At 62.9% G+C, this 55362-nt stretch carries 58 protein-coding genes, 1 tRNA gene and 1 pseudogene (2 of these 60 cut by a window edge); 39 read left to right on the top strand and 21 right to left on the bottom strand.

Going from position 1 to position 55362, the window contains the following annotated elements; genetic code table 11:
- A protein-coding gene (locus ACVILL_RS10785) for a hypothetical protein (RefSeq protein ID WP_456729033.1) crosses the window boundary here: on the top strand, window positions 1-665 show its 3' portion. The gene continues 19 nt to the left of window position 1, outside the view; only the last 665 of its 684 coding nucleotides appear in the window; the start codon falls outside the window, past its left edge; it ends in the stop codon at window positions 663-665.
- A 122-nt stretch (window positions 666-787) separates the two neighbouring features.
- Here the strand turns inward: ACVILL_RS10785 and ACVILL_RS10780 are convergent, their stop codons facing one another.
- Complete coding sequence (locus ACVILL_RS10780; RefSeq protein WP_456729032.1) at window positions 788-1783, bottom strand: hypothetical protein; 996 nt, start codon at window positions 1781-1783, stop codon at window positions 788-790.
- Window positions 1784-1879: 96 nt separating this feature from the next.
- Window positions 1880-2872, bottom strand: coding sequence for a metal ABC transporter substrate-binding protein (locus ACVILL_RS10775; RefSeq protein WP_456729031.1), 993 nt, complete (start codon window positions 2870-2872; stop codon window positions 1880-1882).
- 235 nt (window positions 2873-3107) lie between these two features.
- Here ACVILL_RS10775 and ACVILL_RS10770 point away from each other — a divergent pair, with 235 nt between their 5' ends.
- The 5 genes from ACVILL_RS10770 (at window position 3108) to ACVILL_RS10750 (ending at window position 6734) form a co-directional block, all read left to right on the top strand.
- Complete coding sequence (locus ACVILL_RS10770; protein ID WP_456729030.1) at window positions 3108-4079, top strand: CobW family GTP-binding protein; 972 nt, start codon at window positions 3108-3110, stop codon at window positions 4077-4079.
- A gap of 10 nt (window positions 4080-4089) precedes the next feature.
- Window positions 4090-4293, top strand: coding sequence for a hypothetical protein (locus ACVILL_RS10765; protein WP_456729029.1), 204 nt, complete (start codon window positions 4090-4092; stop codon window positions 4291-4293).
- A gap of 142 nt (window positions 4294-4435) precedes the next feature.
- Window positions 4436-4822 (top strand): hypothetical protein, encoded by a 387-nt coding sequence (locus tag ACVILL_RS10760; protein ID WP_456729028.1) that lies wholly within the window; start codon window positions 4436-4438, stop codon window positions 4820-4822.
- Window positions 4823-4977: 155 nt separating this feature from the next.
- Window positions 4978-5616: a DUF1007 family protein gene (locus ACVILL_RS10755; protein ID WP_456729027.1), complete on the top strand. Its 639-nt coding sequence runs from the start codon at window positions 4978-4980 to the stop codon at window positions 5614-5616.
- Complete coding sequence (locus ACVILL_RS10750; protein ID WP_456729026.1) at window positions 5613-6734, top strand: nickel/cobalt transporter; 1122 nt, start codon at window positions 5613-5615, stop codon at window positions 6732-6734. Before ACVILL_RS10755 ends, ACVILL_RS10750 begins: the two co-directional genes overlap by 4 nt.
- A 39-nt stretch (window positions 6735-6773) precedes the next feature.
- Here ACVILL_RS10750 and ACVILL_RS10745 read toward each other — a convergent pair whose 3' ends face one another.
- Window positions 6774-7181, bottom strand: coding sequence for a MerR family transcriptional regulator (locus tag ACVILL_RS10745; protein WP_456729025.1), 408 nt, complete (start codon window positions 7179-7181; stop codon window positions 6774-6776).
- A 73-nt stretch (window positions 7182-7254) separates the two neighbouring features.
- Between ACVILL_RS10745 and ACVILL_RS10740 the strand changes: the two genes are divergently transcribed.
- Genes ACVILL_RS10740 through ACVILL_RS10730 form a run of 3 tightly spaced genes read left to right on the top strand, consistent with a single transcriptional unit; the run spans window position 7255 to window position 8752 of the window.
- Window positions 7255-7908: a cation transporter gene (locus ACVILL_RS10740; protein WP_456729024.1), complete on the top strand. Its 654-nt coding sequence runs from the start codon at window positions 7255-7257 to the stop codon at window positions 7906-7908.
- 5 nt (window positions 7909-7913) lie between these two features.
- Window positions 7914-8276, top strand: coding sequence for a hypothetical protein (locus ACVILL_RS10735; RefSeq protein ID WP_456729023.1), 363 nt, complete (start codon window positions 7914-7916; stop codon window positions 8274-8276).
- Window positions 8231-8752 carry a hypothetical protein gene (locus tag ACVILL_RS10730; RefSeq protein WP_456729022.1) on the top strand — a complete coding sequence of 174 codons (522 nt, stop codon included), beginning with the start codon at window positions 8231-8233 and terminating at the stop codon, window positions 8750-8752. Before ACVILL_RS10735 ends, ACVILL_RS10730 begins: the two co-directional genes overlap by 46 nt.
- A gap of 200 nt (window positions 8753-8952) precedes the next feature.
- Here the strand turns inward: ACVILL_RS10730 and ACVILL_RS10725 are convergent.
- Window positions 8953-9043: transfer RNA gene (locus ACVILL_RS10725), tRNA-Arg, on the bottom strand.
- Window positions 9044-9465: 422 nt separating this feature from the next.
- Window positions 9466-9957: a DUF2721 domain-containing protein gene (locus ACVILL_RS10720; RefSeq protein ID WP_456729021.1), complete on the bottom strand. Its 492-nt coding sequence runs from the start codon at window positions 9955-9957 to the stop codon at window positions 9466-9468.
- A 204-nt stretch (window positions 9958-10161) separates the two neighbouring features.
- Here ACVILL_RS10720 and ACVILL_RS10715 point away from each other — a divergent pair, with 204 nt between their 5' ends.
- From ACVILL_RS10715 to ACVILL_RS10665, 11 genes are all read left to right on the top strand, one after another.
- A complete protein-coding gene (locus ACVILL_RS10715; protein WP_456729020.1) occupies window positions 10162-10824 on the top strand; it encodes a DUF992 domain-containing protein in 663 nt (220 codons plus the stop codon).
- A 131-nt stretch (window positions 10825-10955) separates the two neighbouring features.
- Complete coding sequence (locus ACVILL_RS10710; protein WP_456729019.1) at window positions 10956-11258, top strand: hypothetical protein; 303 nt, start codon at window positions 10956-10958, stop codon at window positions 11256-11258.
- A gap of 66 nt (window positions 11259-11324) precedes the next feature.
- Window positions 11325-12254, top strand: a complete 930-nt coding sequence (locus ACVILL_RS10705) for a hypothetical protein (protein WP_456729018.1) — start codon at window positions 11325-11327, stop codon at window positions 12252-12254.
- A gap of 300 nt (window positions 12255-12554) precedes the next feature.
- Window positions 12555-13274: an outer membrane protein gene (locus tag ACVILL_RS10700; protein ID WP_456729017.1), complete on the top strand. Its 720-nt coding sequence runs from the start codon at window positions 12555-12557 to the stop codon at window positions 13272-13274.
- A gap of 270 nt (window positions 13275-13544) precedes the next feature.
- The gene (locus tag ACVILL_RS10695) at window positions 13545-13898 is read left to right on the top strand and encodes an HdeA/HdeB family chaperone (RefSeq protein ID WP_456729016.1); all 354 of its coding nucleotides are present in this window, start codon (window positions 13545-13547) and stop codon (window positions 13896-13898) included.
- Window positions 13899-14120: 222 nt separating this feature from the next.
- The gene (locus ACVILL_RS10690; protein ID WP_456729015.1) at window positions 14121-14972 is read left to right on the top strand and encodes a helix-turn-helix domain-containing protein; all 852 of its coding nucleotides are present in this window, start codon (window positions 14121-14123) and stop codon (window positions 14970-14972) included.
- A gap of 128 nt (window positions 14973-15100) precedes the next feature.
- Window positions 15101-15847 (top strand): outer membrane protein, encoded by a 747-nt coding sequence (locus ACVILL_RS10685; protein WP_456729014.1) that lies wholly within the window; start codon window positions 15101-15103, stop codon window positions 15845-15847.
- A gap of 89 nt (window positions 15848-15936) precedes the next feature.
- Entirely contained in the window at window positions 15937-16599 is a 663-nt protein-coding gene (locus ACVILL_RS10680; RefSeq protein WP_456729013.1) for a hypothetical protein, read from the top strand.
- A gap of 296 nt (window positions 16600-16895) precedes the next feature.
- Complete coding sequence (locus ACVILL_RS10675) at window positions 16896-18335, top strand: DUF1254 domain-containing protein (protein ID WP_456734238.1); 1440 nt, start codon at window positions 16896-16898, stop codon at window positions 18333-18335.
- A 127-nt stretch (window positions 18336-18462) separates the two neighbouring features.
- Window positions 18463-19572: an HlyD family secretion protein gene (locus ACVILL_RS10670; RefSeq protein WP_456729012.1), complete on the top strand. Its 1110-nt coding sequence runs from the start codon at window positions 18463-18465 to the stop codon at window positions 19570-19572.
- Window positions 19573-19634: 62 nt separating this feature from the next.
- Window positions 19635-20069, top strand: a complete 435-nt coding sequence (locus tag ACVILL_RS10665) for a hypothetical protein (protein WP_456729011.1) — start codon at window positions 19635-19637, stop codon at window positions 20067-20069.
- A 256-nt stretch (window positions 20070-20325) separates the two neighbouring features.
- On the opposite strand, the gene ACVILL_RS10660 is transcribed toward ACVILL_RS10665, so the two are convergent.
- Window positions 20326-21342 (bottom strand): helix-turn-helix domain-containing protein, encoded by a 1017-nt coding sequence (locus ACVILL_RS10660; protein WP_456729010.1) that lies wholly within the window; start codon window positions 21340-21342, stop codon window positions 20326-20328.
- Between the two features lie 225 nt (window positions 21343-21567).
- Here ACVILL_RS10660 and ACVILL_RS10655 point away from each other — a divergent pair, with 225 nt between their 5' ends.
- The 3 genes from ACVILL_RS10655 to ACVILL_RS10645 all read left to right on the top strand — a co-directional run bounded on the left by ACVILL_RS10655 (window position 21568) and on the right by ACVILL_RS10645 (window position 23512).
- Window positions 21568-21939 carry a helix-turn-helix domain-containing protein gene (locus tag ACVILL_RS10655; protein ID WP_456734237.1) on the top strand — a complete coding sequence of 124 codons (372 nt, stop codon included), beginning with the start codon at window positions 21568-21570 and terminating at the stop codon, window positions 21937-21939.
- Between the two features lie 184 nt (window positions 21940-22123).
- The gene (locus tag ACVILL_RS10650) at window positions 22124-22810 is read left to right on the top strand and encodes a hypothetical protein (RefSeq protein ID WP_456729009.1); all 687 of its coding nucleotides are present in this window, start codon (window positions 22124-22126) and stop codon (window positions 22808-22810) included.
- Window positions 22811-23059: 249 nt separating this feature from the next.
- Window positions 23060-23512, top strand: a complete 453-nt coding sequence (locus tag ACVILL_RS10645) for a helix-turn-helix domain-containing protein (RefSeq protein ID WP_456729008.1) — start codon at window positions 23060-23062, stop codon at window positions 23510-23512.
- 550 nt (window positions 23513-24062) lie between these two features.
- On the opposite strand, the gene ACVILL_RS10640 is transcribed toward ACVILL_RS10645, so the two are convergent.
- The 3 genes from ACVILL_RS10640 to ACVILL_RS10630 are packed head-to-tail and all read right to left on the bottom strand — an operon-like array spanning window position 24063 to window position 26468.
- The gene (locus ACVILL_RS10640; RefSeq protein ID WP_456729007.1) at window positions 24063-24914 is read right to left on the bottom strand and encodes an alpha/beta fold hydrolase; all 852 of its coding nucleotides are present in this window, start codon (window positions 24912-24914) and stop codon (window positions 24063-24065) included.
- Window positions 24904-25302 carry a carboxymuconolactone decarboxylase family protein gene (locus tag ACVILL_RS10635; RefSeq protein ID WP_456729006.1) on the bottom strand — a complete coding sequence of 133 codons (399 nt, stop codon included), beginning with the start codon at window positions 25300-25302 and terminating at the stop codon, window positions 24904-24906. Before ACVILL_RS10635 ends, ACVILL_RS10640 begins: the two co-directional genes overlap by 11 nt.
- 23 nt (window positions 25303-25325) lie before the next feature.
- On the bottom strand, window positions 25326-26468 hold the full coding sequence (locus tag ACVILL_RS10630) for an FAD-dependent monooxygenase (protein WP_456729005.1): 1143 nt from the start codon (window positions 26466-26468) through the stop codon (window positions 25326-25328).
- A 262-nt stretch (window positions 26469-26730) separates the two neighbouring features.
- Between ACVILL_RS10630 and ACVILL_RS10625 the strand changes: the two genes are divergently transcribed.
- The 7 genes from ACVILL_RS10625 (at window position 26731) to ACVILL_RS10595 (ending at window position 32303) form a co-directional block, all read left to right on the top strand.
- Entirely contained in the window at window positions 26731-28047 is a 1317-nt protein-coding gene (locus ACVILL_RS10625) for a dicarboxylate/amino acid:cation symporter (RefSeq protein WP_456729004.1), read from the top strand.
- Window positions 28048-28071: 24 nt separating this feature from the next.
- Window positions 28072-29001, top strand: a complete 930-nt coding sequence (locus tag ACVILL_RS10620) for a LysR substrate-binding domain-containing protein (protein ID WP_456729003.1) — start codon at window positions 28072-28074, stop codon at window positions 28999-29001.
- 126 nt (window positions 29002-29127) lie between these two features.
- Complete coding sequence (locus tag ACVILL_RS10615) at window positions 29128-30024, top strand: tripartite tricarboxylate transporter substrate-binding protein (RefSeq protein WP_456734236.1); 897 nt, start codon at window positions 29128-29130, stop codon at window positions 30022-30024.
- Window positions 30025-30180: 156 nt separating this feature from the next.
- On the top strand, window positions 30181-30891 hold the full coding sequence (gene minC / locus ACVILL_RS10610) for a septum site-determining protein MinC (RefSeq protein WP_456729002.1): 711 nt from the start codon (window positions 30181-30183) through the stop codon (window positions 30889-30891).
- Window positions 30892-30916: 25 nt separating this feature from the next.
- Window positions 30917-31732, top strand: a complete 816-nt coding sequence (minD, locus tag ACVILL_RS10605; protein ID WP_456729001.1) for a septum site-determining protein MinD — start codon at window positions 30917-30919, stop codon at window positions 31730-31732.
- Window positions 31732-32010: a cell division topological specificity factor MinE gene (gene minE / locus ACVILL_RS10600; protein WP_456734235.1), complete on the top strand. Its 279-nt coding sequence runs from the start codon at window positions 31732-31734 to the stop codon at window positions 32008-32010. Before minD ends, minE begins: the two co-directional genes overlap by 1 nt.
- Window positions 32007-32303, top strand: coding sequence for a hypothetical protein (locus ACVILL_RS10595; RefSeq protein ID WP_456729000.1), 297 nt, complete (start codon window positions 32007-32009; stop codon window positions 32301-32303). The genes minE and ACVILL_RS10595 overlap by 4 nt, the downstream gene beginning before the upstream one ends.
- Before the next feature lie 155 nt (window positions 32304-32458).
- Here ACVILL_RS10595 and ACVILL_RS10590 read toward each other — a convergent pair whose 3' ends face one another.
- Entirely contained in the window at window positions 32459-33262 is an 804-nt protein-coding gene (locus ACVILL_RS10590) for an NAD-dependent protein deacetylase (RefSeq protein WP_456728999.1), read from the bottom strand.
- A gap of 112 nt (window positions 33263-33374) precedes the next feature.
- Between ACVILL_RS10590 and ACVILL_RS10585 the strand changes: the two genes are divergently transcribed.
- Window positions 33375-33755, top strand: a complete 381-nt coding sequence (locus ACVILL_RS10585) for a c-type cytochrome (RefSeq protein ID WP_456728998.1) — start codon at window positions 33375-33377, stop codon at window positions 33753-33755.
- Window positions 33756-33775: 20 nt separating this feature from the next.
- Here ACVILL_RS10585 and ACVILL_RS10580 read toward each other — a convergent pair whose 3' ends face one another.
- The gene (locus ACVILL_RS10580; RefSeq protein WP_456728997.1) at window positions 33776-34891 is read right to left on the bottom strand and encodes a LysM peptidoglycan-binding domain-containing protein; all 1116 of its coding nucleotides are present in this window, start codon (window positions 34889-34891) and stop codon (window positions 33776-33778) included.
- A gap of 154 nt (window positions 34892-35045) precedes the next feature.
- Entirely contained in the window at window positions 35046-35510 is a 465-nt protein-coding gene (locus ACVILL_RS10575) for an Lrp/AsnC family transcriptional regulator (protein WP_057021181.1), read from the bottom strand.
- Between the two features lie 160 nt (window positions 35511-35670).
- Here ACVILL_RS10575 and ACVILL_RS10570 point away from each other — a divergent pair, with 160 nt between their 5' ends.
- On the top strand, window positions 35671-36684 hold the full coding sequence (locus ACVILL_RS10570) for a 1-aminocyclopropane-1-carboxylate deaminase (protein ID WP_456734234.1): 1014 nt from the start codon (window positions 35671-35673) through the stop codon (window positions 36682-36684).
- Window positions 36685-37014: 330 nt separating this feature from the next.
- Window positions 37015-37236 carry a hypothetical protein gene (locus ACVILL_RS10565; RefSeq protein ID WP_456734233.1) on the top strand — a complete coding sequence of 74 codons (222 nt, stop codon included), beginning with the start codon at window positions 37015-37017 and terminating at the stop codon, window positions 37234-37236.
- A 309-nt stretch (window positions 37237-37545) separates the two neighbouring features.
- Here ACVILL_RS10565 and ACVILL_RS10560 read toward each other — a convergent pair whose 3' ends face one another.
- The 3 genes from ACVILL_RS10560 to ACVILL_RS10550 form a co-directional block, all read right to left on the bottom strand.
- Window positions 37546-38487 carry a metallophosphoesterase gene (locus ACVILL_RS10560; protein ID WP_456728996.1) on the bottom strand — a complete coding sequence of 314 codons (942 nt, stop codon included), beginning with the start codon at window positions 38485-38487 and terminating at the stop codon, window positions 37546-37548.
- Between the two features lie 82 nt (window positions 38488-38569).
- A complete protein-coding gene (locus tag ACVILL_RS10555) occupies window positions 38570-40318 on the bottom strand; it encodes a flavin-containing monooxygenase (protein WP_456728995.1) in 1749 nt (582 codons plus the stop codon).
- 169 nt (window positions 40319-40487) lie between these two features.
- Entirely contained in the window at window positions 40488-41741 is a 1254-nt protein-coding gene (locus tag ACVILL_RS10550; RefSeq protein WP_456728994.1) for an MFS transporter, read from the bottom strand.
- Window positions 41742-41839: 98 nt separating this feature from the next.
- On the opposite strand from ACVILL_RS10550, the gene ACVILL_RS10545 reads away from it, so the two are divergent.
- Together ACVILL_RS10545 and ACVILL_RS10540 are read left to right on the top strand one after the other, a co-directional pair.
- Window positions 41840-43588 (top strand): SWIM zinc finger family protein, encoded by a 1749-nt coding sequence (locus ACVILL_RS10545; protein WP_456728993.1) that lies wholly within the window; start codon window positions 41840-41842, stop codon window positions 43586-43588.
- A gap of 60 nt (window positions 43589-43648) precedes the next feature.
- Window positions 43649-43840, top strand: coding sequence for a hypothetical protein (locus ACVILL_RS10540; protein ID WP_456728992.1), 192 nt, complete (start codon window positions 43649-43651; stop codon window positions 43838-43840).
- A 213-nt stretch (window positions 43841-44053) separates the two neighbouring features.
- Here the strand turns inward: ACVILL_RS10540 and recQ are convergent, their stop codons facing one another.
- Window positions 44054-45922: a DNA helicase RecQ gene (gene recQ, locus ACVILL_RS10535; protein WP_456728991.1), complete on the bottom strand. Its 1869-nt coding sequence runs from the start codon at window positions 45920-45922 to the stop codon at window positions 44054-44056.
- Window positions 45923-46043: 121 nt separating this feature from the next.
- Between recQ and ACVILL_RS10530 the strand changes: the two genes are divergently transcribed.
- From ACVILL_RS10530 to ACVILL_RS10520, 3 genes and pseudogenes are all read left to right on the top strand, one after another.
- Window positions 46044-47387 carry a c-type cytochrome gene (locus ACVILL_RS10530; RefSeq protein ID WP_456728990.1) on the top strand — a complete coding sequence of 448 codons (1344 nt, stop codon included), beginning with the start codon at window positions 46044-46046 and terminating at the stop codon, window positions 47385-47387.
- On the top strand, window positions 47384-47875 hold the full coding sequence (locus ACVILL_RS10525; RefSeq protein WP_456728989.1) for a (2Fe-2S)-binding protein: 492 nt from the start codon (window positions 47384-47386) through the stop codon (window positions 47873-47875). The genes ACVILL_RS10530 and ACVILL_RS10525 overlap by 4 nt, the downstream gene beginning before the upstream one ends.
- A pseudogene (locus ACVILL_RS10520) lies at window positions 47872-50098 on the top strand (molybdopterin cofactor-binding domain-containing protein). The gene ACVILL_RS10525 and the pseudogene ACVILL_RS10520 overlap by 4 nt, the downstream one beginning before the upstream one ends.
- A gap of 3 nt (window positions 50099-50101) precedes the next feature.
- Here ACVILL_RS10520 and ACVILL_RS10515 read toward each other — a convergent pair.
- Window positions 50102-51322 carry a DUF2235 domain-containing protein gene (locus ACVILL_RS10515; RefSeq protein WP_456728988.1) on the bottom strand — a complete coding sequence of 407 codons (1221 nt, stop codon included), beginning with the start codon at window positions 51320-51322 and terminating at the stop codon, window positions 50102-50104.
- A 323-nt stretch (window positions 51323-51645) separates the two neighbouring features.
- Here ACVILL_RS10515 and ACVILL_RS10510 point away from each other — a divergent pair, with 323 nt between their 5' ends.
- Window positions 51646-52173 (top strand): hypothetical protein, encoded by a 528-nt coding sequence (locus ACVILL_RS10510; RefSeq protein ID WP_456728987.1) that lies wholly within the window; start codon window positions 51646-51648, stop codon window positions 52171-52173.
- 18 nt (window positions 52174-52191) lie between these two features.
- Here the strand turns inward: ACVILL_RS10510 and ACVILL_RS10505 are convergent, their stop codons facing one another.
- The 4 genes from ACVILL_RS10505 to ACVILL_RS10490 all read right to left on the bottom strand — a co-directional run.
- A complete protein-coding gene (locus ACVILL_RS10505) occupies window positions 52192-53568 on the bottom strand; it encodes a vWA domain-containing protein (protein WP_456728986.1) in 1377 nt (458 codons plus the stop codon).
- 6 nt (window positions 53569-53574) lie between these two features.
- Complete coding sequence (locus ACVILL_RS10500; RefSeq protein WP_456728985.1) at window positions 53575-54522, bottom strand: AAA family ATPase; 948 nt, start codon at window positions 54520-54522, stop codon at window positions 53575-53577.
- 163 nt (window positions 54523-54685) lie between these two features.
- Complete coding sequence (locus ACVILL_RS10495; protein WP_456728984.1) at window positions 54686-54997, bottom strand: hypothetical protein; 312 nt, start codon at window positions 54995-54997, stop codon at window positions 54686-54688.
- A gap of 164 nt (window positions 54998-55161) precedes the next feature.
- On the bottom strand, window positions 55162-55362 hold the 3' end of the coding sequence (locus ACVILL_RS10490) for an HAD-IA family hydrolase (protein WP_456728983.1). It continues 432 nt past the right edge of the window; only the last 201 of its 633 coding nucleotides appear in the window; its start codon lies off the right edge, out of view; it ends in the stop codon at window positions 55162-55164.

Below are 55362 nucleotides of genomic sequence, written 5' to 3'. Positions count from 1 at the left end.
ACAGCCGCGTCGCCCTCCGGTTTATTGTTTTGATCGGCATATTGAGCTTCTTTGCCGACTTCACCTACGAAGGTTCTCGAAGTATCGTCGGTCCTTACCTGGCGAGCCTTCAGGCAAGCGGAACGATCGTCGGCATCGTCAGTGGCCTAGGCGAACTGCTTGGCTATTGCCTCCGGCTATTTTCGGGGCGCATTTGCCACAGGCGGCGATGCCCCGGCCGAGCTTCAGAAGCCGCAGTCTCTGTAGTCTTTTCTGGCGAACCGGAAATGCGAGCCGACGGCGATAAAGTCAATATCCAGACATTGATTTCCTCGGCGATATTCGCCCAAACCGTCGCATCGAAGATATTCGAGATTTATCCGCCAGCGCTTCTCCTGCGGCGAGTAAGTTGCAAAATCATTCTGAGCGCTGGCAGGCCCCTTGCAGATGGCAGCGATGTATTGTCGGATTTCGGCGGGCAGATCGTCGATATGATGAGGATTCCAGGGATCATTCTTGGTGACGGCGCTGCCCTTGGCACCGGCCGTCGCTACACTGCAAAGCAGAAAGAAAAGAGCCAACAACGAGGTTCGCATGGTCATTCGGCACTCCTCAGTAAGTGGCTTCTGATCGTGCGGTTTATTTGCCCCCTGAGATCTCCTGTCCTCGGCAGGAGAGAGTCCTAATCCCGACGAAACTTTGGACCTCCCCGCAGGTGCTGAACCAGCGGGTCATCTTGAGGCCGTCGCTGCTATTCCGGAGATCAGCGAGATAGCCAGCACGAGAGACAGGCCACAAGCGCGGAAGTTCACTGTGCCTTGCAAATCGGCGTTGGCAGTTGCGCCGGTGCCGGATGCTCCTTCTTGTACTGAGCCAGGATCGGCTCAAGGGATTCTCTTGGCCAAAATTTCGGAACGCGGATTTCGTTCAAACAGGAAGCGTTCCAATATAGTCCCATGCCGGTTAGTGACCGGCCGGCCGCAACCGCTCGCGCGACGGCCTCGATGTCGGCAGAGTCAGGATAGATGTAAAGCGTCGTCGGATTATCTTTCACCATCGCTATGATTTGGCCGGCGTCCGATGGCGACCAACTGGTACAACCGTTGCTGCGGCCCCCAGCGTAATTCTCTAGCGCTCCAAAAGGAACGTAACCGTCGTGGTTTGCGTGCGGACTGCGTGGATCCTTTCGAAGACAGACGTTTCTCAACAACTCGGCCGGGTGCCCGCCGATCTCGCGCTGTCGGGCATTTGCGGTCTCGCCCTCACCATCAAACTGAACAAACGAGCGTATCAGAACCGCGTCTTGTTTCGCCGAGATACGGTAGTAACCTTTGAAAGACGTCTTCGTCTCGCCGGTGACATAGGCCCCGCCAGTCGTCAGAGTTGAATCCATCGCGTTGCCGAAGTTCTTCGCGCACCGTCTTCCGTTCGCGAAATCTGCGACCCCCTTCAAATCGCGACCGCCGCCGTGACCCGCCGAAATCGCGCGAAACGATCGCTCGGATTCGCAAATGACGTAGAACCGGCCCCCCAATCTGCCATCGCTTAGATCGTTGGGACGCGTCGCGTCCATGGCGAAGTAGCAGGGATTTTTAACCGCGCCTTGGCTCACCTTTTGCTGGTAAAGCGCGCGCGCCCTTTGCAAGACCACTTTTGCGATTTGACCTTCGCCTTCTCCGACATGGGCTCTCAGCCAAGCCGGAACATCCGACGATTGCTCCACGGCAAAAGACCTTGGCGACGCCAATGAAGCGATGGTGATAATGGACAGGCCGCAGATCAGAAGGATCGACCTTAACCGCACCGGATCAATTCTCCTATTTCGAACCGTTTTGCCCGCAAGTTCAAGGATCGCAGTGTACTCAACCGTTAGCGCCGGATCTCGCGGCGGGACAAGCGGCTACTCCATAAGGGCGCCCGCGATCGTTCTGATATTGTGCCTGATCATCTCGATGTAGGTCGGAGCCTCGCCATCCTTCGCTGTCAGGCTATCCGAATAAAGCGTTCCGCCGATTGCCGCTCCGGTCTCGGAGGCAATCTGGCGCATCAGTCTGGGGTCGCTGATGTTTTCCAGGAAGACCGCTGGAATCTTCTCTTTCTTGATCTGCGTGATGATGGTTGCGATATCCCGCGCGCTCGGTTCAGTTTCGGTCGAAACGCCCTGCGGCGCCACGAACGTGATGTCATAGGCGGCGGCGAAATAACCGAAGGCGGCGTGAGTTGAGATCACCTTGCGCCGCTCGGCAGGGATCGGCGCGAGCGCCTCGCGAACGTCGTGATCGAGCGCCCCCAGCTTGGCCAGATAGGTCGATGCGTTGGCTTTAAACGTTGCAGCGTCGGCGGGATCGGCGGCCACCATGGCGTCGCGGATATTGGCGACATAGATCTCGGCGTTCGCAACGGATTGCCAAGCGTGCGGATCCAGCGATCCTGCGTTGCGATCACCGCTCAGTATCTCGCCAGCAGAGACCTTCCGCGGTACGATGCCGTGGGTTGCGACGACGGTGGTCGCATGGCCGCCTGACGATTCGACAAGGCGCGGCAGCCAGCCCTCCAGGCCAAGGCCATTGACGATTACAAGTCCGGCATTCCTGATCGCCTCCGTATCGGCGGTCGTCGGCGTGTAGACGTGGACGTCTCCGTTGGGGCGGACCAGCGTCGTGACGTCGACCCGATCACCCCCAACGTTCCTGGCGAAATCACCGAGAATCGAAAACGTTGCCACCACCTTTAACTTCGTTGCCTCTTGCTGCGCAGACGCGGGCAGGATCGACGCGGCCGCAAAGCCAACCAGGATCAGCAGAAACCGTCGAAGGCAGATCTTCTGCCACACGGGGCTGTCGGATCGATGGGCCAAGTCGAAATGAAACCGCCGCCGCGGATTGGCATGCATTGAAGTGTCACGACACAACTGGAACAAGTGCGCCTCTCCGAATTACTTGATTTGACGGTCCAATACATGTAATGTTATAACATTACGGTGCGGGCCGCAACGAAGTCGGGGTGGCATTTCACATCAATCGTTGAGGCGTCTGCTCGATCCGGACGCGAAGCCCACCAGGCGTTGATCAGCGATCGCCATGATACGGCGAAAGCGCCGCCGACAAAGCGCGAGGGGAAACATCACCATGGCCGATGCGGCACTTCAAATTCCCGTCACGGTTCTGACCGGCTATCTCGGCTCCGGGAAAACCACGCTGCTGAACCGCATTCTCTCCGAGACGCACGGCAAGCGGTTTGCGGTGATCGTGAACGAATTCGGAGAGGTCGGAATCGACAACGATCTCATCGTCGACGCGGACGAGGAGATTTTCGAGATGAACAACGGCTGCATCTGCTGCACGGTCCGCGGCGATCTCATTCGCATTCTCGCGGGGCTGATGCGGCGCAGCCGAACCTTCGACGGCATTGTCGTCGAGACGACCGGACTCGCAGATCCCGCGCCGGTGGCGCAGACGTTCTTTGTCGACGAGGACGTCCGTCGCAAGACGAAGCTCGACGCCATCATCACCGTCGCGGATGCCAAGCATCTCCTCGAACAGATCGAGCAGGCGCCGGAAGCGCAGGAGCAACTCGCGTTCGCCGATATCGTTCTCGTCAACAAGGTCGATCTTGTCGACGCGAGCGGTCTCGCAACGGTCGAGCGTCGCATCCGAAACCTCAACCCGTATGCGAAGATTCACCGAACCGAGCGCTGTGATATCGACCTCGGCCAGGTATTGGGACGAGACGCCTTCAATCTCGAGCGCATCCTCGAAGTCGAGCCGGGATTCCTCACCGAAGAACACGAGCACGAACACGACGACGGGATCGGGAGCCTGTCCCTGGTGGCGGATCGACCGATGAAGCCCAACAGGTTCATGCCATGGATTCAGGGCGTCACCCAGCGTTATGGGATGGACATTCTGCGCATGAAGGGTATCGCCTCGATAGAGGATGACGATCGGCAGTTCGTCGTTCAGAGCGTGCACATGCTCATTGAAGGCGGCAGTCGGCGTCCCTGGAAGGAGCAGGAGCCCCGCCGGACTCGGCTTGTATTCATTGGTCGTGACCTGCCAAAGGACTTGCTCAGGCAAGGCTTTGAAGCTTGCTGCGCCTGAGGAAACGCAATTGGGCGAGATCGTGGGATTTATTTCGAAATCCGAACGCGAACGGCTTCGCTTAATTCGCGAAGCTCGGGCGATATATGACAGCATCTTTCCACCGACCGACGCGGTCAGTGAGCGGCCGCATGACACGCCCGGCAAGGGTGACACAACCGGGCTGAAAGGGACTGCTCCCTCGAAAGGAAACGTCTGGGTGATGCGCTCATAGCCCTTCGATCCGCCATATTTTCCTCGTCCATTGCAGAATGGTCGCCAATACCGCGCGGCAATTGTGCGCGTTTGGCCGATGGCGGTAGTTTCGGGGCGAGGGAAGTCAGAAGGGGAACGGCTCCTTGGCAGGGGCGAAAACGATGTCGGCACGGTCCTTCACCCGGCGATGCGGAGCCCTTCTCGCGCTGGCGGCGCTTGGGCTGCAGCTCGTGCTGTCATTCGCGCATCTTCACAAGCATGATCTTGCTGTCCCGAGGATAGACCGCACCGATATCGTCGGCGTCACGCACGCCCGGTCAGGCTTGCATTTCGCGGAGCGGCTTCCGCCGCGGCTCGCCGATGATGATGACAACTGCCCAATCTGCTTTTCGGGCTTCCTGCTGTCGACTTCCTCACTACCCGATGCGCCGTCAAGCCTGTATCCGTTGCAATTCGCCGAGATTGATTGCGCGTTCAATCCAGTTTCCGATCGAATCATTAAACCGCGTCACGCGGCATTCCGGTCACGCGCGCCCCCCACCGTCTGACGCCTTGCTGCATTCGTGCGTCCGCGGGATACGTACTGCGAGCGCGACGCAAGGCGCACGCGTCAACCGGTGCGCTATCACACTCTGATGCGTATTTGAGACCGCCGTCCCCGCATGTTGCGGGTGCCCTCATTCCTCGATTCGGCAGATAGACCATGATCGAACGCGCATGTTGCTGCTGCACGATCCTTCTCTTGTTGTTATCTATCAATCGCGCGGAGGCACATCCCCATGTCTGGGTCACGTTCCACAGCGAAGTGGTCTATGCTGCCGATGGCAGCATGACCGGCGTCCGCCACGCTTGGACCTTCGATGACATGTTTTCCGCCTATGCGCTTCAGGGCATCTCGCATGCCAAAAAGGGCCAGTACACGCGGCAAGAACTGGCCGCGCTTGCACAGACCAACGTGGATTCGCTGAAGGAATACGACTACTTCACCTATGCACGCGCCGACGGCAAGAAGCTGAAGTTTGCGGATCCGGTCGACTATTGGCTCGAATACAAGGATGCTGCGCTGACGCTGCATTTCACCCTGCCATTGAAAACACCTGCCTCAGCCAAGGCTATGAAGATCGAAGTCTACGACCCCTCGATCTTCGTGGATTTCGAATTCGCCAAAGATACGCCGGTTTCCTTAAGCGGTGCGCCGCAATGCCTCGCGACCTACGATCTGCCGCACCAGCCGACGCCGACCGAGCAGGCGCGGCTCAGCGAGCTCGACGCCGTGCCGCTGGATCCCTCCAGCACCTATGGAGAAATCTTCGCCAACAAGATTCTGGTGAAATGCCCATGATCAGATCGCAGACCATCGCCTTGACTGCGCTAACGGCGATCTTCATTGCCTGCACAATGGGTATCGTGTCGGCCTGGAGCGCGCCGTTTGGCGCGCCCCACTTGGCAACTGCCGCGTCCACATCCGGCCTGATGGGCTGGATTTTCGCGGAACAGGCCGCCTTCTACCGTTCTCTCTCGGGCTTCATCCGAGCCGCCAAGGAGGACGGGGCCGCGATGTGGGAGCTGTTCGGTGTTTCCTTCGTCTATGGCGTTTTTCATGCTGTGGGTCCGGGGCATGGCAAAGCAGTGATCTCCTCCTACCTCGTCGCCAATGAGGAGACCTGGCGCCGCGGTGTTGTGCTGTCATTTGTGTCTGCAGCCATCCAATCGGTCGTTGCTATCATTGTCGTGGCCATCGCTGCGGCTCTGCTCGGCGCAACCGCCAAGGTGATCGGGCTAACCGTCCACCTGGTCGAGATCACTAGCTATGCTCTCGTTACCCTGATCGGTCTCAGGCTTTTCTATGTCAAAGGTCGCTCTTTTCTGATCGCCTGCCGTGAATTGATCTGGCGTCGTGCGCCCGAGCTTGCTTTTGCTTCGGCTACAGGGGCCGGGACTTTGCGTACGCAAACCGTTCAGTTGCCAGGCCGGGCGTTCGGTGCGATGGCCATGCGCGGCGGGCGATGCATGATCGATGGATGCGCCGTGCACAGCTTTCATTGCCACGACGACCATCACGAGTCGGCTTGGGGACATGCCCATGGGCCCGGGCCGGCGGAACTCGCCGGCCCGGGCGGCTGGCGCCGAGGCCTGTTCGCCGTCATCGCGGTTGGACTGCGGCCCTGTTCCGGCGCGATCATCGTGCTCATCTTCGCGCTGGCCCAGGACCTGTTCTGGACCGGTGTAGGCGCGACGCTGATCATGGGATTGGGCACCGCCGCGACTGTAGCGGCAATCGCAACCGTCGCGGTCAGCGCACGCGGGCTCGCAAATCGCGTCGCCCGGACGCGGGCAGGGTTCGGCATGCTCGCGATGCGCGCGATCGAAGCGGGCGCCGCGACACTTATCGTCGCCTTTGGCATAATGCTGCTGGCGGGCTACATGGCCAGCGAGCAACTCTGGATGTTCACCGGGTAGGCCTGACGCCAACCGGTTTCGAGAGTCCCCGACCGCTGATTAGGTGGAGGACTTCCCAATCGATTCAATAACTCGACACTCGGCTACTCGGCCTCCTCGGCACGATTTCAACATCCGCATCAGCTCTCGCCGTAGCGCCGTCAATCGCGCGATCTTTTCTTCGATTTCAGCCAAGTGTTCGCGAGCGAGAGCATCGACTTCGTCACACCGCCGATCGGGCTCGTCCTGCAATCTCAATAATTCTCGGATGGTGTCAACTTCGAAGCCAAGCTCGCGAGCGTGCCGGATAAACGTGAGTCGCCTGATCGCGTCCTCGGAATAGCGGCGGCGATTGCTTTCTGAGCGGCCAGGTGACGGCAGCAAGCCGATCTCTTCATAGTAACGGATTGTCGGAACCTTGATCATGGTTCGCCGGGCCGCATCACCGATCGACCACATCTCCGACATCTTCCTCTTGCTCCTCTAGTCACTAGAGGTTCTATACTATCGTCTCCGGAGGAGAGCACAATCGGGTCTCGGTATGGCGGACCATTGTCATGATAACTGTTGCGCCGACGCGGACGCTTCGACGTTACCAGCCTGGCGACGCGCGCTGTGGATTGCGCTCGCGGTCAACGCCGGGATGTTCGCCGTGGAGATCGGCGCCGGCTTGGTAGCCGGCTCCAGCTCGCTTCAAGCAGACTCTCTCGACTTTCTCGGTGATGCCGCGAACTACGCAATCAGCCTCAGCGTGACCGGCTTGATGCTAAGCTGGCGGGCGCGTGCTGCGCTCCTCAAAGGGCTCACCTTGTTTGCGTTGGGCGTGTGGGTAGCAGCAACGACTATCGTCCACGCCTATCATGGGATTCTGCCGAGGGCCAAACTCATGGGGGCGGTAGGCTTGCTCGCTCTAGTTACCAATGGCGCCGTCGCACTCATGCTGTATCGCTTCCGCAGCGGCGACGCGAACATGCGATCCGTCTGGATATGTTCGCGTAACGACGCAATCGGCAACGTCGCGGTCCTCCTGGCTGCGATCGGTGTATTCGGCAGCGGGACCGGCTGGCCAGACGTGATCGTTGCCTCGATCATGGCTATCCTCGCGCTTTCAGGCGGCTTTCAAATCGTACGGCATGCCGCCGCAGAACTTCGCAGCGAGCCACGGGCGTCACAGATGGGCGGAAGGGCGCTGTGAGGCATTTGGCGATCGCGGCAGCACTCGTGATCCTGCCCGCAGCCAGCTTTGCAGAGGAGCTTGAGACCACGCACCTGTTCGGCTTCACGCTGGGCAGCGACGTGAGCGCCGTCGGCGAAAGGGAGGCCGAGAGCGAGAGCACCGCCCGGCTTGGGAAGGGCGCCGGCTCTTACACCGCACTGTCGCAGCAACTCTCGGTCAAGTTCATCCCGTTTCAGGATTTCTCGATTGAACCCGGAGTAGGCGCAGCGTATCACGACATATCTGTAGTCCCCGGCCTCGACGACCTGCACGAGACAGCCATCGCACGCTATCGCTGGAAATGCGGTATCGCGTTCTTAATCGCGAGCGGGCGCCCTTCGGGCTGACCCTCGGCGCCGATCCGCATTGGGGCCGCGTCGACGACCTCACCGGAGAGCCAGTCGATAGATACGGCACCGATTTTTGGATTATCGCAGACAAAGAACTTGCACCCGATCGCATTTTCGCGGCGCTCAATCTTTTCTACCAGCCCGAGGCGCTCCGCTCGCGCCTGACGGGTCTTTGGGAACAGCAATCTCAACTTGGAACATCCGCGGCGATGGCGGTGCAAGTTTATCCGGGCGTTCTCATCGGTGCAGAAGCGCGCTACATGCGGAGCTATGCGAGCCTCGGTGTTGGCGCCTTCGGGGAAACTGCGCTCTTCGTCGGTCCTACATTTTATGCACGGCTTTCTGAACGCGCATGGCTTTCAGCGGCGTGGAACGCTCAGGTTGCCGGCCGAGCCGCCAGCGCTCCGGGCTTGTTGGACCTTATCAACTACGAGCGCTATCAGGCTAAGCTCCGGTTTGGGTATAATTTTTGATCACCACGAGCGATTGCTGCAATTCATTTCTTACTGCAAACCATCGCCTCTCAGATCGGCGAGCTAACGCCCAAAATCGTCCCCTGCCAAGATATCGGCACTACGCGACGATCGTCATTCGGATTGCTTACTCGCGCGAACAAGGCGGAACGAGTGTTTCAGTCTGGGCGCGTGCATCAAGTTGCGAAATAGAGGGAAATTGGCGCGCCCGACACGATTCGAACGCGTGACATTTGCCTTCGGAGGGCAGACGCTGCTCAAGCCCCACCGTACCACGTAACCGTACGTCGCGCTGTCCTACGAAGCTATGCTTGATGCCACAGGACGACGCGGAAGAGCTTTATCAGTGGCGGAACACCGATATACCGGCGTAGGTCAAGCCGTGGGTTTTGGTCCGGAAAACTCGAAAATGTGTTATCTTTCAATGGGGATTGACTGACACTCTCTCCGCCATTTGAAATTGATTCTAATAATATTTTTTTTGATTTCCGACTCTCGGATGGCTCCAAGACCGTATGGAGGTCTGAACGTCTTGCCGCGCTGTAGCCCTGAGATACGGCGCGCAGATCAATTGGTACAGGTCGATCCGATGCGCGTCGTAAAATAGGATATCAGGGCGAGTGAAACGGACTCTCTGAGAGTGGAGCGGTATCAACCAGGAGTTGAAATCGTTTCTCCGACGAGGAGCACCCGGCTGCGGAGGCGTTCGGCTATCACATGATGGATGGTCGGAGCGCTCTGGGGTTTGAATTTTGAAGCGGGTCGTTTGCTAGGCTTGGTTTGCAATGGCTAAGATCATGCAGCGACAGGCGGGCCTCGCGGACCAGATCCACCAGTGAAAGCGCGAAGAAGCTCAGCGCAATAACAAAGAGCAGGGCAACGCCGTATTCATGCCGAAACTGGAAGAAGGTGCAGACGAACGCCAGGATCACCAGTAGCGTCGTGACGATCGCGCTGATCGTCGAAAGAACGATCGCCTTGTTCAAGAGCACGGCCCGGCGCCTAAGGTGCGGCACGTCGGGGTGCGCTCGGGAAATGTCGTCGTCGATTGTAGCGTGCAGTGCCTGTAGCCTGTCGACGATGCGGTTCATCCGCCCGATCAGAACCGAAACGAAAGCTGCAACGGCGCCAAGGAGAAATGCTGGCGCCGTCACCTGCGAAATGACCTGCGACAGGTGCGCGGCGGTCGGTGTGTCGATCAGCATCTGGATGCCTTCCTCCGCGAATCAGATGGTCGCGCGGCGACTTGCAGGCGCGGTGGGGGGTAACGCTCGGATTGAAAGCCGAATAGCGCGCGCTTTCGAGATCGACTATGCAGTTTCGGCAGAGCAGCTGCCGGGTGATCGCAAGTTCTTGTCCAGCCTCTGCCGGGGCGGTTCCGCACGATACAAAAAAGGGCTGCTCAGTTAGTGGCCTCTCATCCGTCATTCAGCCCTCGAGGGCTGAATTTTTTCGCCTACGGCGGGTTCGGCGTGCCGATTTTGCATAGCCTCATCGGCTTCGCGCATGCTCCTCTAGAAACGACAGAGGGCGGTTCAGGGCCAAAACACCTGCCTGCGATCAACGAGGTTTTTCTCGAGATGATGTGGAAGCAAATGCGCGCACGAGTCCTGGCTGTGCTCTGCGCATGGTCCAGCTTTGTGTCTTGCGCAGGCGCCCAACAGGCATCGTGGACTCAGATCGGCATGCTGGCGTGCAAGGTCGACCCCAGTGTCGGGTTTGTCATATTCGGTCATCAGTCGATGTCATGTCGCTTTACACAAAACCCGCCGTTCCCGGTTCAGCTCTATGAAGGCGCCCTCAATACCGTCGGAATCGATATCGGCGTTTCGGCAGGAGGCGCACTCGGCTGGGCGGTGTTTGCCCCGACAGCAGGCCCTCCGGTCGGAGCTCTCGCCGGCGAATATGTCGGGGCGTCGGGTGATATCGGCCTGGGCTTGGGCGCCGGCGTCAATGTTCTTGTCGGTGGCTCGGGGCGGTCATTTGCGCTGCAGCCCGTTTCAGTAGAGGGATCGATTGCCATCAATGTCACCGTCGGCCTTTCCGGCCTCCAGCTGCGTCTGATCTATTGAAGCTCCGTGGTCTAATCGCTTTCTGGCGTGACGGGCTGGGACGCGGCTCCGTTCTTGGTGCCGAAATTGCATGAAGGGCGGACTGGCAGAGGTAGGCGAGAGCCCGCAGGGAAAACAAATCGGAAGACCCGGTGCCGACTGACCTGCCGAAAACCTGGTTTGTTTCGTTTGAGGTGCCGAAGGAAGTGCGCAAAGCATCGGCGCAACGACATCCGAGATTGAGTGAGAGCTTTCCAACCGAGTTCGACGCCCAGAGGTTTGCTCGCCGGAAGTTCGAGCAAGGGTACATCGTGACAGCGGGCACCATCAATCCCTGCACTCCGCGACGGGCAATACCTTCGGCGGTCATTCACCATTGGTTCGCGGAATCGTCCGAGCCGCCATTGGTCGAGTCGACCTCATTCGAGGATACCAAGGAGCTGGATCTGCCGTAGGAGCTTGCCGCGATGCGGTGCCCTTCTGTTCGAGGAAAGCGTCTTGATTTGTCCGAGGCGTGCATCTTGCAAGTCACTGCGAAAGTTGGGGCGCGGGAGACGCGCAATTGCGTTCGTTTCGCGTGCGTGGTGCTCGCCGTATTGATTGGCTTCTCCGGCGGAATTGCCCGTGCGGGCGATGATGACGATGATTCGTCGAAGGGGGTGTCGAGCACGCCGAACATCTACCTCGATATGAGAACTTCCTACGCCAAAGTGCCCACCGGGGCGCTCGCAATCGGCTTCGGTAATTCGGCCTTGCAATCGGCCGCGATATCGAATGCCGGCAGTTTGCCGGCGATTGTTGGCGGAGCGACGCTTCCGAGCGCCCAGAGCGTCGTGGTCGACCTTCCCATGTCGATCGACGTGACGGACAACGTCTCGCTTTATGCCGGCATATCAGCCAGTTCGATCGGCACTCCAATGACCGGCTGGTCGCCCGTGGCGATCACGAGCTGGAATCTTGGATTTCAGGCCAATCTCTACAACCAGAACGGCGGCTCGATTCCGACCTTGAGCTGGCAATCGACCGTTACCCAGGCGATTCCGAATGGGCCGTTTGCGGCCACGACATTTACCAATATTTTCGAATTCGACTATGCGTTTGACCAGGAAGAGACTCGTGGGTGGATCGCAGGGGTGCAGGACACGCGGGTTATCGTCGGCAGTCCGCTCGCGACGATCCATCCGGATATCATGGGCTATGTCGGCGGTTACTACCAATGGCCGAACAATTGGAAGTTTACGGGCCGCGCGGGCGTGCAGGTTTTCGGCGGCGCCCAGCTCTCGAACCGCGTGTCGGTCTCCTCCTTCACCCAGCCGATCATCCGGCTCGACCTTGACCGGATGGACGACAACGACAACCGACTGTTTGGCGTGACCGCGCAAATCATGTGGGTGCCGAAGCCTGCCTACCAGCTCACGCTCAGGACGCCGCTCTATTTCGTGCGCAATTAGGCTGCCGGTCACCATGACGGTGTTCGGCAAAGTTGAGCCAGACCAAGAGCGGCCGGGTCGCCACCCAAAAATCACCGGACTATCTGAATTTGCATATTCGTCAGCCCGCTCACCTGACACCCGGAGGCCATTCGCGAAGGTGGGCCTGTGGCCAACGCCGTTGGCGCGCTGTGCTTCCGCTGCGGCAACTTGGCAACGGGCGCGCAAATAGAAAACAGGCGTCCGAAACTGCATAGCGGGCGCCGCACGTAAGATGCGATCTGGTGCAGTACGAATATCTTCAATCATTCAGGTGCGGCAATGAACAAGATTGGTAAGTTTGCAGCTGCGATCGCAACTTCGGGGATGATGGGCGGCTATGCAGCTGCGGCAGACTTGCCGGTGGCGCCCGCCTACAAGGCGCCGGCTCCGGTTGCCGCCGTCTATAACTGGACGGGATTTTACGTCGGCGTCAACGGCGGGTATGGCTGGGGCAATCAGGACCCGCTAGTGCTGTTCGCCAACAGGTTCGACCGTGTCGGTTACGACATCAGCGGCGGCATGATCGGCGGCACGTTTGGCGCGCAGATTCAGCAAGGCTATGTCGTGCTCGGCCTCGAAGGTGATTTGGACTGGGCCAACATCAAGGGCTCGTCCGTCGTAACACCCAGCATTCTCGGCCTCGGGCAGGGCGTCACGCTGAACACCTCGTCGAGCATCAGCGCGCTGTCGACGGTGAGGGCGCGAGTCGGTATCGCCATGAACAACGTGCTGCTCTACGCAACCGGCGGCGGAGCCTTCGTCAAATCGACCGCCAGCGCATCGACCATCGCCGGAGTACCCTGCGGCACGGTTGGCGTCCTGCCGGATTGTTCGGGTTCGTCCTGGCGTCCGGGCATCACCGCCGGTCTGGGCGTGGAATATGGCTTCACGCCGAACTGGTCCTTGAAGGCCGAGTATCTCTACACGAAGGTCGTCGGCACCGGAGTCAGCGCGGATCGCCTGAATATCGTGCGTGGCGGCATCAACTACCGATTCTGAACAAGGTGAACCGATGAACACCTCCGGTGTTGTTCGGCGGACCTTCGCGTCCGGCGGTGTTCTCTGCGCGGCCGTTTTGGGCGACGATGCGCAAGCGCGTGGCGATGACGCCCCGCTCATCCCGAAAAAATGCCCGCTAACCGACTTCGATCCCGCGTCCGAGCCGATGGTTTCGCCTCGGATGCCGGTCTCCGGCGAAGGCGTCCGGATTCCGAAATCCGGACCGTCTGAAATCTCTCCACATCCAATTCATTCCAAATGGGGTCACTAATGCGTTCGAGACTGTTGCTTGCCGTTACTCTGCTGATCGCCGCTATGACTACAGCCAGGGCCCAGGTGCCGCTGTCCGCCTATGTCGATGCGAACGGATTCATCGACGTCCAGAAACTGACCTGCGCGCAACTCGCGGGGACCTTCCAGGAAGACGCCGACGCGCTGACGACCTGGTACAGCGGCTGGTACAACGGCCTTGCCAAGAAGCATTACCTCGACCTGCGCAAGGGCAAGATCGTCGAGCACGAAGTCATCGTCTACTGCAAGGCCAATCCCGAAAAACGCATCATCGATGCCATTGCTGTCGTGTTGAAAGCGGAGCGGGAGCTGATGGGCATCCAGATGGAGTAGATCGTCTGCGAGCGGCATCGATCGGTGGGCTGCAGGCCAATTCGCTTGTGCCATTTTGCCGATCCGCACAGCCTCGCATCAGCTTCACTTGAGCTGCCGCCTGACGGGGCGGGATTTTGGATTTGAATGATTTCGGGCAATACACCGACGCCATTCAAGGCGCGACGGTGACATTTCTAAAATCCGCCCCGTCCTCGCACCGTTGGGGGGAAGTATCTCGCATTGAATGGCACGATCCTTCAATTCGGCGCCGATGGTGGCCCGGGGATCGTCCATGGCGTCACTGAGCCGGCTTTTACGACGCTGATCATCCAGTCGTCCAACTTCGACGATCGCGTCGTGCTCGATGGCGCGTCATGCCAGGCGTCGGACCTGGTCATTTTCCCTCCGGATTGTCACTTCACCTTTGTTCGTTCCGGTCATGTCGAATGGGTAGCGTGGTCGCTGCCGAGGGGAGAGAGCATCGCGAGGAAGATCCTCCCCGCCGTCACAAGTCAGGATTCGCCGAAGACCGCCAAGCATCTCGTCCGGCTGCCAGAGTCGATCGCATCGAGACTGATCGAGGCATCGAGGCAGGCTCTGCGTTCCCTCGGTGATTGCGCTCCTGCTGACCGGCCCATCATGGTCCGGGATACGGAGCGCACCTTGATGGATGAGCTGGCTTACGTCTGGGACAATCGCCTGAGCGAAACTGTCCTGCTCAACAAGTACACCATCTCGTCCGAGCGAATCGTTCTGGAGACACTTGAATTCGTTCGGACACGGTCGACGGAAATCATCAACATCACGGATATCGTGAAAGCCACCAAAGTGGAGTACCGAACCCTGCTGCGCGCATTTGTGCGCTATCTCGGCTTCTCGCCAAAGCACTATCTGAGGCTGCGGCAGCTAAATCTCGTTTACTACGACGTCCGCCGCGGGAGCGGCGCATCGGACAGTCTCGCAGACATCCTGGCGGCCCATGGCGTGACCGAGTTTGGCAGGTTTGCCGGGCACTACCGATCGCTGTTCGGAGAGTTGCCATCGGAGATATATCGTCGGTCTCGCACAGTGAGGTCTCGCAACTCGCTGTGAGCGGGGATGGTGTTTTTGGTGCAACACTGCGGTGAAATGGTCCGAGGTGACAGTTTCTGCATATCGACTGAGACAAGGTCGATAGCAAATGGCCCAGGTGTTCTCCAATTTTATGAGGCTTGCAGGCAATGAAGAAAATTTACTTACTTTCCGCGGCAGCGGTGATGTCCGTTTCACTCACGGGTATCGCAAAGGCCGCTGACCTTCCGTCGCGGCCTGTCTATAAGGCCGCCCCGATCGCGGTGCCGCTGTACAACTGGTCCGGCTTCTATCTCGGCGCGAACGCCGGGTATGGCTGGAGCAATCAGTGTGTCGATCTCACCGCCATCAATGGAATTGGCGGCGTCTTCGCCGAAGGCTGCAATAGCAAGGGCGGCGGCATCGTCGGCGGCCAGATTGGCTACCGCTGGCAGGCCGGACAATTGGTGTACGGTCTTGAAGCGCAGGGCGACTGGGCCAACATCCGCAACACGCGCATCAGTGCGCAGGATCCGGCCCGCACTTACAAGTCGACCCTCGCCGGCCTGGGTCTCTTCACGGCCCAACTTGGCTACGCGGTCAACGAGGCTTTGTTCTACGTCAAGGGCGGCGGCGCCGTTGGTAGCCAGGACTTTGCCATCCTTGACAGCGTGACCGGCACGGGCCTCGCCTTCGCGAGCCGGACCCGCTGGGGTGGCGTCGTGGGTGTCGGCTTCGAGTACGGCTTCTCTCCGAATTGGACCGCTGGCATCGAGTACGACTATCTATGGCGGGTGAACGAGAGCAACACGTTCTCGACGCCGTCATTGGCGCCCATCGCCTCGATCACCACCAACACCAAGACGGACGCGAATTTGCTCGCGGTTCGCCTCAACTACAAGTTCGGTGGCTACTGATGAAGAAGGGAGGCTGGCTGATTCAGCCGGCCTCCATTCTCTTCCATCATGCCTAGGCCCGGATGATCCCAGATTTTTGGAGTTGAATCATGCTGTCGAATACGATGCGTGCGATTGCTTTTCTCGGCGCTCTGACGGTCACAAGCATGGCCTTAGCGCAAGACACGGTGCCCCATGCGCCACTAAAGACGATCGGAGCCAGCAAACCCCAGGTCGTTCCATCGCTGATTGTCCTCAACTCCAGGGGCGCGAATATTCAGCCCGGCAAGCTGGTCCTCACCGGCGTCGCGCCAAATGCGATCATATTTGCAGATCGGCCGGTTCGCTCGGCCGGCCATGATCTGACCAGCCATATCGTCGAAGATTGGGGATCGGGCAGCGATAATTTTGCAAAGAATCCGCCTAACGCCACGGTGTCCGTATTTCAGAAGGACGGCAGCGGCGTGCGGGATGTCGTTGTCACCTTGAAGAATCCCAAGCTCGAAGGCGAAATCCTGGCCTTCGACGTCGATGTTCTCGAAGGCGACATCAAGGGCGCTGATGGCGCTGCCTCTGTCTTCATCGACATCATCGGCCTTCCATTTACGCCGCTTTCATTCGCCGGTGTTGCGCGACGTACGGCCTATCGAGGGGCGTATTATGCCGGAGCCGCCGCAGTGGCCGGCGCTGCGGCAGCCTATGTGTACCATCCGTATCCGTATTACTATCGACCGCCGGTCTGCGGATACTATCCTTATCCTCCGTGCTACTAACGGAGTTGCGAAGAATTTGGCCCAGCGTCGTTGCGCCGGGCTAGTTACGGGCTGATGCGCCTCGCTTGAGGCTGTCTGGCGGTCGCACGCCGGAGTTCGAAGACCCCACCCAGGCAACAAGCCGGGCGCGGCTACGGGCCATCGCATCGTGCCCAGAGCGCAGATTGCCGAATCTGCATAGCGGGTAGCTGCGCTTTCGGTAAAAAGACATGCGGACGAGACGCTTGGCGTGCGATGCCCGTCCACCACGGAAATGGAGTATTTTGATGCAAAAGCGGTCGATCCAGAGCCCTTACCTGCTGACGAAACGCAATCTTTTGCGATCCGCCGCATTGGCGACCATCGCCGCGGCTGGCGCCAAATCAAGCCAGGCTTGGGCCCAGTGGTCCGAGCGCCCGGGATTCTTCAAGGCCAAGGACATTGCTGAGGCCGGCTTCATCTATGGCCTGCCTATGGTGATGGCCTATGGCATCATGTATGAGTACGCGGTCGACAAGTCGTCAGGGCAGTACAAGGCGCCGTTCAATACGCTGTTCAACGAGGCGCGCGTCTACACATACGAAGATACCGCGGTCGTCACGCCCAACAGCGACACGCCGTATTCGTTCGCATGGCTGGACCTGCGGGCCGAGCCCCTTGTCTTTTCGGTGCCGGCGATCGATCCCAAGCGCTACTATTCGCTGCAGCTGATCGACCTCAATACGTACAATTTTGGCTATGTCGGCTCGCGCGCCACGGGCAGCGATGCGGGAAGCTATATGGTCGTCGGCCCGCGATGGACTGGCTCGACGCCAGCCGGCACCAAGAAGGTGTTCCGGTCGAGCAGCGATTTCTGCCTGGCACTTTTCCGAACGCAGTTGTTTGACCCGGCCGATATCGAGGCCGTCAAGAAGATTCAGGCCGGCTACAAGGCGCAGCCGCTTTCCAGCTTCCTGAATCAGCCCGTGCCCGCGCCCGCCCCCGCGCTTTCCTTCCCCAAATTCGAGAAGGACCTCGTTCGCACCGAGTTCTTCGAATATCTGGATTTCGCGCTTCAATTCGCACCGGCGCTGCCGGAGGATCGCTGGATCCGCGAGCAACTCGCCAAGATCGGGGTGGGGCCGGGCAAGAGCTTTGATTTCCGCAGCCTGTCGCTGGAAGACAAGGCCGAGATCCTGCTTGGCATGAAGGAGGGCGAACGCAAGGTCACCGAGGCCGTTGCTACCCTCGGCAAGAACATCAACGGCTGGCGCGTCGGCTCGGCGTTCGGCGATGCCGCATTCTTTCATGGCGACTGGCTCTTGCGCGCGGCAGCCGCGAAGGCCGGTATCTATGGCAACGATGCAGTGGAGGCCATGTACCCTATCGGCAAAGTGGATGCCGATGGCAAGGAACTCGACTGCTCGAAGTCGAACTACACGCTGACCTTCCCGGCGGGACAGCTTCCGCCGGTCAACGCCTTCTGGTCCGTCACGATGTATGACGGCAAGACGCAGCTATTGGTGAAGAACCCGATCAGCCGCTACCTGATCAACTCGCCGATGCTGCCACACATGAAGCTCGGCTCTGACGGATCGCTGACGATCTACGTCCAGAACAAGTCACCGGGAGCGGACAAGGAGGCAAACTGGCTGCCGGCGCCAGATGGCCCGGTCTATATGGTGATGCGACTGTACTGGCCGAAAACTACGCCGCCATCGATTCTGCCGGCTGGTGAGGGGACGTGGAATCCTCCCGGCCTCAAGCGCGTCTCGTAGAGATCGGATTTATATCGGCTGGATGCGCGGCGACGGTGCCGCGGATGCAAGCATTCAGCCGATACTGCCGTGCTACCGGGCTTGTTGGTGTCGAATCCCGGTGCTCGGCAGATAGAGGAATTCAGTCGTGCTCATCATCCTGATGCTCTACCTTGTCCTGGTCTGGCTCGTCTTCTCCAGGCTCAAGCTGGTGCGATGGGGCTGGGCGTCAGGCACGGTCACGGGGTTGTTCGGTGCCTTCATCCTCGCGGTGTTCCTCGCGATGTTCAATTACCTGACCCCGTCGGGAAGCTTTGTCGTGATTTCCCGCGTCATGGAGATCGCGCCCAATGTTTCCGGCGAGGTGATCGAAATCCCGGTCAAGCCGAACGAGCCGGTGAAGGCCGGCGCGGTGCTGTTTCGCATCGATCCGGCGCCGTTCCAGTACAAGGTCAACCAGCTCGAAGCGTCGCTCGCCCAGGCACGCCAGCAGGTCAAGCAGCTGAAGGCCAATTACGAGCAGGCGACGGCGAATGTCGATGGGCTAACCAAGCAGCTCGCCTTTCACACCCAGCGGCTTTCCGATTACCGCAAACTCGTCAGCGAGGAGGCGCAGACCGCGTTTCGTCTGCAAGACGTCCAGGCGCAATACGACACGGTCGAGTTTCAACTTCAGGCGGCCAAGGCCGCGCAGCAGAGCGCGCAATTGGCGATGGAGTCGGAAATCGGCGGCGTCAACACAACCGTCGCGCAGATCCTGGCTCAGCTCGACAATGCGAAGTGGGAGCTCGAGCAGACGACGATCCGCGCCGTCGGCGACGGTGTCGTTACGATCATGGCGCTGTCCGTCGGCGACCGCGCAATGTCGGCGCGCCCGGTGATGTCGTTCATCGTCGCAAACGATGTCGTCATCACCGGCATGTTCCCGCCGAATGGATTCAGGACCATCAAGCCCGGCGCGCGGGTCAAGCTCGTTTTCGACGACGACCCGGGCCGTATCCACGAAGCGACGGTCACCGCCATCCCGCAAGGCGTGGGGCAGGGTCAGATCGCAGTCTCTGGCACGCTGGCGCGAGTCGGCTCGATCGGTGGCGCCAAGGCCTATCCGGCGGCGATTTCCATCCCCAAAACCATCGATCGCAGTCAGCTCAGGCTCGGCATGCCCGGCACCGCCACCGTGTTCGCAGAAAACGCTGGCGTCGTCGGCTTGCTCATGTCGATCCTGGTGTGGATCGGCTCCTACACAGCATATTTATAACCGCCCTCGGTTTCATGCCCGGCTCCAATCGGTAGTCCGCCTATGTGCCCCGGGAGGGAAAAATGAGTCTTCGATCTACGGGCGGCGCTACTGCAGGCATCGTCTCGGTCGTTCTTCTCGCCCAGCTGTCCTCGGGTGCACGCGGCTACGCTCAGCAGTCAACAGGCCAGTTGTTGATCTCATCGGGATTTAACCCCATAGCCGCAACCACGCCGGAAATGTTGAATCGGCTGATGTCGTTTCCACCCAGTCAATTCCAGCTGCGGCAAAAGGGTGGACGTTCCTACTATGTCTACGCTGATCCTTCCGGATGCACCTGTGCGTATGTCGGCAGTGTGGCTGCAATGAACAAATATCGCGCCAGTTATGGCGCATTGCCGCCAGATGCGCTCTCAGCAGGTGGCTTTACGAATCCCGAGCAAAACCTGATCAACAGCATGGACGACGACGAAGCCTCGGCCCAGTTCAATAACGACGTATTTGGTCCGGACTATTAGGCACTCCGGACGGCGGTCTCCCTAACGTCGACCGATGAGGATGATTACGCTCCAAGTCCATGCCAGCGAACAGAAAACGCCCGAAGCGGCAGCCAACAAGGTGAAGCTAAGATACATCTTTTGAGCCCCGCATTTCACTTGATGTGCCTTCGGAGAAAACGACCTAGCGAATTCGTGGTCCGCCCGCCGCGCGATGCCGGCTGATCTCCCATTTCAGGTAGCTGGATGACTTAGGAGCCGTCACGAGCGGGACAGTTCAAGCGGGCCCGCTTGCACCATTTCTCCGCCTCTCTCGAAACTCTCGCGGGGTGCATCCGGATATCCGACGGAAAGCGCGAGTAAAGTGGGCAGGATCCGCATAGCCGGATGCGAATGCCACGTCGATGATCTTGTTCTGGGAATTGTCGAGGAGCTTCATCGCGGTGTTGAAGCGGACCTGCTCCAGCAGGTCCGAATATGTCAGCCCCGCGAGCGAGAGTTTCCGCTGCAGACTCCTGACGCTCAATGCAACCATCTCGGCGGCCTGAATTATGGTCGGGCCACCTTCGTCAAGATACGACGGCAAAGTCAGCTTGAGGATGCTGAGGATGTCGTTGCCGAAAGGCTGCCGCTCCGTCTCTGGTAAATTCGACGGAACGACATCGACGGGATTGGCAAGGCTCAAGAACTGCAACGGTACTTCAATCCACGACGCCTTCTGACCCGACACGAAGCGTGTACTCGGCCAATGCGATTGAACCTCAATGCCGGGCGCATAGTGTGCTTCAAATGCGATCACACTCGGAGACCAGTTCGCTCCAGCGAACTGACGGACGATGTGCACGATGAAAATGTTCTGTAGCCAGTGGGACATCTCAAGATGGGAAATGCCTTCCGTGCCGGTGAGCCTGCTGCAAATTTTCACGCTCTGGCCGCACGGCTCCAGCCATAGATGGAGATTTGTGTCCTCGACCGGCGCCCATTTGCAAGCCTGCTGAAGAGCAACCAGGAGGGTTGGCGCATGCCGGATTCGAGTTCGCATGGCTCCGCTCAAATGGTTGAATGCGAGCCGCTGGGCTACCCGAAAGGCAATTTCGGACAAGCCTTGCTTTTCCTGGGCGGCCGTCGCGAAGCGAATGACCGGCAGCAGCGGCACGTAGTGATCCGCTTTTTCTTCCAAAGACGTTGGCAACTGAAACTTGGTGAGGAGCGATGCGGTGGGGCCGCCTATTTCTGAATGAAGGTCGGCGAACGGCATAAGAAACTGACAGCGGGTCAATGGAATGATGGTCATTAGTCCCTGCCCAAAAATATCTGCGTTCGCAGACTAGCAGGCCGCTGATTTCCTTGCCTTGTCTTTGTTGCGTAATGCCAGGCATTGCGGGGAAGACGCCCGACTTGCTTCCATTTGACGCAAGCTTTGGCGGCTGATGGCCAGATTCCGGCCGAAAATGCTTCTAGCTTTGAAGCATTATGCTTTCTTGACGGGGCGCCTGCACTTAACGCCTCACATCGACCGATGAGAGCTATCCGACTGCCTTCATACCGGACGGTCCGCGCGGCAATTGTTGCGTCGCTGCGACAGGGTGACGCAACCCTCGATAGTACCGCCCGCGCGCTGAAGGTCAGCTCGCGGACGTTGCAGCGGCATCTCGGCCGCATGGGCACAAGTCACAGTGAAATGCTTGCTGAGGTTCGCCTGAACGTCGCTTGCCGTTTGCTCGCGGACTCAAGCAAGCGCCTGTCGGATATCGCTATATTCCTCGGGTATGCCAACGCAAGCAGCTTTAGCCGCACCTTCGCGCGTTTGATGAAAGTTCAACCCGTCGTTTACAGGCGGCAGCAACTTGCCCGTAAGCGTGGGCAACGTCCGTGCGCGATCGACCGCTGAAGTATTCCAGATGATTGGCACGAAATGGCAAGACGCCAGACCTGAATTGGCGCGAAAAGCTTAGTGAGATGACCGCGCTCCTGAAGGAGGTATCTGTTTTGATACGCAATTGCGCGGGGCAATTTGGAAAGCCGTCTGCGCCGACCGAAGAAAAAGAGTCCGACTTCAAAAGGATAGAACAACCATGCCGCTTCGTTCAGCTCTGATCGCAGTTTGCGCCGCCGGATCGCTGTTCTGGCCCCAGAACCTTTTTGCTCAATCGGCCCCCGAACCTAAGCCGCATGTGCCGCTTGAGAAATCCATCGGCCAGGCCAAGCCGGAAGTCGTGCCCTCTCTCTTCGTCATCAATTCGCGCGGCGCGAGCTTGAAGGACGGCAAGCTGGTGCTGATCGGGGTTTCGCCGAATGCGATCGTATTTGCCGATCGGCCGGTTCGGGCGGCCGGTCACGATCTGACAACGCGGATCGTTGAGGATTGGGGCAACGGCAGCGACAATTTCGCGAAGGATCCTCCGAACGCCACCGTTTCTGGATTCAGGAAAGACGGATCATCGGTGGCGGACGCTGTCGTCGTACTGAAATCGCCCAAGCTCGAAGGCGACAAGCTGATCTTCGACGTCGATGTGCTCGAAGGCGACCTTGCGGGAGCTGATGGACCGGCATCGGTCTTTATCGATATCATTGGGCGACCGCTTACGCCGCTGTCCTTTGCCGGCGTCGCCCGCCGGACGGCCTACCGCGGTGCTTTCTACCGGGGCGCCGCCTATGCGGGAGCGGCAGCCGTGGCGGGAGCTGCAGTAGCGGGAGCTGCGGCCTATCCGTACTACTACGCGCCCCGCTGCGGATACTATCCCTATCCGCCTTGCTATTGAGCGGGGCAGGCTGGCTGGTAGCGCAGCATCATGCAGTCACTTCGCCGAACACGGGTCGCCGAGCGCAAAACGAACTCCATCCGTTTCGGGCAAACAGGAGGATCCGGGACCATGCGGCGGACGATCGTCGTTGAGCTTGCAATCATCCAAACGGCGTATGCACAGACTGATCTGGGCGCTTACGTCAGTCCCGACCGGCGCATCGTCGAGGCTATCGCAGTAGCGTGCCTTGCACATGGGATAGGTTGAATGTCCTGGCGTCATCAGCTCCCGACCAGTCGGGAAATGAAATCAGCGCAGCAGCGAGAGGTCTGTTGCGATCTGGTAGGACAAGCGGAGAAATTGGCTTTGAGCCGTCCCGATCAACCGCCGTCCATTTCAGATATCTGTCGTACTCTTACGGTGAGTGAGCGCACCCTGCGCAAGGCGTTCAACGAAATCCATGGCGTCCCGCCCTGCCGGCGCCTCCGCATGTTGCGGTTGCTACACGCCAGGAAAATGCTTCTGGCGGCTGACCGCGAGCTGACCACAGTCACCAAAGTTGCAACAGCCTTTGGCTTTAGCGAGCTAGGGCGCTTTTCTGTCGAATATAGGAGTGCATTCGGCGAGAGTCCGTCTCAAACGCTTAACCCAAGAGTTCGGACCCCCTATATGGGCGCCGACCGTGATGTCAGCGCAACACGGCGGGCTGAATTTTTATAGCGAGGCTCTGGAGGTGACATTGGCTTCCCGACCTCTTCGGCAGCCTTGCGGCGCCCCCAGGCGCGCCGCTGGCGGAGGTTTCTTATCGTCCAGCATAAGCGCTTTCGGCAAGATAGCGGCCGCCAGGAAACCAGGTCGGCAGATTTCAGGCCACGCTGAAAGTCGATCTGAACCTCCGTTGAATGCGCGAGCGGACCTCGCACTGCTCAATCCCACTTATATGTTCGGGGCGCCGGTGCCGGGCGGACAACTTGCCATTGGCATGCCTTCGATGCCGCCGCGATCAGCTCTTTACCGTCTTGCGAGCGTCGCCGCTGGAGGTGGCCTGGTCGGCCGCCGGGCGCAGATCGACGGAGGATGGTGCAGAGGCTTGGTGCAGCTCGCGTGCGGGATGGCCAATTGTTGGTAGCGAGGACCGTGGGTTGCCGCGCGCTGGATTGAAAAACAGCTTGTATATCAATGGGGATTGACTGACACTCTCTCCGCCATCCCAGCGCCACCGTCCGAGAAAGGACGCCGCCAAGTTGCGCTTGGCGGCGGATGGCCAACGTCACGTTGCCGGCGCGAGTTCGCGCAAATGCCGTTCGATCACGGCGTCGACTTCGTCGGGGTGATCGATCTGGGGCAGGTGCCCGGCATCGGGAATGATTGCCAGTGGGCAATCGAGCATGGCCGCGAACTCGGTCATCGGCTGCACCAGCAGTTGGTCGTTGGCGCCGACGATCATCGTCATCGGCACTTGCAGCTGCTTCACGCCGTCGAGATAGGCGAGGCCCTGGATTGCGCGGGCGGATCCGATGAAGCCTTCCGCGTCGGTCTCGTTGATGCAGTCGAGCAGCGTCGCAGCGATCGCCGGATGCGCATCGAGGAAGGCGCGGCCGAACCAGCGTTCGGCGGTCGGCGCCGCCAGCGGCGCGATGCCCTGCGCTTGCACCAGCGCGATGCGGCCGTCCCATGCGGCGGCGAACGGCGGCGGCGCATCGGCTCTTGCTGCGATCACGCACAGGCTGAGCAGGCGGTCGGGATGGCGCACGCCGAGACCGAACGCCGTCATGCCGCCCTGGGAGACGCCGATCACATGCGCCCGCGCGATCCCGAAATGATCGAGCACGGCGATCGCATCCGCGACCAGATCGTCCATCGTGTAGGGGCCGCGCGGCGCCTCGGATTGTCCGTGACCCCTGCTGTCGAGGGCGAGCACGCGATGGCCGCGCGCGGCAAGCGCGCGTGCCTCGTGATGCCAGATCGCGCTGCTGGTCAGGATCGAATGACAGAGCAGCACGGGTGCGCCGCGCTCCGCACCGCCGACACGGACGCTGAGCCGGCCGGCCTTGCCCGGCACATCGTGCCGGTCAAAGCCCTGCCATGCGGCTGTTACGATCGGGGCCGGTTCAGTCGACAAGGCCCATCTCCGCGAACACGTCCTTGGCGATGCGGAAGCTGTCGAGCCCTGCGGGCATGCCGCAATACACCGCGATCTGCAAAAACACCTCGCGCAGCTCCGACTTGCTCAGTCCGTTGTTGAGCGCGCCGCGGATATGCACCTTGAGCTCGTGTGGCCGGTTCAGCGCCGCGATCATCCCGAGATTGAGCAGGCTGCGGCTGCGCTTGTCGAGGTCGGGGCGATTCCAGATCTCGTCCCAGCAATATTCGGTGGCGAGCTTCTGGATCGGCCAGTTGAAATCGTCGGCGGCCTTCAGCGATCGCTCGACATAGGCGTCGCCGAGCACGGTGCGGCGGATCTGCAGGCCGCGTTCGAACTTCTCGCCGCGGGGATTTGCGTCGGTCATCGTCTTCTCCATTTCGATTGTGGTCAGGCCAGCGCCGGCTCGGCGAGTGGCGTGTTCCAGGCGTCGTAGCCGTAGACCCAGTCCGGATCGGTCGGGTTCTTCAGCCAGGTGTTGGTGCGCGAGCTCGCCTGCACGCGCGAGGTCCTGGGCTTGCGCGTCGCCTCGAAGCGGCGGAAGGCCTCAGCGACGCCGTCGCGATCGACATCCTTGAGACAGCGCGACAGCACCGCCGCATCCTCGATCGCCATCGCCGCGCCCTGCGCCATGTAGGGCGTCATCGGGTGGCAGGCGTCGCCGAGCAGCGTAACGTTGCCCTCGCTCCAGCGTAGCAGCGGGTCGCGATCGACCAGCGCCCATTTGTGCACCGACGGGCAGGCTTCGAGCACGGCGCGGACCTGGGGATGGAAGCCTTCGAACGCCTTGCGCAACTCGCTGACGTCTCCGGTCGCCGACCAGGATTCCACCGTGAAACCGGGCTCCGGCTGGCTGGTCACGAAGTAGACTTCGCTGCGATCGGGCTTGACGTAATAGATGACGATGTGACGATCTGGTCCCCACCATTTGGTGCAGTCGTCGATCGGATAGCCGTTGAGTAGTGAAGCCGGGAACACGGTGCGATAGGCGATGCGGCCGGTGAAGTTCGGCTCGTCGCGGCCGAACAGCCGCTCCTTGACGAAGGAATGCACGCCGTCGGCGGCGACCACGGCGTCGACCGTCGTGCTGTGCCCGTTGGCGAAGGCAAGCGCTACCGAGCGGTCGGGGCGCTGTTCGATCGCGATCAGTCTGTGGTCGAGACGGATGAGGGTGTCAGGCACCGCGCTGGCGAGCGCCGCATGCAGGTCGCCGCGATGGCCCAGGAGATACGGTGCGCCGTAGCGTTCCTCGGCGGAGGGGCCGAACACCATGTCGAAGCGGACGTCGCCGGTGTCGTATTCCTTGTTGTTCCAGGACCGTGGATAGAACGCCTCGCGGCGCAGCACCGGCTCGAGATCCCAGGCCCGCATCGCCTTCATCGCGTTGCAGCCGATCTGGATGCCGGCGCCGAGCCGCGTGAAGCGCTGCGCCTGTTCGTACACCGTCACATCAAGCCCTGCGCGGGTCAGCGCCGCGGCGGAAGCCAGTCCGCCCATGCCGGCGCCGATCACTGCCACCGAAAGTCTGCTCATTGTCGTTCCTCACAGCTTGCGCCGGTTGAACGGCCGGCTTCCCTGCATTTGTCGATCAAAGGCAGAGGCGCTCGCAACCGAGTAATGCTGACGGAGCGTGAGGTGAGCTCACGCGACCTGTGAGCTGAGGTCACGCTGCCTGAGCTTAACTCGTTTGCGCTTCGCGCATTCGCCCGCCAACGTTCCGCCGCTGCTGCATCGATGCGTCCGCCGACGATGCCTCCTGCGCGGCCAACATCAATACTTCCGAGGATCGACGCCCATGTCCACCATCACCAATGACGGCGCCGCCCGTCTCGACGCCGTCGCTGCGCCCTGGCATGCGCGTCTCTATGTCCAGGTGCTGATCGGCATCACGCTGGGCGCGCTGGTCGGCTATCTCTGGCCCGACGTCGGCGCGGCGCTGAAGCCGCTCGGCGACGCCTTGATCAAGATGATCAAGATGGCGATCGCGCCGATCGTCTTCCTCACCGTGGTGCACGGCATCGCGAGCCTCGGCGACATGCGCAAGGCCGGACGGATCGGCGTGAAAACGCTTGTGTATTTCGAGATCGCAACGACCGCGGCGTTGATCATCGGCCTCGTCGTCATCAACCTGGCGCGCCCGGGCGTCGGCATGAACGTCTCGGCAGCGTCTCTGGATTCCCGCCTCGTCGCCTCCTACGTCACCCAGTCGCACGACCAGACCGTGGTCGGCTTCCTGATGAACGTGATTCCGTCGACGGTAGGCGGCGCGTTCACCAGCGGCGACACGCTGCAAGTGCTGTTCTTCGCCGTGCTGTTCGGCATCGCCCTGCAACGCTATGGCGAGAACGGCAAGCCGGTGCTGGTGGCGATCGAGAAGCTGTCGAAGATCCTGTTCATCCTGATCGGCATGATCATGCGGATCGCGCCGATCGGCGCGTTCGGCGCCATGGCCTTCACCATCGGTAAATACGGCGTCGGCTCGATCGTCGCCCTGTCGCATTTCATGCTGGTGTTCTATCTCACCTGCGTGCTGTTCGTGATCGTCGGGCTCGGCATCGTGTCGCGCCTCGCGGGCTTCAGCATCTTCAAGCTGATCCGTTACCTCCGCGAAGAGCTGCTGCTGGTGCTGGGCCTGTCAGGCTCGGAATCGGTGATGCCGCGCTTCATCGATAAGATGAAGGCCGCCGGCTGCGCGGAATCCACCGTCGGTCTCGTGATCCCGACCGGCTACACCTTCAATCTCGACGGCACCTGCATCTATCTGACCATGGCTGCCGTGTTCCTCGCCCAGGCCACCGACACGCCGATGTCGCTGATGCAGCAGATCGGTCTCGTGGTGGTCTGCCTGCTGACGTCGAAAGGCGCGGCTGCCGTGCCGGGCAGCGGCTTCATCGTGCTCGCCGCGACCTTGGGCTCGATCGGCCACGTGCCCGTGGCAAGCATTGCGCTCCTGCTCGGCATCGACCGCTTCATGTCGGAAGCGCGTGCGCTGACCAACTTCATCGGCACGGCGGTCGCAACCGTGGTGGTGGCGCGCTGGGAAGGCGACCTCGACCGCGCGCAGTTCGTCCGCGCCCTCGACAATCCGGACGCCCCCACGCTATCCTCCTGACGCATCCGGAGACGCGACACGATCATGAGAAAGTTGCCACCGCTCAACGCGGTGCGAACATTCGAGGCGGCCGCGCGGCATGTCAGCTTCACCAAGGCCGCTGAAGAGCTGCTCGTGACCCATGGCGCGGTCAGCCGCCAGGTCGCGCTTCTCGAGGACTGGTTCGGCGTCAAGCTGTTTCGCCGCGCGCCCTCGCAGCTGACGCTGACCGCGGCCGGGCAGATCTATTATCGCGAGGTCACCGCGATCCTCGATCGCCTCGCGCTCGCCTCGATGGACATGAAGCAATACGGTTCGCCGTCGGTGCTGCGCGTCAGTGCGCCGCCGACATTCGCGATGCGCTGGCTGATCCGCCGCATCGCCTCGTTCCAGCGCATGCGCGCCGACGTCGAGTTGCGGCTGTTGACCTCGATCGGGCCGCTCAACGTCAACGACCGTTCGTTCGACGTCGCGATCCGCGGCAATGTCGGCGAGCCGGTCGGCTGGATGTCGCAGCACTTCATGACCGAGCTGATCGCGCCGGTCTGCCACGTCGACCTGTTGAAGCGTGGGCGGCTCGCCACCCCGGATGACCTGCGGCATCACACGCTGATCACCTATCTGACCGAGCCCTATGACTGGCCGCGCTGGCTCGCCCAGGCCGGCGGCGAGATGAGCGCGGATCAGGAGACGTTGCGGTTCGAGCAGATGTTCTTCGCGCTCCAGGCGACGATCGAGCGGATCGGCATCGGGCTGTTTCCGCTGTTCCTGGTGATCGACGAACTGATGGCGGGCCAGCTCTGCCTGCCGTTCGGCGATCTCGGCCTGCGCAAGCGCGAATACCGCTCGTTCTATCTCGCCGACAATGAAAGCGCGGGCGCCATCGCCGACTTCACCGCCTGGCTTGCCGATGCCGGCCGCGAGACCGAGCAATTCATGCTGGACTGGGCCACGTCGAAGGGCTGGAGCTTCTAGGCAAGCGGCTCTATGACAGCAGGAGGGGGAACGCGCATGCCCAACATGCCTCGCCGGCCATTCCTGCAACTTGCGCTCGGCGCGGCGACGCTGCCGCTTGCATCGCGCGGCGCGCGCGCCGAAACCATGGCGCGGCCGATCACGATGATCGTGCCGTTCGCCGCCGGCGGGCCGACCGATGTGCTGGCGCGGATTCTCGCCGAATACATGCGCAATACGGTCGGCCATCCCGTCATCATCGAGAATGTCACCGGCGCCTCCGGCACCGTTGCCGGCCTGCGCGCCTCGCGTGCGACACCCGACGGCTCCACGATCACGATCGGGCATTGGGGCACGCATTGCCTCAATGGCGCGATCTATCAGCTGCAATATGACGTGCGCGAATTCGCGCCGATCGCGCTGGTCGCGAGCGGGCCGCAGCTCATCATCGGCCGGCCCGATCTGCCGGCGAAAAACCTGAAGGAGCTGATTACCTGGCTCAAGGCCAATGGCGACAAGGCGACCGCGGGCACCGCGGGGCCGGGATCGGGCGCGCATGTTGCCGGCGTGTTCTTCCAGCAGTTGACGAGCACGAACTTCTCCTTCGTGCCATATCGCGGCGCCGGTCCGGCGCTGAACGACCTGATGGCCGGACATATCGACATCATGTTCGACCAGGCCTCCAACTCGCTGCCGCAGGTGAAGAGCGGAACCGTGAAGGCCTTTGCGGTGACGGCGCCGTCGCGGCTGGCATCGGCATCCGATATTCCGACGGTCGATGAGGCCGGCTTACCGGGTCTCTATATCGCCTATTGGCACGGCATTTGGGCACCGAAGGGCACGCCCGCCGATATCGTGTCTGTTCTGTCGAAGGCGGTGATGGCTGCGCTTGCCGAACCCGCCGTGCGGCAACGCTTCGCCGAACTCGGGCAGGAGATCCCGCCGCCGGCCAGGCTGAGCCCCGCCGCGCTGCGCGACCATCAGGCCGCCGAGGTCGAGAAATGGTGGCCGATCGTCAAGTCGGCCAACATCAAGGCGGAGTAGGGCCAGCGCGTTCACTCAGCCGCAAGCCGGGCTCCGCGCCGGGTCCTCGGCCGCGACGAACCACTGCAAATCCGTGAAAACACCCCCTCCGTTAACCTTCGGTTAACCATGCGGGTCGATTGTTAACCATTCGACAAGACAACCGAGTCAGGGGCGATGGACGCAACACAACAGGCCGTACGTCAGCAGGTCCGCATGCGCGGCCGTTCCTATGTTGCGTTCGTTTTCTCGCCGGTCGTGCCGGTGGTGTCCTGGCTCGCCGAGATCGACGCGACGCTGGGGAAGTCGCCGGGCTTCTTCACCGGCAAGCCCGTGGTGCTCGACCTCTCGGCGGTCGATCTCAGCCAGGCCGCGATTGCGCATCTGGTCGGCAGCCTCGGTGAGCGGAACATCCGTATCCTCGGCATCGAGGGGGTCGACGAATCCCGGCTCGGCGCCAACATGCCGCCGCTGCTGACCGGCGGCCGGGCCTGCGCGATCACCCATGTCGAGCCGCAAAAGCCTCAGCCGAAGGAAAAGGACAAAGACAAGGCGAAGTCGCCGTCGCTGCTGCTGGAAAGCCCGGTCCGTTCCGGCCAGTCGATCGTGTTCGCCGAGGGCGACGTCACCGTGCTCGGTTCGGTCGGCTCCGGCGCCGAGATCGTCGCCGGCGGTTCGATCCATGTCTATGGCACGCTGCGCGGCCGCGCGATGGCCGGCATCAACGGCAATTCGGCGGCCCGGATCTTCTGCCAGAAGATCGAGGCCGAACTGCTCGCCATCGACGGCTACTACCAGACCGCGGAAGAAATCGCCGACAGCTTGCGCAATCGGCCCGCCCAGGCGTGGCTCGAGGGCGAAATGCTGCGCATCACACCATTGAACTGACCGACTGACTACAAGGAGAGAGAGAATGGCCAAGGTATTGGTCGTGACGTCTGGGAAGGGCGGGGTCGGCAAGACGACCTCAACCGCCGCGCTTGGCGCGGCGCTTGCGCAAATGGGCCAGAACGTCGTCGTCATCGACTTCGACGTCGGCCTGCGCAACCTCGACCTCGTGATGGGGGCCGAGCGGCGGGTGGTGTTCGACCTCATCAATGTGGTGCAGGGGGTCGCCAAGCTGCCGCAGGCCTTGATCCGCGACAAGCGGCTGGAGAATCTCTGGCTGCTGCCGGCATCGCAGACCCGCGACAAGGACGCGCTGACCGAAGAGGGCGTCAAGCGCGTGATCGACGACCTCAAGACCAAGTTCGACTGGATCCTGTGCGACAGCCCGGCCGGCATCGAACGCGGCGCGACGCTCGCGATGCGCTACGCCGACGAGGCCATCATCGTCACCAATCCGGAAGTATCGTCGGTGCGCGACTCCGACCGCATCATCGGCATGCTGGACTCCAAGACCGTCCGGGCCGAGCGCGGCGAGCGGGTCGAGAAGCATCTCCTGGTCACCCGCTATGATGCCGGCCGCGCCGCGCGCGGCGAGATGCTGTCGATCGAGGATATCCTCGAAATCCTTGCGACGCCGCTGCTCGGCATCGTCCCGGAAAGCCAGGACGTGCTGCGCGCCTCCAATGTCGGTTGCCCGGTCACGGTGAACGCTGCAAGCAGCGCGCCGGCGCGGGCCTATACCGACGCGGTGCGACGGCTGATGGGCGAGACGATCGAGATGACCGTGCCGGTCCAACGCAAGGGGCTGATGGACCGGCTGCTGCGACGGAGGGCGGCATGATGAACGTAATGCGGCTGTTCGGGGGCCGCGGTGCATCGGCGCCCGTCGCGCGGGAGCGGTTGCAGATCCTGCTTTCGCATGAGCGCGGCCGGACCGGTGCGCCCGATCTCCTGGAGACGCTCCGCTCGGAAATCCTGAGCGTGGTGTCAAAGCATATCGATATCGATCCCGACAAGGTCGTGGTCCGGATGGACCGGGGCAAGTTCGTCTCGATGCTCGAAGTCGACATCGAGGTTCCCAATGGCGTGCAACGATCGAAGATGGCGGCGGCCACATGACGGCAGACAGCGACAGTCACATTGCCTGGCAGCGCGCGCAGCTGAAGCGGCTGCGCGCGGCGCTGAAGGAAATCGAGGTCGATCAGCTCGGCAAGGCCAATTGCGGCCGCGCCACGCAGATGACGATCGACGAGTTGCAGCGCAAGATCGGCGAGTCCGGCCGTTGCATTGCCGAGTACGAGCGCCGCACCCGCCGCCCGCTGGCGACGGATCGCGGCAGCCTCGCCAGCGTCAGCTGGACGCATTGGAACGCCAATCTGCCAATGGCCAAGCCGCAGCGCCATCGGGCGTAGGCAATTATCTGGTGCCTCGTCATTGCGAGGAGCGACAGCGACGAAGCAATCCATGCTTCAACGTGTGCGGCACGATGGATTGCTTCGCGGAGCCTGTCATCGGGCGCGCGTTCGCGCGACCCGTTGGCTCGCAATGACGTGGAGAGGTTGGCGGCCTACAGCAAAAACGACAGCGCCGTTTCGCACTGGTCCTCGACCTTGAGCGTGAGCAGGTCGTCGGCGCGGGTGCGGCCGAGATTGACGGCGGCGATCGGCAGGCCGCGCTGCTCCGCCATGCGGACGAAGCGAAAGCCGGAATAGACCATCAGCGAGGAGCCGACCACGAGCAGCGCGTCGGCCTGCTCGAGATACGCTTGGGCTGACGCAACGGTGTCGCGCGGCACGTTCTCGCCGAAGAACACCACGTCGGGCTTCAGCAAGCCGCCGCAGGCATCGCAGGCCGGCACGATGAATGACGAGAAATCCTGCTCGAGATCGGCGTCGCCGTCGGGCGCGTCGGCGGCATCGAGCGCGAGCCAGGCCGGGTTCAGCCGCGCCAATTCGCCCTGGAACTGTTCGCGCGGCATCGTCGCGGCGCAGCCGAGACAGCGGACCACGTCGAGCCGGCCGTGCAGGTCGATTACGCGCTCGCTGCCCGCGGCCTGGTGCAGGCGGTCGACATTCTGCGTCAGCAACAACTCGCAGCGGCCTTGCTGCTCGAGCTTGGCCAGTGCGCGATGCGCACCATTCGGCGCCGCGCGGCCGAACCGCCGCCAGCCGACCATGCTGCGCGCCCAGTAGCGCTGCCGCGTCGCCGCCTCGCCCAGAAACGCCTGGATGGTGACCGGCCGCGTCCGCTTCCAGTTGCCGTCGCTGTCGCGATAATCGGGAATGCCTGAATTGGTGCTGCAGCCGGCCCCGGTCAGGACAAACAGGCGTTGGTGCCGATCGATGAAATCCTGCAGGGCGGGGTGTTGCATGGCAGCATATCTAGTGCGGCGCGCACGGCCGCGCCAGATGGTGGGCCTGCTGCGAGAGGACCTTTCACGCCGCCTCTGCGTTGACGGCATGGCACTCGCGATGGAGTGATCGATGCGCCGAAAATTGATCGTCCTGCTATGCGCACTGACGTCGCTGCCGCTGTTGCCGTCCCATGGACAGGACGCCGGCGTGTCGGGCGAGCAGGCGTTCAACAATTCCTGCCGCACCTGCCACACCGTCAAGGACGGCGACAACCGCGTCGGCCCGAACCTGCACAATGTCGTCGGCCGCAAGGCCGGATCGGTGGCGAACTTTCCCTATTCGGAGGCAATGAGATCATCCGACATCGTCTGGGATGAAAGCACGCTGCTGCGCTTCATCGAGGACCCCGAAGCCGTGGTGTCGGGCAACGGCATGAAGCCGTATACCGGCGTGCGCTCGGCGGAGGATCGCGCCAGGATCGTGGCGTTCCTGAAATCCCCGGGCAAGTGACGGCCGGCGGCGTGCCGGCCTCACCGTGCCGGCACGACGAAGACCTGGCCGGGATAGATCAGGTTGGGATTGCGGATCTGCTGCTGGTTTGCCCGATAGATCACCGCGTAGCGCTGCCCGGCGCCGAATGCGCGCTGGCTGATCCGCCACAGACTGTCGCCGCGGGCAACGGTGGTGGTCGTGATCTTCGGCACGACCACGGCGGAGGGCGAGCCCGCATCCGATGCGGCCGCAGTGGCAGCCGCCGGGATCGATGCGGTCGTCGTCCTGTCCGGAACGTTGAACGGGACCTCGGCGCGCGCGCGGACCTTGCCGGAGCCGGGGTCGACGTCGTCGAGCCGGACGCGATAATCGCCGGCCGCGACGCCCTTGTTGATGGTGACCGAGAGGTGCCCTGCCTCGTCGGCCGTGGCAGATGTGATCAGGCTGTCGTTGAGATAGAGCCTGACGGTCGCGCCGGGAACTGCCTGACCGGTGACATGGAGCTTGCCGCCTGGTTCGGTCTCGACGGCCTCGACGGCCACTTTCCCGGCCGTTGGCGCCGCGGCCGCAGGCTGCGACAGCAGGCGGACCGGCTTGTCCGGCGCCATCAGCGCCACCATCGGCCGTTCCCTTGCCGCGGCCTCGAGCGCCACTGCCACGCTCTGCTTGGAAATCACCTGCTTGCCGTCACGCGTGATGCGCAGGGTCAGGTCGTAGTTTCCCGGCGGAAGCGGGCGCGGGACCATGACGAACTGGCCGGACTTGTCCGCCACGGCGCGATCGTGCACCTCGCCGTTGCGCAGCAATTCAACCGTCGCGCCAGGCGGCGCCCGACCCGCGACAACGGTCTCGCCGGTCGGCTCGATGTTGACGACGTCGAATTCCGGCAGCGCGTCGCCGCCCAAAACCGGCGACGGCCCCGCGAGCGCGTTGGCCAGCGCGGCGGCCTCGGTTTGCGCCTTTGCCAGCGCGGTTTTGTCCTGGTCTTGCGCGGGAGCCGCGGGCGCGGATGGTGCCGTTGTCATCAGACGCGCGTCCACGCCCAGGATTTGCTGGGTTTGGCGGATGCCGAAGACGAGCGCCGCGGCGCCGCCGACGGCGAGTGCCAGCAACGGTACGACCAGTTTCATCGCCGTGGCGTTCATGATGGTCATCTGCGGACGAGTTACCTCGCGCGAACGCGCGCGACCGGGCAGCCCTGGAGGGATTCCGGGAGAGATTGCGCCGGCTTGCGCTACCCATCAAGCTGGATGAAAGGATTACTCCTCTCGGCCGGCCCGGCCAACGGCTCAGCACGTTATGTCGGGCTCAAAACTCCAGCGCCGCATTGTCCACCACCTCCTTCATGACGAAGAAGGTGCGGGTCTGGCGCACACCGGGCAGCGCGATCAGCTGGTCGCCATGGATGCGCTTGAAGTCGTCGACGTCGCCGGCACGGATCTTGAGGAAGTAATCGAAGTCGCCGGCGACGAGGTGGCAGTCGAGCACGCATTTGAGTTTCGCCACCGCCTGCTCGAAACTCGCAAAGCTTTCCGGCGTCGAGCGGTCGAGTACGACGCCGACCATGACCAGCGTGCCCTTGCCGAGCTTGCGCGGCGCCACCATGGCGCGGACACCGCTGAGATAGCCCTCGTCGAACAGCGCCTGGGTCCGCCGGTGGCAGGTGGCGGGGCTGACGCCGACCTGATCGGCCAGCTCGGCATTGCTGAGCCGGCCGTTCTTTTGCAGCAATCTCAACATCTTGAGGTCGATGCGGTCGAGTCGGGCAGACATGGAAGAATCTCTCATCATTGGCTAGTTTTGTGAGAGGAAACATATCATCCAGGTCAAATCCAGCAATCTTCCTCAATTGTGCGGCCCGAGTTAGAGAGCACCTTTCGTGCCCGGGGTGATAGGTCTGGCCGCCGTTCAGGACACCAACGAGGACGCCAGCATGCTGGAAAAATTCGCGCGCTATCCGCTCACCTTCGGGCCGACCGCCATCGAGAAGCTCGATCGGCTGTCGAAGCATCTCGGCGGCAAGGTCGAGCTCTATGCCAAGCGCGAGGATTGCAATTCCGGGCTCGCCTATGGCGGCAACAAGCTGCGCAAGCTCGAATACATCATCCCCGACGCGATCGCCTCCAACGCCGACACGCTGGTTTCGATCGGCGGCGTGCAGTCCAATCACACCCGCATGGTTGCGGCGGTCGCGGCCAAGATCGGCATGAAGTGCCGGCTGGTGCAGGAAAGCTGGGTGCCGCATGAGGACGCGGTCTATGACCGCGTCGGCAATATCCTGCTCTCGCGCGTGATGGGTGCCGACGTGCGCCTGGTCGACGAAGGTTTTGACATCGGCATCCGCAAGAGTTGGGAGCAGGCGATCGAGGAGGTGAAGGCGGCGGGCGGCAAGCCCTACGCCATTCCGGCCGGCGCCTCCGTGCACAAATATGGCGGGCTCGGCTATGTCGGCTTCGCCGAAGAGGTCCGCGCGCAGGAGCGCCAGCTCGGCGTCAAGTTCGACTACATCGTCGTCTGCACGGTGACCGGCTCGACCCATGCCGGCATGCTGGTCGGCTTCGCCGCCGACGGCCGCGCGCGCAACGTTATCGGCATCGACGGCTCGTTCACGCCGGATCAGACCAAGGCGCAGGTGCTGTCGATCGCGCAGAACACCGCGAAACTGGTCGAACTCGGCCGCGACATCGTCGAGGAGGATGTCGTGCTGATCGAGGACTACGCCTATCCAGCCTATGGCGTCCCCTCTGAAGAGACCAAGGAGGCGATCCGCCTCAGCGCGCGGCTCGAAGGCATGATCACCGACCCGGTCTATGAGGGCAAGTCGATGCAGGGCATGATCGACCTGGTGCAGAAGGGCTTCTTCCCGGCCGGATCGAAGGTGCTCTACGCCCATCTCGGCGGCGCGCCGGCGCTCAACGGCTATGCCTACGCGTTCCGCAACGGCTGAGGGGATTCACGCTTCGTAGCCCGGATGGAGTCGAGAGAAATCCGGTCTGCGCTGCTCCAAACCTCCCCTTGCAAAGGGGAGGTCGCTTTGCTCGCCAGAGCAAAGCGGGTGGGGATCTGCTTTCTCCGCTTGCAGCATCGCCTGCGGCTGACCCCGTCCCGACCTTCCCCCTTTCAGGGGGAAGGGGAAGACAGCACCCTCCGCGGAGAGATTGGCCCGCATGAAGCGAAGCGAAATCCGGGTTACGTTCCATCTTCCCGAGTAAGGTCGGCGTCAGCTTCTCCCGATATCCTGGCCAGGCCGGGCGAGTTGGGAGACCTTCGCGTGAGGATGATGAATGCGGCCGGCCGAGCCATCGCCGCGCTCGGCGTCGGCATCGTCGCCGTGGGGCATTGGTTCTGGACCTATCCGGGCCACGGCGCCGTCCTGCGCGCCCGCCTGCTGGCGATGGACCACGCCGTCGAACTCTATGCCGGCATCTTCCTGATCGGCGTCGGCGTCCATGCCCTCGCATCCTGGTACTGGTTCAGCGATCCCAGTCCGCCGGCGTAGTCCCCGGTTGGGGAGCCGCGGCCCTCGCGGCGCATGGAACATGTCTGGGCTGACATGGGTAAAGGCTCAGTCTGAAATTTTGGCGGCTTGACGGAGCCCTCCGTCTGCGGCGGCATTGCGCGGCTGCGCGAAGAAGCCGGGAAATTGGGACCTCGGCTACTCCCTCTCTCCGTCCTTGCGGCAGGGCGATCGCATATGGTTGACGGCCATACGCCTTTCCCTGCGAAAGTCCGGCAGCCGCCGGCTCCTTTGCATGGGGTTGTTTTCGATATTTTGGCAACGCGCGCCCAGGATGGCAGCTCTCACCGGCTATCCCGGCCGCCGCAGCGTATGCACCGTGATCTCGGCCGGGCAATTGAGCCGCACCGGCGCAAGGCTGGTGCCGGCACCGGTCGATGTGTAGCCGGCGAGTTCGCCGAAACGCCAGGCGCCCCGGCCCATCCGGCGCGGCAACCGCGCCTCCAGCTTGATCGCGATGCCGCCGGGCAGGCAGAGCTGGCCGCCATGGGTATGGCCGCTCAGCATCAGGTCGAAGCCGGCGGCCGCCGCCGCGCGGTAGGATTCGGGCGTATGCGCCAGCAGGATCGAGAATGCATCGCGCGGGATTGCCGCGGCAGCCTTTGCAATGTCGTCGGTGCGGTAAAAGTGCGCGTCGTCGATCCCGGCGAGGTGGATCGTCACGCCATCGCGCGTGATCGGCTTCTGCTCGTTGAACAGCATCCTGATGCCCATCGCCTCCAGCGCTGGCGTCATGCGGATGCTGTCATGATTGCCGAGGACGCCGTAGAGCGGCAGCTTGATCTGTGCGCACAGATCCCGCATCAACGTGAGGCTCGTTTCAAACGGCCCATACGTCTTGCCGCGGTAGTCGCCCGTGAGAACGCAGATATCGCAGGCGATGTCGCTCACGATGTCCATCAGATGCCGCATCGCGTCCTGGCTGATGTCGGCGTGGAGATCGCTGAGCTGAAGCATGGTGAAGCCGTCGAAGGCCGCCGGCAGCCGCGTCGACGTCACCAGATTGCGCCGCACCTCGACCCGGTCGGCGTTGCGCCGCGCCCGGCCATGGAGGCCGGCCAGCTTGAGCGCGGTCGTGACGATCCGCGGCGCCAGGCGCCAGTTCTCGACATTGAACACCAGCGTACCCTGGCCGATCAGCTGCTTTTCGTGTGCGGCCTCGATGCCAAGCCGGCGCACGACATGGTCAGCGCCGATCCGTTCGACCAATCCCTGCAACGCCGTGTCGGCCATCGTCCCCCGTGCGGCCCGCGATACCAAACGCGAGCCGGCGCGACACTATCATGGGCGCTCCGCCGCAGGATACCGCTGCGGCTCAGACCACAGGAACCCGCTTCGCGGCGATCGCGGCCGGCGATATTACCTCGATGTCGAGCGGCACCTGCCAGCGCTCGGTGAAGCGCACCTGCGGCGGCGCGTTGCCGTTGCGCCCGCCCCGCAGCACGAAGCCGTCATAGCCCGAATTCATCACCTCATTGCACTTCTGCACATAGATCGGGAAGCCGCCGATATAGGGCATGAAGACGCGGGGACGGCCCGGGATGTTGGTCCCGACATACCAGGAGCTGCAGGTCGAGCGCAGCGAGACCGTGGAGACGTCGTTGACATGGGCGACCCAGGCGTCCTCGTCGTCGCGGACCGCCTCGATGGTGCCGGCGCCGATGTCGCGCATGTGACTGATGCAATCTGCCAGCCAGTCGACATGCTGCTCGATGGCCTGGATCATGCTGGCGAGCACCGACGGGCTGCCGGGCCCCGTGATCATGAACAGGTTCGGAAAGCCCTCGGAGGCGAGACCGAGATAGGCGCGCGGGCCGGCGCGCCATTTCTCGGCCAGCGTCTGCCCGCCGCGACCGGTGATTGCGATCTTGTCGAACGAGCCGGTCATGGCGGCGAAGCCGGTGGCGGAGACGATCGCATCGAATCTGTATTCGGTGCCGTCGACCACGATTCCCTCGGCCGTGAAGCGCTCGATCGGCGTCTTCGAGACGTCGACCAGCTTCACATGCGGCTGGTTGTAGGTCTCGAAGTAATTGGTATCGACGCAGAGGCGCTTGCAGCCGAACACGTTTTGCGGGCACAGCAGCTCGGCCGTGGCGGGATCCTTGACGATGCCGCGGATCTTCTCGCGCGCGAAATCGGCAATGGTGTCGTTGGCCGCCTTCTCGAACAGGAGATCGCCGAACGCGCCGAGGAAGGGCAGGCCGCCGCGTTGCCAGGCCTCCTCGTACAGCCGCTCGCGTTCATCCTCGCTCGCCTGCAAGGCGGGCTGGGCGTTGAACTGGAAATAGAAGCCGGTCGGGCGCGCGCGGGCTTTCGCGCGCAGCTCCGGGTAATGCGCCTTGGCTTCCTTCAGGTACTCCGCCGACAGCCGCTCGTTCCATGCCGGCACCGACCAGGTCGCGGTGCGCTGGAACACGGTGAGCTCGGAGGCCTGCTGCGCGATGATCGGGATCGACTGGATCGCGGACGAGCCGGTGCCGATCACCCCGACGCGCAGGCCGGTGAAATCGACACCCTGATGCGGCCATTCGCCGGTGTGATAGATCGGGCCGCGGAAATCGGCCATGCCCGGGAATGCCGGCCGGTTCGGCGCCGACAGGCAGCCGACCGCCATGATGCAGAATTTCGCGGTGACCTTGTCGCCACGATCGGTCTCGATCCGCCATGTGCCCGCCTGCTCGTCGAAGGTCGCCGCGGTGACGCGGGTATCGAACACGATCTGGGTGCGCAAATCGAAGCGGTCGGCGACATGATTGGCGTAGGCGAGAATTTCGGGCTGCGGAGAATACTTCTCCGACCAGCTCCACTCCTGGTCGAGTTCCTCGGAGAACGAGAAGGAATATTGCAGGCTCTCGACGTCGCAGCGCGCGCCGGGATAGCGATTCCAGTACCAGGTGCCGCCGACGCCGCCGCCGGCCTCATAGACCCGTGCAGTGAAGCCGAGCCCGCGCAGCCGATGCAGCATATACATGCCGGCGAAGCCTGCGCCGATCACCACGGCATCGAACGTTCCAGTTTCGGCAGGGCGCGCAGTGGTGCGCGCGGTGCTCTTCTGAGCCATGGCCCGTCTCTTCCCTATGTCTTGTTATGTCGTGTCTTGCCCGCGCCTCGTTGGACGCGGTGGACAAAAGATTAGGGCGAGGGCGGTGCGGCCCGCAAGCGCAGGCGTTGCCGCGTCGGGTATGGCTCCTATGCCGCCGGGCCAAGGGCTGCGGTATCCGGGCGCTGCCTCACTCCAGCCGCTGGACCTTGCGCAGCGCCGGGAACAACCACATCCAGAACAGCGCCACCGCAACCGTGCCGATGCCGCCGATCAGGGCCGCCGGCACCGTGCCGAACAGTGCAGCCGTGATGCCGCTTTCGAACTCGCCGAGCTGGTTGGAGGCGTTGACGAACAGATAGTTCACGGCGCCGACGCGGCCCCGCATCTCGTCCGGCGTCGCCAGCTGCACCAGCGAGACGCGGATCACGACGCTGATCGTGTCGGCCGCACCCATCGCCGCGAGCGCCAATGTCGAAAGCCAGATCTCCCGCGATAGCGCGAACACACAGATCGCAACGCCGAATGCGATCACGCCCTGGAACATGCGCAGGCCGACATGCTTTTTGATCGGATGCCGCGCCAGCGCCGCGGTCATGACCAGCGCCCCGACCGCGGGCGCAGCGCGCATCACGCCGAGCGCCCACGGCCCGGCATGCAGGATGTCGCTGGCATAGATCGGCAGCAGCGCGCTGGCGCCGCCGAGCAGCACCGCGAACAGATCGAGCGAGATGGTGCCGAGGATTGCCGGATTGTCGCGGACGAATTTGACGCCGGCGAACAATTGACCGAGCGACGGCGGATCCGGCTCGGCCGCCGGCCGCTCCAGCCGGATCGCGCCGGCGAGGATGGCAGCGAGCAGCCAGAACGCCGCCATCACGGCATAGGGGACCACCGGAGAGATCGCGTAAGCGACGCCGCCGATCGCGGGACCGGCGACGATCGAGGCCTGCCAGGCACCGGTCGACAGCGCGGTGGCGCGCTGCAACTGGCCCTCCGGCGCCACGGCCGGCAGCAGCGCCGAGGCGGCCGGGTCGCCGAATGCGCTGGCGACACCGAACGTAATCAGCACCGTGAAGATCTCGGGCACATTCAGGTCGCCGGCAAGGCTGCGCCAGCCGAGATAGGCGGCCCCCAGTCCCTGGATGAGCTGGCAGGCCTGCACGACGCGGCGGCGATCGTAGCGGTCGGCGGCGTGGCCGGCGATGAACACGAGCAGTGCGCTGGGGATGAATTGCACCAGCCCGACCATCCCGAGATAAACCGCGCTGCCGGTCAGCGCGTAGACCTGCCAGCCGATCGCAACCGTCGCGATCTGGTAGGAGAATTCGGAGAAGCCGCGCGACGCCACAAACAGCAGGAGCGGTGGATGGCGGAACAGATCGGCGGATGCGGCCCTCAGGTCGTGCAGACATGCGTCACGGATGGCGGAACCGGGGCGCATCGTCAATCTCTGTGATTTGGACACCGTCCATCTCGTTGGACCCGGCGCGGTCGGATATAGTCGGGCCATCGACATCCCTCGCGCGACAGGCCGTGCACATGGCGCAAGCCCGAAAGCGATCCGCGTCCGACGTTAAGGCTGTGGTTCCGACCGGCCGATTCGATATTGCGGCGTTGCAGGAGATCGCCGGTGACAAAACCTTCGCTCGCGGCAGTGCCTATCAGGCGGATGGCCGGGTGGAGGTCATGATGATCGACGACACTCGCGTGATCGCGCGGGTGGCCGGCACCGAAATCTATCGCTGCGAGCTGACCGGGCGAGGCAAAAGCTTTTCCGGTGATTGTACCTGTCAGGCCTTCGTCGATTGGGGCTTCTGCAAGCATCTGACGGCCGTCGCCTTGACCGTCAACGATCTGGAGCCGGGAGTGCTGGCGCAGGCCTCGGGCCGGCTTGCCAAGATTCGTGACCACCTGCGCACGAAGGGTATCGATCGTCTTGTCGAGTTGGTTCTCGATCTCGCCGGGCGCGACCCCAAACTGCTTGAGGAGTTGGAGCTGTCGGCCACGCTCGACACGGCCGACGATGCGACGCTCGTCGCGCAATTCAAGAAGGCCCTCACCGACGCGACCCGGGTCCGCGGCACCATCGAATATCGCGACATGCGCGACTGGGCTCGCCGGATTGACGGCGTTCTCGATCGCATCTCGGTACTGCGCGAAGGCGGCAAAGCCTTACTCGTTCTTGAGCTGCTTGAGCATTTCTTCGCGCGAATGGATGAGGCCCTGACCAAGGTCGATGACTCCGACGGTGGCGGAGGTGCTTGCTACGCACGCGCCCGCGAAATTCACCTTGCTGCCTGCGAGCAGTCAAAGCCCGAGCCAATCGAGCTGGCACGAGCGTTGTTCAAGCGCGAAGTCAGTTCCGACTGGGATTTCTTCTTTGGTGCGAGTGAGACCTATGCCGGGGTCCTCGGCGCGGCTGGACTCGGCGAATATCGCAGGCTTGCAGCCGAGGCGTGGCAGAAGGTGAAATCCAGGCCAAAAAGGCGAACGGAGGTCCGGCCCGGCGGAGAATACGCGCTTCAAGCCATGATGGAGCGCTTTGCCGAACGAGACAATGATGTCGATGGGATCATCGCCATTCGGGCCAATGATCTATCGTCCGCGTATCGCTATCTCGATGTCGCCCAGGTCTGTCTCGATAACGGACGGGAGCAGGAGGCGCTGAAATGGGCGGAAGAGGGGTTGTGGAAATTCGAGGATGAGCCCGACAAAGCTCTAGTTCTCTTTACCTGTGATCTCCTTCAGCGCAGCGGACGAAATGAAGACGCCAACGCGCTGCTCTGGAAGCTGTTCGACAAGGAACCCAGCGTCGACCTGTACCAGCGATTGAAATCCGCCGCTGGCGATCGCAAGGCCAAGATATGTGTTCGTGACGATGCCATCGCCACGCTGAGCGCCCGAGCCGAAAAGTTTGACGTGCAAGACGAATGGGATCTGTTCGGAGCTCCCGATGTTCTTGTCCACGTGCTCATGGCGGAGGGCTTGCTGGCGGACGCCTGGGCGGCTGTCGGCAAGCACGGATGCCGTGAAATTGTGATGGAGGAACTTGCCAAAGCGAGCGAAGCGGACCTCCCGGCGGAGGCGTCGAAAGCCTATGCCGAATTGGTCGAACGCAAGGTTCGAATGGGTGGGCAGGGCAACTACGAGGCCGCATACGCCATGATCAAGCGGATGCGGCGGCTTGACGGAGCCACCCAATATTCCGCCTACCTGGCCGAACTCATGACCCGCCACAAGGCGAAGCGGAATTTTATCAAGCTGTTGACGTCGAAACAGGCCACTTGAGGCGGTGCCACCCCACAGGACATCGTACGTTGCGGCCCGGCCGCTACTTGGAGAAAATCCATGAAACTTGGTTGGCGGCCGCAGAAGTGGCTGGAAAAGAAAAGCAAGTCAGGCTTTCGCGGCTACCCGGTCGGGACGGTGGCATTCTATGGAGCCGACAACCGTCGCGCCAGCAAGGTTGCCGTTGCGGTGATCACGGCGGAGGGAGCGCCGCCCTTCGTATTGCGCAGGTGGTTCTCCGAGACCGGGTGATGTTCGCGACGATCCGACGACCGTCGAGGAGATCGCAACTTTTCTTCGGGCGGAAGAGGTACGCACCGTTGCGCTGTCGCCGACGATGATGGGGTGCCCGCACGAGGAGGGAATTGACTACCCAGAAGGTGAGGTTTGTCCGCGATGTCCCTATTGGGCCAACCGAGAACGCCCCCTGCCGCGCTGAGCATCGTCGGGACACTCGAAGACGGCTTAGCCCTCCGTTGCCTTCACGATCCGGATCAACTCGTCGCCGTAATGCTCGAGCTTCTTGTCGCCGATCCCGGCGATGTTGCGCAGCTCGCTGAGCGTGTCCGGACGCATGGCGGCGATGCCGTCGATGGTGGAATCGTGCAGCACCACGTAAGCCGGCACGCCGCGCTGCCGCGCAACCTCCGAGCGCCAGGCGCGCAGCGCCGCATGCAGCGCGGGGTTCGCAACGCCACCCGGGCTGTCGGCCGCGGGCGCGAGCTCGCCGCGGCGGGACTTGCTGCGGACCGCACGGTTGCGCGCGCCTTCCGGCTGCTCGCGCAGCATCACCGCGGTCTCGCCCTTCAGCACGCCGCGGGCGCTGTCGGTCAGCTTCAACGCGCCAAATGCGTCGCTGTCGGCACGCAGATGACCCATCGCCACCAGCTGGCGCAGCACCGCGCGCCATTGCTTCTCATTGAGCTCGCGGCCGATGCCGAACACCGACAATTGGTCGTGGTTGAATTGCTTGACCCGCTCGGTCAGCCGTCCGACCAGCACGTCGATCAGGTGCATGGCGCCGAAGCGTTGCCCGGTGCGGTAGACGCAGGACAGCAGTTTCTGCGCCAGCACCTTGCCGTCGCGGACGCGGGGCGGCGTCAGGCAGTTGTCGCAATTGCCGCAGCTCTCGTCGCTGCGGGTCTCACCGAAATAGCCGAGCAGGCGCTGTCGCCGGCAATGCACCGTCTCGGCGAGGGCGACCAGCGCGTCGAGCTTGCCGATCGCGACGCGTTTGAAGGCGTCCGACCCGGTCGATTCGTCGATCATGCGACGCTGCTGAACGATATCGGAGAGGCCATAGGCCATCCACGCCGCCGACGGCTTGCCGTCGCGGCCGGCGCGCCCAGTCTCCTGGTAATAGGCCTCGATGCTCTTCGGCAGATCGAGATGCGCGACGAAGCGCACGTCCGGCTTGTCGATGCCCATGCCGAACGCGATCGTGGCGACGATCACGAGGCCGTCCTCATTGAGGAAGCGGTCCTGATGGCGCGCGCGGACGCCGGCATCGAGCCCGGCATGATAGGGCAGCGCGGGAATGCCGGCCTCGCTGAGCGCTGCCGCGACGTCCTCGACCTTGGCACGGGACAGGCAATAGACCACGCCGGCGTCGCCGGCATGCCGATCCCTGATGAAGTTCTTCAGCTGCGTGGTCGCGTTCTGCTTGTCGACGATCTCGTAGCGGATGTTGGGGCGGTCGAAGCTCGCGACGAATTGCGGCGCGTCGGTGAGCTGGAGCCGCTCGGCGATCTCCTTTCGCGTCATCGCGTCCGCGGTCGCGGTCAGCGCAATGCGCGGTACCTTGGGGAAGCGCTCGGCGAGTGCGGACAGGCCGATATATTCCGGGCGGAAGTCGTGGCCCCATTGCGAGACGCAATGCGCCTCGTCGATCGCAAACAGCGCGATCTGCGCCTGGCCGAGCAGATTGAGGCAGCGCGGCGTCAGCAGCCGCTCCGGCGCGACATAGAGCAAATCGAGATCGCCGGCGATCAGCCGCCGCTCGACCTCGGAGGCTTCCTCATAGGACAGCGTCGAGTTCAGCACCGCGGCGTTGACGCCGGCCTCGGTGAGGCCCGCGACCTGGTCGCGCATCAGCGCGATCAGGGGCGACACCACGATGCCGCAGCCATCGCGCAGCAGCGACGGCAGCTGGTAGCACAGCGACTTGCCGCCGCCGGTCGGCATCAGCACCAGGCAATTGCCGCCATCGGTGACGTGGCGGATGATCTTCTCCTGCGCGCCGCGGAAGCCCGACAGGCCGAATACGGAACTGAGCACGGATCGCGCGTCGCGAGGCGGGGCGGATGCGCGATCGAGGGCGGGCTGGGCGGTCATGATCCCTTGCACGATCCCTTGGAATTCCCGGGGTCAACAGGCGGTGATCGAGGTCTTCTTGCCGAACGATACCGGAACGAAGCGTGTTAATACACGTCCCAACAACAAACTCAATTCAGGCATGCCCGGTCAGCTGCGGATCATCACAGGCATTGTCGCGATCGTGCTGGTCGCGGGCGCGGCAGCGGGCTTCGCGGTCGCCTGGCGGCCGCAGATTGCGGCCATTTCCCGGCCGCGGCCCGATACGTTCGACCCTGATATCGTCAAGCGCGGCCGCGACCTTGCGGCGATCGGTAATTGCAACACCTGCCATACCGCGCAGGGCGGCGCGAATTATGCCGGCGGGCTACCGGTTCCGACGCCATTCGGCACCATTTTCTCGTCGAACATCACGCCGGATGCCGGGACCGGCATCGGGGGCTGGCCGGAGGAGGCGTTCGTCCGCGCGATGCGCTCGGGCGTCAGCCGCGACGGGCGGCACCTCTACCCGACCTTTCCCTATGACCATTTCACCAATGTTTCCGACGCGGACGACCGGGCGCTGTATGCGTTCCTGATGACGCGGCAGCCGGTGCACGCATCGCCGCCCGCGAATCAGCTGTCGTTTCCGTTGAACTACCGGCCGCTGATTGCGGGGTGGAAGCTGCTGTATCTGCGCGGCGGCGACGTGCCCTCCGATGCGGCGAGGGGCGTGGAATGGAACCGCGGCGCCTATCTGGTGGAGGGGCTCGCGCATTGCGGCGCCTGCCACACGCCGCGCAACGCGCTCGGTGCCGAGCGGGTGAATGCACAATTCGCCGGCGGCGACGTCGACAATTGGCACGCCTATGCGCTGAACGACACCTCGCATGCTCCGGTGCGATGGACCGCCGACGCGCTCTACGCCTATCTGCGCAACGGCTGGCAAAACGATCACGGCACCGCGCGCGGGCCGATGGCTGAAGTGGTCGGCAATCTGGCCTCGGTGCCCGACAGCGACGTGCGCGCCATCGCCGTGTACATGGCCGATATCGCGGGCTCGCCGGCGCCGGATCGCAAGGCGCCCGCCGATGCGGTGGCGCCATCGACCCCGGCGGACGCAACGCAGGCCAACGCCAAAGGTGCTGCGATCTATGCCGCAACCTGCGCAGCCTGCCATGAGGGCAGCCGCGCGCTGCCCTATGGCGGCGTCAATCTCGCGCTCAGCACGGCGATCGCAAGCCCCGATCCGCGTAACCTCCTCAACATCGTGCTGGCGGGCGTTGGCGCCGTCGAGGGCGAGCGCAGCCCGATCATGCCGGGGTTCGCCGCCAGCATCGACGATGCGCAGCTGGTTGCACTCACGAACTATCTGCGGGCCCGGTTCGGCAAGCGGCCGGCGTGGAACGATCTCGACAAGGCCGTGCGCGACGCACGCATGGTGCAAGCTGCGTCGCTTGCGGCGCGCAACGCGTCTACCGAATCCATACAGCGAGGCAAGCCATGACAACATTGAAGGTCAATGGCCGGGATCATCAGATCGACGCCGATCCGGATGCGCCGCTGCTCTATGTGCTGCGCAATGATCTCGCGCTCAACGCCGCCAAGTTCGGCTGCGGGCTCGGGCAATGCGGCTCCTGCACCGTGATCGTCGACGGCAAGGCGGTGCTGTCCTGCGTCACGCCGCTGCTGCTCGTCGAGGGCAAGCAGGTGACGACGCTGGAGGGGCTCGGCACCGTGGCCGCGCCGGCGCCGATCCAGCGCGCCTTCATGGAGGAGCAGGCGGCGCAATGCGGTTACTGCATCGCCGGGATGATGATGCGCGCGCAGGCGCTGTTGATGCGCAACCCGAAGCCATCGGATGCGCAGATCCGCGCCGAGCTGGAGCCGCATCTCTGCCGTTGCGGCACCCATATGCGCATCCTCCGCGCGGTGCACCGCGCCGCGAGGCTGATGGATACGGCCGACGCCGCACGCGACAGGAGCGTCCGATGAGCGCGCCCGTGGTTCTCGATCGCCGCAGCGTGCTCGCCGGTGGCGGCGCGCTGATCGTCAGCTTCTCGCTGCGTCATGCGGTGGCGCAGGAGCAGAAGGCCGCGCAGGGTCCGGAGCTGCCGGGCAGCCTGGCGAAATCGCCCAATCTGCATTCCTGGATCCGGATCGATGCCGACGGCCAGATCACGGCTTTCACCGGCAAAGCCGAGCTCGGCCAGGGATTCCGGACCGCGTTCCAGCAGATCGCGGCCGAGCAGCTCGATGTTCCCTTCGATGCGCTGAAGGTGATCACCGCGGATACGAGACTCACGGCGAACGAGGGCTACACTTCCGGCAGTCATTCGATGCAGGACAGCGGCACCGCCATCCTGCATGCCGCGGCGCAAGCGCGCGCATTGCTGGTGGCGGAAGCGGCCAAGCGGTTTGACGTTCCGCCCGAGAGATTGCAGACCGGGAACGCGGCCGTGATCGCTCCCGATGGCCGGCGCCTGAGCTATGGCGAGCTCGTTGCCGCGGACATGCTGCATGTCCAGGCGCAGCCGACCTCCGGCCTGAAGGATCCGGCCAGCTTCAAGGTGATGGGCCAGCCGGTGCCGCGCGTCGACATTCCGGCCAAGGTCACCGGCGGCGCGGCCTATGTGCAGGACATGCGGCTGCCCGGCATGGTGCATGCGCGCGTGGTGCGGCCGCCGAGCTACGGCGCGCAGCTTGTGGAATGCGACACGGCCGCGATCGAGAAAATGCCCGGCATGATCGGAATCGTGCGCGACGGCAACTTCCTCGCCGTAGTGGCGGAGAAGGAGTTCGGCGCGGTCAAGGCCATGCACGCGCTGGCGGCTGCAGCGAAATGGCGGGAGAGCGCGATCCTGCCGAACCAGCACGATCTGGAGAATGTGCTGACCGCGCTGCCGTCGCAGGATTTTGCGATCTTCCAGCGCAATGACGCTACCGTGAGCGGCGCGCGATCGCTCGAAGCCACTTACACGCGGCCCTACCAGTCGCATGGCTCGGTCGGTCCGTCCTGCGCGGTTGCGCAGTTCGTCGATGGCGCGATGACGGTGTGGACGCACACCCAGGGCGTCTATCCCGACCGGCAGGCGATCGCCGAGATGCTCGGCATGCCGCAGTCGGGCGTCCGTCTGATCCATGTCGAGGGCTCCGGCTGCTATGGCCATAACGGCGCCGACGATGCCGCGGCCGACGCTGCGCTGATTGCCCGCGCGCTTCCGGGGCGCCCAATTCGGGTGCAGTGGATGCGCGAGCAGGAGCACGGCTGGGAGCCCTATGGTCCGGCGATGGTGACGAAGTTGAGCGCGTCGCTGGACGGCAATGGCAAGATCGCCGACTGGAATTTTGCAGTTTGGAGCAACACCCATTCGATGCGGCCCGGCGGCGCCGGTTCGCTGCTCGCGGCCCAGCATATTGCGCGGTCGTTTGCGGTGCCCGCGCCGAAGCCGCTGCCGCTGCCGGAGGGTGGTGGCGACCGCAACGCGATCCCGATCTACAATTTCCCGAATGCGCATGTGATGCATCACTTCATCCCCGCGATGCCTTTGCGAATCTCTGCAATGCGTGCGCTCGGCGCCTATCACAACGTGTTCTCGATCGAGAGCTTCATGGATGAGCTGGCCGATCTTGCCGGCGCCGATCCGGTCGAGTTTCGCCTAAAGCATCTCGACGATCAGCGCGGCCGCGCGGTGGTCGAGAAGGCCGCGGAGGGATTCGGCTGGGCGCCGGGCAAAAGAGCGCCGCAAAATCGCGGCTACGGCTTTGCGTTCGCGCGCTACAAGAACCTTGCCGCCTATTGCGCCATTGCCTCCCGAAGTGGAGGTCGATCGCGAGACGGGGCGGCCCCGCCTGGTGCGCGCGGTTGCCGCCGTCGATGCCGGCCAGGTCGTCAATCCCGACGGCATAACCAACCAGATCGAGGGCGCCATCGTGCAGTCGACGAGCTGGACGCTCTATGAGAGCGTCACCTTCGACGACACGAGGATCACCAGCATCGACTGGCAGACCTACCCGATCCTGCGCTTCAATGCGGTGCCCGACAGCATCACCGTCCACATCATCAACCGCCCCGGCCAGCCGTTCCTCGGCAGCGGCGAGACCGGCCAGGGCCCGGCCGCGGCGTCGCTCGCCAACGCCGTCGCGCGCGCGACCGGCAAGCGGCTGCGCAACCTGCCGCTCAGCCGCAAGCGGATCAAGGACGCGATCGGTGCATAAATCTCAGACCGTCGGTGGGGGTGGCGCCGGCGGCATCGGCATCGGCTCGACGTCGTAGGTCTTGGGCATGTTGATCGGCTTGTAGGCCGGATCCTTCTCCATGCGCTCAATCACCGAGGCATGGATGGTCGCGCCTTCCGGTATCGGCCTCGGCTCACCGCGCGGCAGATAGAAGCCGAGGAAGGATTTCCGCTCCTTCCATTCCTTCCATTTGTCGCTCTTCGGAATCCATTCCAGGATTTCCCAGGCGGCGGTCAGCGAATTGTGCAGCGGCGCCGTCACGCTCGGCGGCACATATTCATGTGTGTGCGGCGGCAGCGGCATTCCCCAGGCGAGGTGATCGATCAGCGCCTGGTCCATCTTCAGCCCGGCGGCCTTGGCCTGCTCGAGCATCCAGATCAGCGGAAATTTCGACGCTCCGCTCTGGTCTTCCGGATAGCCGCCGCCGACGTCGGAATGCACGCCGGCGAACCAGACCTGGCGGATGTCCTGGTCAACCGCGGTCGACGGATCGAACGGATCGGAGCGGAATTTCTGAGGCTCGATCCAGCGGTTGAGGCGGAACATGCGCCGGCGCTCGTCGATCGAGATTGCCTGCCGGAACCGCCTGACGCTGGAATTGGTGCGGGTGAACAGCAGCGTCTGCAGGTCGAACAGGAAATTGTCCTGCCGCGGCACGATGATCGAGGCCACCGTGTCCCAGACCCCGACGAATTCGATGTCGATGTTGCGGCCACCGGCGATCTGGCTGAAATGCCAGGCTTCCTTCAGCGGCGCATCGTCGAACGTGCCGTCGGACTTCTGGGCATCCGAGCTCGCCTTCTTGTAGGTCGAGAACGCGTAGCCGGCGAGGTCGAACTGGTCGACCGGCAACAGGCCCATCACATGGACGAAGGCCGCGAGCACGCGCACGGTGTAGGCGCCGCGGCTGAAGCCGAACATCCAGACCCGGTCGCGCGGCTCCCAGAGCCGGCACAGGAACCGGTAGGCGTCGAGCGTGTCCTTGTCGAGGCCGGCGCCGAAGGCCAGCCCGAACAGGCCCCGCGCCTCCTGCTTGAAGCGGCCCCAGCTGTTCTGCAGGCCGATCGTGCCGAGACCCGGATGATAGTAGATCCGCTGCCGGTCATCCTTGTCGGCGACGCGAAACAGCTTCAGGACGTTGGAAATATTGGCGCCGATCTCGTTGCCGGTGCCGTCGCATAAGATCACAATATCCTTCGGCATCCGTTGCCCTCGCGGTCGCCGTGAAAATTCGTGGCCTCTATGTACGGCAGAACACAGGGAAGATTCAATCTCCAATTGAGGACGGTTCTGTGTACGCATGACCGCGGGCCGTCGCGCTGAAATCCGCGGCCGGCATCGCGATCGGTTGCGCGCACTCCACAGCGTCCGCAGAATTCAATTGCAACACTTCGGAAAAGGTGGAAATCTGTTGGTCAATCATTGCTGTGTTGCGTTGATATTTGCTCCCTTTCGGGGATTTGGGTGCGCGCGATATCGCCTGCCGCTTTCCGCGGCCTCCTCAACAACGACAGGAACGGATCGGCATGAGCCATCAAGCTCTCGTGACGATCATTCTCGCGGGACTGGTGGTGGGTGCGTTCGGACTGTTCTGGTGGGTCGGCCGCTATTCCGACCGGGTTTTCGCCAACAAATTCCGCACCCGCTTTCCAGAGAAGACGCTGAGCTATAGCGGCGGCCAGCTTGGCGAGCTGGCGCAGTCCGATCTCCGGATGAAATACGTGTTTCCGATCCTGTTCCCGCTCGATCTCGTCGTCATGCTGGTGCTGGCGGGTGCGATGGGCGCGGCGTCATCGCATTGGCTCAACCAGATCTATCCGTCCGCGGCGTGGCTCGGCCTCGTCGTGCCGGCGGTGTATCTGCTCAGCGACCTGATCGAGGATTGTCTGCTGGGATGGCTGCTGTTGCGTGGCGATCCGCTTGCGGCGGCGCGATCCGTCTCGATCCTGAAGGCGATCACGACGATCAAGCTCGTCAGCATCTCCGCCTCGATCGCGCTGACGCTGCTCGCCTTCGTCGGATGGCTGCTCCACACCGACACGCTTGTCGTCTAGGCGCCGCGGCCGAACGGCCTATTGATAGGTCGCCACGATGTCCGACACGGCGCGCTCGAGCTGCTGTGCGGTGGCGCATTGCCGCACCACGGTGCAGAAAGTCGCATAGCGCGGCATCTCGGAATCGCCAAAACCCCAGACCATGCGGCCCTCGGGGTTGAGCCATACCAGCCGCTTGGAACGCTCGCCGATGCGGCGCAGGATGTCGGCGCGCGGATCGAGATTGTTGCTGCGGGCGTCGCCGAGCACGATCACCGTGGTCTGCGGCGTGATCGCGTTCATCCAATTGTCCTCGAAATCCGCGAAGGAATTGCCGTAGTCGGACGAGCCGAAGCCGACCTTGGACATGATCTCCTTCATCGCCTCTTCCGGCGAGTTCGATTCCAGGATGTCGCTGACCTCGATCAAATGGCCCGAGAAGGCGAACGAGCGGACGTCGTCGACGACCTCGTGCAGGCTGTGGATCAGGAGCAGGAAGAAGTCCGAGACGCGGGCGACCGAGCCGGAGACGTCGCACAGCGCGACGATCTTCGGCCGGTCGCGGTGCTTGCGCTTCCATGCCGTGAGGAACGGCACGCCGCCCCAGGCCGCGTTCCGCCGCAGCGTGCGGCGGACGTCGAGATGGCCGCGGCGCTGTCGCTTGCGCGGCTTGGAATAGCGCTCGCGCAGCCGCCGCGCGATCTGGCGGATCAGCGCGCGCATCTGCTCGACCTGGCGCGGCTCAATCCGTGCCAGCGGCGCGTTGCGCAGGATCTCGTTGCGCAAATTCTCCGCTTCCTCGCGGCCGTAGAGCAGCAGCGCCTGCGAGACCGCGTCGCGAACGGTGCCGCGCAGGCCGTTGAGCGCCTCCTGCAGCCGCTCGGCGAGCGCCGGATTGCGCGTCGTCTGTTCGTCGATGTCGTCGCGCAGGCGCTGGATCCCCATCGCGTCGAGGATGCGGGTCTGGAAGATGCCGCGCTGGGTGAAGTAGCGGATGTCGGGCAGCGATGCGGCCCCTGAGGCGTTGGCGATCGCGGTCGAGATCGCGGAGCGGTCCTGCGACAGCAGCATCTGTGCCAGCGAGCCGAGATTCTCGTTGGCCGCGCCGCCCGCGTTGTCGCCATGCTCATCGGCCGACGGGTTGGCGCCGGATTCGCTGCCGTCGTCGGTCCTGTTCTGCTCGGCGCTCTCCTGCTGCGGCTCAGGCTGGCTGAAGAACAGGTCGAAGCATTCGCCGAGCGCGCGCTTCTCGTCCTGGGTCTTGGCAAGCGTCAGCAGGAATGTGTCGCGCAGGATGGCGCGATCGTTGAAGCCGACCTGGGCGACCGCCCGCATCGCATCGATGCTTTCGGCGGGCGAGACCCGGACCCCGGCCCCCCGCGCCGCACGAAAGAAGCGATGCAGGTTCTCGCGCATCTTGGTCTAGCTGAATACGCCCTGGCGCGACGCCTTGGCGATGAAGGACGAGATCTGCGGCGTCGCCGCCTCGATATCGGCCTCGTATTTCAGGAGCACGTTGAGCGTGTCCTTGACGATCTCGTGGTCGAGTTCGTTCGCCTGCAGCAGCACCAGCACCCGCGCCCAGTCGATCGCCTCGCTGACCGAGGGCAGCTTCTTCAGGTCGAGCGAGCGGATCTCGTGGATGAAGCCGACCATCTGCTTGCGCAGCGTCTGCGAGATGCCGGGTACCCGGCTCTCGACGATACGCTCTTCCAGCTTCTGCTCGGGGAAGCCGATATGCAGATGCAGGCAGCGCCGCTTCAGGGCGTCACCGAGATCGCGCTCGCTGTTCGAGGTCAGGATCACGGTCGGCGGCGCCACCGCGGAGACGGTGCCGAGCTCGGGGATCGTGACCTGGAAGTCCGAGAGAATTTCCAGCAGCAGCGATTCGAATTCGGCATCCGACTTGTCGATCTCGTCGATCAGCAGCACGCAGCCGGCGGGCTGCTCCAGCGCCTGCAACAGCGGACGCGGCTCGACGAACTCCTTGGAGAAAAATACGTCGCCGAAGGTGTGGAGCTGGTCGAGCGCGGCGGCCAGCGACTGCGCGCCGCCGAGCACCTCGCCGAGCTTGTCCTTCAGGATCTGGGTGTAGAGCAGCTGCTTGGCGTATTTCCACTCATACAGCGCCTTGGCCTCGTCGAGGCCCTCATAGCATTGCAGGCGGATCATCTTCATGCCGCGCCAGGCGGCAATCGCCTTCGCCAACTCGGTCTTGCCGACGCCGGCAGGGCCTTCGACCAGGATCGGCTTCTCGATTTGCTGCGATAGATAGACCGCGGTCGCGATCTGCCGGCTCGCAATATAGCCTTGTGCGGCGAGGCCGCTCTCCGCGGCCTCGATCGAGGCGGTGGGCCTGGTGTCAGCCACGAGGATCAGCTCCGAATTTGCCTTGAACTCGGACCTGTTCTGCGCCCGTTGCGGGCAAAGCACAAGGCTCGTTTGGCCCGCAAAGGCATGCGGTTAAAGGCTGGGTTTAGCGCATGGTTCCGGGGTATTCCGCCGAACGCAATACCCGCGGAGGCGGCAGCCTTTAGCCGGCGCAGCTCTTCACGAAATCCTTGCGCTGCGGGCCTGTGATCTTCTGGTCGATCGCCTGCTTCAGGCAGTCGAGATGCGCCTGCGCCATGCAGAGCTGCATCTGGTCGTGCCGCTCCTGACCCTTCAGCGCCTTCGCCGCGCTCTGGCATGCCGCGCGCTTCGCACCGGGCACGGGTGCGGCGGCCGAGTTGCTCTCTTGCGCGGGAGCTGCCGCCGGCGCGGGGGTCGACGTTGATTGCGCGAATGCTGCGACCGAGACCAGCAGCGAACCAGCCGAGACGAGGGCTATGACAAGAGGTTTCATGGATGTGCCTCCTCAAGCATGAGCCGGAACGTGAATCGGTTTCCGGGCGGTCATGCTCAGACCAGAAAGGATCACGGTGCGACTTGAGGATCGCTTGTGATCCGGGGAGGCCGACACTTAGAGGCCGCCGCCTGAATGCGGCGTGAATAGGCGCGGTATCGGCTTCACCTCAGCGTGAGGCCGGTCGCGGCCTCGAGCTCCGAGATCGCCTGCGCGGCGTTCGCGACCTTGATCGTGGTCATGCCCATCTCGCGCGCCGGCTTCAGATTGACGCCGAGATCGTCGAGATAGACGCAGTGCTTCGGGTTCACCTGCAGCGTCCCTACCATCATCCGGTAGATGCGCGGATCGGGCTTGCGCAGGCC

Source organism: Bradyrhizobium sp. USDA 3364 (assembly GCF_054056355.1).
The sequence above is the reverse complement of the archived record's forward strand: the minus strand, read 5'-3'. Positions and strand labels throughout refer to the sequence as shown.

What these genes read in the sequence shown, in the direction of transcription:
- ACVILL_RS10775 (WP_456729031.1), bottom strand. Translation starts at nt 2,872, where the DNA reads ATGCATGCCAATCCGCGGCGGCGGTTTCATTTCGACTTGGCCCATCGA.
- ACVILL_RS10770 (WP_456729030.1), top strand. Translation starts at nt 3,108, where the DNA reads ATGGCCGATGCGGCACTTCAAATTCCCGTCACGGTTCTGACCGGCTAT.
- ACVILL_RS10760 (WP_456729028.1), top strand. Translation starts at nt 4,436, where the DNA reads ATGTCGGCACGGTCCTTCACCCGGCGATGCGGAGCCCTTCTCGCGCTG.
- ACVILL_RS10755 (WP_456729027.1), top strand. Translation starts at nt 4,978, where the DNA reads ATGATCGAACGCGCATGTTGCTGCTGCACGATCCTTCTCTTGTTGTTA.
- ACVILL_RS10750 (WP_456729026.1), top strand. Translation starts at nt 5,613, where the DNA reads ATGATCAGATCGCAGACCATCGCCTTGACTGCGCTAACGGCGATCTTC.
- ACVILL_RS10745 (WP_456729025.1), bottom strand. Translation starts at nt 7,181, where the DNA reads ATGTCGGAGATGTGGTCGATCGGTGATGCGGCCCGGCGAACCATGATC.
- ACVILL_RS10740 (WP_456729024.1), top strand. Translation starts at nt 7,255, where the DNA reads ATGGCGGACCATTGTCATGATAACTGTTGCGCCGACGCGGACGCTTCG.
- ACVILL_RS10730 (WP_456729022.1), top strand. Translation starts at nt 8,231, where the DNA reads ATGCGGTATCGCGTTCTTAATCGCGAGCGGGCGCCCTTCGGGCTGACC.
- ACVILL_RS10720 (WP_456729021.1), bottom strand. Translation starts at nt 9,957, where the DNA reads ATGCTGATCGACACACCGACCGCCGCGCACCTGTCGCAGGTCATTTCG.
- ACVILL_RS10700 (WP_456729017.1), top strand. Translation starts at nt 12,555, where the DNA reads ATGAACAAGATTGGTAAGTTTGCAGCTGCGATCGCAACTTCGGGGATG.
- ACVILL_RS10695 (WP_456729016.1), top strand. Translation starts at nt 13,545, where the DNA reads ATGCGTTCGAGACTGTTGCTTGCCGTTACTCTGCTGATCGCCGCTATG.
- ACVILL_RS10685 (WP_456729014.1), top strand. Translation starts at nt 15,101, where the DNA reads ATGAAGAAAATTTACTTACTTTCCGCGGCAGCGGTGATGTCCGTTTCA.
- ACVILL_RS10680 (WP_456729013.1), top strand. Translation starts at nt 15,937, where the DNA reads ATGCTGTCGAATACGATGCGTGCGATTGCTTTTCTCGGCGCTCTGACG.
- ACVILL_RS10665 (WP_456729011.1), top strand. Translation starts at nt 19,635, where the DNA reads ATGAGTCTTCGATCTACGGGCGGCGCTACTGCAGGCATCGTCTCGGTC.
- ACVILL_RS10660 (WP_456729010.1), bottom strand. Translation starts at nt 21,342, where the DNA reads ATGACCATCATTCCATTGACCCGCTGTCAGTTTCTTATGCCGTTCGCC.
- ACVILL_RS10655 (WP_456734237.1), top strand. Translation starts at nt 21,568, where the DNA reads ATGAGAGCTATCCGACTGCCTTCATACCGGACGGTCCGCGCGGCAATT.
- ACVILL_RS10650 (WP_456729009.1), top strand. Translation starts at nt 22,124, where the DNA reads ATGCCGCTTCGTTCAGCTCTGATCGCAGTTTGCGCCGCCGGATCGCTG.
- ACVILL_RS10645 (WP_456729008.1), top strand. Translation starts at nt 23,060, where the DNA reads ATGTCCTGGCGTCATCAGCTCCCGACCAGTCGGGAAATGAAATCAGCG.
- ACVILL_RS10635 (WP_456729006.1), bottom strand. Translation starts at nt 25,302, where the DNA reads ATGACCGACGCAAATCCCCGCGGCGAGAAGTTCGAACGCGGCCTGCAG.
- ACVILL_RS10630 (WP_456729005.1), bottom strand. Translation starts at nt 26,468, where the DNA reads ATGAGCAGACTTTCGGTGGCAGTGATCGGCGCCGGCATGGGCGGACTG.
- ACVILL_RS10625 (WP_456729004.1), top strand. Translation starts at nt 26,731, where the DNA reads ATGTCCACCATCACCAATGACGGCGCCGCCCGTCTCGACGCCGTCGCT.
- ACVILL_RS10620 (WP_456729003.1), top strand. Translation starts at nt 28,072, where the DNA reads ATGAGAAAGTTGCCACCGCTCAACGCGGTGCGAACATTCGAGGCGGCC.
- ACVILL_RS10615 (WP_456734236.1), top strand. Translation starts at nt 29,128, where the DNA reads ATGGCGCGGCCGATCACGATGATCGTGCCGTTCGCCGCCGGCGGGCCG.
- minC (WP_456729002.1), top strand. Translation starts at nt 30,181, where the DNA reads ATGGACGCAACACAACAGGCCGTACGTCAGCAGGTCCGCATGCGCGGC.
- minD (WP_456729001.1), top strand. Translation starts at nt 30,917, where the DNA reads ATGGCCAAGGTATTGGTCGTGACGTCTGGGAAGGGCGGGGTCGGCAAG.
- minE (WP_456734235.1), top strand. Translation starts at nt 31,732, where the DNA reads ATGAACGTAATGCGGCTGTTCGGGGGCCGCGGTGCATCGGCGCCCGTC.
- ACVILL_RS10595 (WP_456729000.1), top strand. Translation starts at nt 32,007, where the DNA reads ATGACGGCAGACAGCGACAGTCACATTGCCTGGCAGCGCGCGCAGCTG.
- ACVILL_RS10590 (WP_456728999.1), bottom strand. Translation starts at nt 33,262, where the DNA reads ATGCAACACCCCGCCCTGCAGGATTTCATCGATCGGCACCAACGCCTG.
- ACVILL_RS10585 (WP_456728998.1), top strand. Translation starts at nt 33,375, where the DNA reads ATGCGCCGAAAATTGATCGTCCTGCTATGCGCACTGACGTCGCTGCCG.
- ACVILL_RS10580 (WP_456728997.1), bottom strand. Translation starts at nt 34,891, where the DNA reads ATGACCATCATGAACGCCACGGCGATGAAACTGGTCGTACCGTTGCTG.
- ACVILL_RS10575 (WP_057021181.1), bottom strand. Translation starts at nt 35,510, where the DNA reads ATGTCTGCCCGACTCGACCGCATCGACCTCAAGATGTTGAGATTGCTG.
- ACVILL_RS10570 (WP_456734234.1), top strand. Translation starts at nt 35,671, where the DNA reads ATGCTGGAAAAATTCGCGCGCTATCCGCTCACCTTCGGGCCGACCGCC.
- ACVILL_RS10565 (WP_456734233.1), top strand. Translation starts at nt 37,015, where the DNA reads ATGATGAATGCGGCCGGCCGAGCCATCGCCGCGCTCGGCGTCGGCATC.
- ACVILL_RS10560 (WP_456728996.1), bottom strand. Translation starts at nt 38,487, where the DNA reads ATGGCCGACACGGCGTTGCAGGGATTGGTCGAACGGATCGGCGCTGAC.
- ACVILL_RS10555 (WP_456728995.1), bottom strand. Translation starts at nt 40,318, where the DNA reads ATGGCTCAGAAGAGCACCGCGCGCACCACTGCGCGCCCTGCCGAAACT.
- ACVILL_RS10550 (WP_456728994.1), bottom strand. Translation starts at nt 41,741, where the DNA reads ATGCGCCCCGGTTCCGCCATCCGTGACGCATGTCTGCACGACCTGAGG.
- ACVILL_RS10545 (WP_456728993.1), top strand. Translation starts at nt 41,840, where the DNA reads ATGGCGCAAGCCCGAAAGCGATCCGCGTCCGACGTTAAGGCTGTGGTT.
- ACVILL_RS10540 (WP_456728992.1), top strand. Translation starts at nt 43,649, where the DNA reads ATGAAACTTGGTTGGCGGCCGCAGAAGTGGCTGGAAAAGAAAAGCAAG.
- recQ (WP_456728991.1), bottom strand. Translation starts at nt 45,922, where the DNA reads ATGACCGCCCAGCCCGCCCTCGATCGCGCATCCGCCCCGCCTCGCGAC.
- ACVILL_RS10530 (WP_456728990.1), top strand. Translation starts at nt 46,044, where the DNA reads ATGCCCGGTCAGCTGCGGATCATCACAGGCATTGTCGCGATCGTGCTG.
- ACVILL_RS10525 (WP_456728989.1), top strand. Translation starts at nt 47,384, where the DNA reads ATGACAACATTGAAGGTCAATGGCCGGGATCATCAGATCGACGCCGAT.
- ACVILL_RS10515 (WP_456728988.1), bottom strand. Translation starts at nt 51,322, where the DNA reads ATGCCGAAGGATATTGTGATCTTATGCGACGGCACCGGCAACGAGATC.
- ACVILL_RS10510 (WP_456728987.1), top strand. Translation starts at nt 51,646, where the DNA reads ATGAGCCATCAAGCTCTCGTGACGATCATTCTCGCGGGACTGGTGGTG.
- ACVILL_RS10505 (WP_456728986.1), bottom strand. Translation starts at nt 53,568, where the DNA reads ATGCGCGAGAACCTGCATCGCTTCTTTCGTGCGGCGCGGGGGGCCGGG.
- ACVILL_RS10495 (WP_456728984.1), bottom strand. Translation starts at nt 54,997, where the DNA reads ATGAAACCTCTTGTCATAGCCCTCGTCTCGGCTGGTTCGCTGCTGGTC.